This window comes from Actibacterium sp. D185-2 (assembly GCF_054954595.1).
The window spans coordinates 1-57,124 of record NZ_JBPWNX010000011.1; the positions used below are offsets into that span (position 1 = coordinate 1).

The 57,124-nt window shown below is 64.0% G+C and carries 50 protein-coding genes and 1 tRNA gene (1 of these 51 cut by a window edge); 18 read left to right on the forward strand and 33 right to left on the reverse strand.

Annotated features, from left to right (window positions below; all coding sequences use genetic code 11):
• Positions 1–372: 372 nt before the first annotated feature.
• The 4 genes from ACSR1C_RS15225 to ACSR1C_RS15240 are packed head-to-tail and all read right to left on the reverse strand — an operon-like array spanning position 373 to position 2,620.
• Positions 373–570, reverse strand: coding sequence for a hypothetical protein (locus ACSR1C_RS15225; protein WP_460260234.1), 198 nt, complete (start codon positions 568–570; stop codon positions 373–375).
• Positions 571–592: 22 nt separating this feature from the next.
• A complete protein-coding gene (locus tag ACSR1C_RS15230; RefSeq protein ID WP_460260235.1) occupies positions 593–1,948 on the reverse strand; it encodes a relaxase/mobilization nuclease domain-containing protein in 1,356 nt (451 codons plus the stop codon).
• A complete protein-coding gene (locus ACSR1C_RS15235; RefSeq protein ID WP_460260236.1) occupies positions 1,945–2,346 on the reverse strand; it encodes a hypothetical protein in 402 nt (133 codons plus the stop codon). The genes ACSR1C_RS15230 and ACSR1C_RS15235 overlap by 4 nt, the downstream gene beginning before the upstream one ends.
• Positions 2,327–2,620 carry a hypothetical protein gene (locus ACSR1C_RS15240; protein ID WP_460260237.1) on the reverse strand — a complete coding sequence of 98 codons (294 nt, stop codon included), beginning with the start codon at positions 2,618–2,620 and terminating at the stop codon, positions 2,327–2,329. The genes ACSR1C_RS15235 and ACSR1C_RS15240 overlap by 20 nt, the downstream gene beginning before the upstream one ends.
• 276 nt (positions 2,621–2,896) lie before the next feature.
• Between ACSR1C_RS15240 and ACSR1C_RS15245 the strand changes: the two genes are divergently transcribed.
• The 3 genes from ACSR1C_RS15245 (at position 2,897) to ACSR1C_RS15255 (ending at position 11,951) form a co-directional block, all read left to right on the forward strand.
• Positions 2,897–3,409, forward strand: a complete 513-nt coding sequence (locus ACSR1C_RS15245; protein ID WP_460260238.1) for a hypothetical protein — start codon at positions 2,897–2,899, stop codon at positions 3,407–3,409.
• Between the two features lie 223 nt (positions 3,410–3,632).
• A complete protein-coding gene (locus ACSR1C_RS15250) occupies positions 3,633–6,119 on the forward strand; it encodes an NEW3 domain-containing protein (protein ID WP_460260239.1) in 2,487 nt (828 codons plus the stop codon).
• A gap of 234 nt (positions 6,120–6,353) precedes the next feature.
• Positions 6,354–11,951, forward strand: coding sequence for a hypothetical protein (locus ACSR1C_RS15255; RefSeq protein ID WP_460260240.1), 5,598 nt, complete (start codon positions 6,354–6,356; stop codon positions 11,949–11,951).
• A gap of 294 nt (positions 11,952–12,245) precedes the next feature.
• Here the strand turns inward: ACSR1C_RS15255 and ACSR1C_RS15260 are convergent, their stop codons facing one another.
• From ACSR1C_RS15260 to ACSR1C_RS15275, 4 genes are all read right to left on the reverse strand, one after another.
• A complete protein-coding gene (locus tag ACSR1C_RS15260) occupies positions 12,246–12,857 on the reverse strand; it encodes a hypothetical protein (protein WP_460260241.1) in 612 nt (203 codons plus the stop codon).
• Between the two features lie 223 nt (positions 12,858–13,080).
• Positions 13,081–18,252, reverse strand: a complete 5,172-nt coding sequence (locus ACSR1C_RS15265; RefSeq protein WP_460260242.1) for a GEVED domain-containing protein — start codon at positions 18,250–18,252, stop codon at positions 13,081–13,083.
• 277 nt (positions 18,253–18,529) lie between these two features.
• The gene (locus ACSR1C_RS15270) at positions 18,530–19,240 is read right to left on the reverse strand and encodes a hypothetical protein (RefSeq protein ID WP_460260243.1); all 711 of its coding nucleotides are present in this window, start codon (positions 19,238–19,240) and stop codon (positions 18,530–18,532) included.
• Positions 19,241–19,500: 260 nt separating this feature from the next.
• Positions 19,501–20,109: a response regulator gene (locus ACSR1C_RS15275; RefSeq protein ID WP_460260244.1), complete on the reverse strand. Its 609-nt coding sequence runs from the start codon at positions 20,107–20,109 to the stop codon at positions 19,501–19,503.
• A gap of 350 nt (positions 20,110–20,459) precedes the next feature.
• On the opposite strand from ACSR1C_RS15275, the gene ACSR1C_RS15280 reads away from it, so the two are divergent.
• From ACSR1C_RS15280 to ACSR1C_RS15305, 6 genes are all read left to right on the forward strand, one after another.
• A complete protein-coding gene (locus tag ACSR1C_RS15280; protein ID WP_460260245.1) occupies positions 20,460–20,987 on the forward strand; it encodes a putative pterin-binding protein in 528 nt (175 codons plus the stop codon).
• A 103-nt stretch (positions 20,988–21,090) separates the two neighbouring features.
• A complete protein-coding gene (locus ACSR1C_RS15285) occupies positions 21,091–23,625 on the forward strand; it encodes a hybrid sensor histidine kinase/response regulator (protein ID WP_460260246.1) in 2,535 nt (844 codons plus the stop codon).
• 384 nt (positions 23,626–24,009) lie between these two features.
• On the forward strand, positions 24,010–24,207 hold the full coding sequence (locus ACSR1C_RS15290; protein ID WP_460260247.1) for a hypothetical protein: 198 nt from the start codon (positions 24,010–24,012) through the stop codon (positions 24,205–24,207).
• A gap of 213 nt (positions 24,208–24,420) precedes the next feature.
• A complete protein-coding gene (locus ACSR1C_RS15295; RefSeq protein WP_460260248.1) occupies positions 24,421–25,425 on the forward strand; it encodes a hypothetical protein in 1,005 nt (334 codons plus the stop codon).
• A gap of 120 nt (positions 25,426–25,545) precedes the next feature.
• Complete coding sequence (locus tag ACSR1C_RS15300; protein WP_460260249.1) at positions 25,546–25,848, forward strand: hypothetical protein; 303 nt, start codon at positions 25,546–25,548, stop codon at positions 25,846–25,848.
• An 88-nt stretch (positions 25,849–25,936) separates the two neighbouring features.
• Positions 25,937–27,229 carry an O-acetylhomoserine aminocarboxypropyltransferase/cysteine synthase family protein gene (locus tag ACSR1C_RS15305; RefSeq protein ID WP_460260250.1) on the forward strand — a complete coding sequence of 431 codons (1,293 nt, stop codon included), beginning with the start codon at positions 25,937–25,939 and terminating at the stop codon, positions 27,227–27,229.
• A 20-nt stretch (positions 27,230–27,249) separates the two neighbouring features.
• Here the strand turns inward: ACSR1C_RS15305 and ACSR1C_RS15310 are convergent, their stop codons facing one another.
• Positions 27,250–27,939, reverse strand: a complete 690-nt coding sequence (locus ACSR1C_RS15310) for an SIMPL domain-containing protein (protein WP_460260251.1) — start codon at positions 27,937–27,939, stop codon at positions 27,250–27,252.
• 157 nt (positions 27,940–28,096) lie between these two features.
• On the opposite strand from ACSR1C_RS15310, the gene ACSR1C_RS15315 reads away from it, so the two are divergent.
• Positions 28,097–30,373 (forward strand): hypothetical protein, encoded by a 2,277-nt coding sequence (locus ACSR1C_RS15315; protein ID WP_460260252.1) that lies wholly within the window; start codon positions 28,097–28,099, stop codon positions 30,371–30,373.
• A 197-nt stretch (positions 30,374–30,570) separates the two neighbouring features.
• Positions 30,571–32,469, forward strand: coding sequence for a monovalent cation:proton antiporter-2 (CPA2) family protein (locus tag ACSR1C_RS15320; RefSeq protein WP_460260253.1), 1,899 nt, complete (start codon positions 30,571–30,573; stop codon positions 32,467–32,469).
• 65 nt (positions 32,470–32,534) lie between these two features.
• On the opposite strand, the gene ACSR1C_RS15325 is transcribed toward ACSR1C_RS15320, so the two are convergent.
• From ACSR1C_RS15325 to ACSR1C_RS15345, 5 genes are all read right to left on the reverse strand, one after another.
• A complete protein-coding gene (locus tag ACSR1C_RS15325) occupies positions 32,535–33,047 on the reverse strand; it encodes a CarD family transcriptional regulator (RefSeq protein WP_460260254.1) in 513 nt (170 codons plus the stop codon).
• 293 nt (positions 33,048–33,340) lie between these two features.
• Positions 33,341–33,679: a ferredoxin FdxA gene (gene fdxA, locus ACSR1C_RS15330; protein ID WP_460260255.1), complete on the reverse strand. Its 339-nt coding sequence runs from the start codon at positions 33,677–33,679 to the stop codon at positions 33,341–33,343.
• 51 nt (positions 33,680–33,730) lie between these two features.
• Positions 33,731–34,108, reverse strand: a complete 378-nt coding sequence (locus tag ACSR1C_RS15335) for an RNA-binding S4 domain-containing protein (protein ID WP_460260256.1) — start codon at positions 34,106–34,108, stop codon at positions 33,731–33,733.
• Complete coding sequence (locus ACSR1C_RS15340) at positions 34,109–36,928, reverse strand: helicase-related protein (protein WP_460260257.1); 2,820 nt, start codon at positions 36,926–36,928, stop codon at positions 34,109–34,111.
• 13 nt (positions 36,929–36,941) lie between these two features.
• Entirely contained in the window at positions 36,942–37,469 is a 528-nt protein-coding gene (locus ACSR1C_RS15345; protein WP_460260258.1) for a tetratricopeptide repeat protein, read from the reverse strand.
• Between the two features lie 101 nt (positions 37,470–37,570).
• Here ACSR1C_RS15345 and ACSR1C_RS15350 point away from each other — a divergent pair, with 101 nt between their 5' ends.
• Both ACSR1C_RS15350 and ACSR1C_RS15355 read left to right on the forward strand, forming a co-directional pair.
• Entirely contained in the window at positions 37,571–37,858 is a 288-nt protein-coding gene (locus ACSR1C_RS15350) for an SCP2 sterol-binding domain-containing protein (RefSeq protein ID WP_460260259.1), read from the forward strand.
• Between the two features lie 3 nt (positions 37,859–37,861).
• A complete protein-coding gene (locus ACSR1C_RS15355; RefSeq protein ID WP_460260260.1) occupies positions 37,862–38,812 on the forward strand; it encodes an alpha/beta fold hydrolase in 951 nt (316 codons plus the stop codon).
• Between the two features lie 10 nt (positions 38,813–38,822).
• Here the strand turns inward: ACSR1C_RS15355 and ACSR1C_RS15360 are convergent, their stop codons facing one another.
• Both ACSR1C_RS15360 and ACSR1C_RS15365 read right to left on the reverse strand, forming a co-directional pair.
• Complete coding sequence (locus ACSR1C_RS15360) at positions 38,823–39,653, reverse strand: fumarylacetoacetate hydrolase family protein (RefSeq protein WP_460260261.1); 831 nt, start codon at positions 39,651–39,653, stop codon at positions 38,823–38,825.
• Positions 39,654–39,706: 53 nt separating this feature from the next.
• Positions 39,707–40,624, reverse strand: a complete 918-nt coding sequence (locus ACSR1C_RS15365) for an NAD(P)-dependent oxidoreductase (protein WP_460260262.1) — start codon at positions 40,622–40,624, stop codon at positions 39,707–39,709.
• Between the two features lie 141 nt (positions 40,625–40,765).
• Here ACSR1C_RS15365 and ACSR1C_RS15370 point away from each other — a divergent pair, with 141 nt between their 5' ends.
• Positions 40,766–42,583 (forward strand): M3 family oligoendopeptidase, encoded by a 1,818-nt coding sequence (locus ACSR1C_RS15370; protein WP_460260327.1) that lies wholly within the window; start codon positions 40,766–40,768, stop codon positions 42,581–42,583.
• On the opposite strand, the gene ACSR1C_RS15375 is transcribed toward ACSR1C_RS15370, so the two are convergent.
• The 6 genes from ACSR1C_RS15375 to ACSR1C_RS15400 all read right to left on the reverse strand — a co-directional run bounded on the left by ACSR1C_RS15375 (position 42,580) and on the right by ACSR1C_RS15400 (position 47,593).
• Positions 42,580–43,539 carry an endonuclease/exonuclease/phosphatase family protein gene (locus ACSR1C_RS15375; protein WP_460260263.1) on the reverse strand — a complete coding sequence of 320 codons (960 nt, stop codon included), beginning with the start codon at positions 43,537–43,539 and terminating at the stop codon, positions 42,580–42,582. The genes ACSR1C_RS15370 and ACSR1C_RS15375 overlap by 4 nt on opposite strands.
• 117 nt (positions 43,540–43,656) lie before the next feature.
• Positions 43,657–43,932: a DUF4389 domain-containing protein gene (locus tag ACSR1C_RS15380; protein WP_460260264.1), complete on the reverse strand. Its 276-nt coding sequence runs from the start codon at positions 43,930–43,932 to the stop codon at positions 43,657–43,659.
• A 10-nt stretch (positions 43,933–43,942) separates the two neighbouring features.
• The gene (locus ACSR1C_RS15385; protein WP_460260265.1) at positions 43,943–44,389 is read right to left on the reverse strand and encodes a host attachment protein; all 447 of its coding nucleotides are present in this window, start codon (positions 44,387–44,389) and stop codon (positions 43,943–43,945) included.
• 65 nt (positions 44,390–44,454) lie between these two features.
• A complete protein-coding gene (locus ACSR1C_RS15390; RefSeq protein WP_460260266.1) occupies positions 44,455–45,423 on the reverse strand; it encodes a Gfo/Idh/MocA family protein in 969 nt (322 codons plus the stop codon).
• Between the two features lie 92 nt (positions 45,424–45,515).
• Positions 45,516–46,412, reverse strand: coding sequence for an RNA polymerase sigma factor RpoH (rpoH, locus tag ACSR1C_RS15395; protein ID WP_460260267.1), 897 nt, complete (start codon positions 46,410–46,412; stop codon positions 45,516–45,518).
• 131 nt (positions 46,413–46,543) lie between these two features.
• Positions 46,544–47,593, reverse strand: a complete 1,050-nt coding sequence (locus ACSR1C_RS15400; RefSeq protein ID WP_460260268.1) for an RluA family pseudouridine synthase — start codon at positions 47,591–47,593, stop codon at positions 46,544–46,546.
• Between ACSR1C_RS15400 and ACSR1C_RS15405 the strand changes: the two genes are divergently transcribed.
• The gene (locus ACSR1C_RS15405) at positions 47,586–47,900 is read left to right on the forward strand and encodes a DUF6476 family protein (protein ID WP_460260269.1); all 315 of its coding nucleotides are present in this window, start codon (positions 47,586–47,588) and stop codon (positions 47,898–47,900) included. The two genes, ACSR1C_RS15400 and ACSR1C_RS15405, sit on opposite strands and share 8 nt — an antisense overlap.
• Positions 47,901–47,951: 51 nt before the next feature.
• Here the strand turns inward: ACSR1C_RS15405 and ACSR1C_RS15410 are convergent, their stop codons facing one another.
• The 3 genes from ACSR1C_RS15410 to ACSR1C_RS15420 form a co-directional block, all read right to left on the reverse strand.
• A complete protein-coding gene (locus ACSR1C_RS15410; protein ID WP_460260270.1) occupies positions 47,952–48,566 on the reverse strand; it encodes a CDP-alcohol phosphatidyltransferase family protein in 615 nt (204 codons plus the stop codon).
• 99 nt (positions 48,567–48,665) lie between these two features.
• Positions 48,666–48,742: transfer RNA gene (locus tag ACSR1C_RS15415), tRNA-His, on the reverse strand.
• 71 nt (positions 48,743–48,813) lie between these two features.
• Positions 48,814–49,305 carry a GNAT family N-acetyltransferase gene (locus ACSR1C_RS15420; RefSeq protein WP_460260271.1) on the reverse strand — a complete coding sequence of 164 codons (492 nt, stop codon included), beginning with the start codon at positions 49,303–49,305 and terminating at the stop codon, positions 48,814–48,816.
• A 98-nt stretch (positions 49,306–49,403) separates the two neighbouring features.
• Here ACSR1C_RS15420 and ACSR1C_RS15425 point away from each other — a divergent pair, with 98 nt between their 5' ends.
• On the forward strand, positions 49,404–49,610 hold the full coding sequence (locus ACSR1C_RS15425) for a DUF6324 family protein (protein ID WP_460260272.1): 207 nt from the start codon (positions 49,404–49,406) through the stop codon (positions 49,608–49,610).
• On the opposite strand, the gene ACSR1C_RS15430 is transcribed toward ACSR1C_RS15425, so the two are convergent.
• From ACSR1C_RS15430 to ACSR1C_RS15440, 3 genes are all read right to left on the reverse strand, one after another.
• Positions 49,588–50,037: an MmcB family DNA repair protein gene (locus ACSR1C_RS15430; protein WP_460260273.1), complete on the reverse strand. Its 450-nt coding sequence runs from the start codon at positions 50,035–50,037 to the stop codon at positions 49,588–49,590. The genes ACSR1C_RS15425 and ACSR1C_RS15430 overlap by 23 nt on opposite strands.
• Positions 50,038–50,329: 292 nt before the next feature.
• Positions 50,330–50,653, reverse strand: coding sequence for a hypothetical protein (locus tag ACSR1C_RS15435; protein WP_460260274.1), 324 nt, complete (start codon positions 50,651–50,653; stop codon positions 50,330–50,332).
• A 92-nt stretch (positions 50,654–50,745) separates the two neighbouring features.
• Positions 50,746–51,381 carry a hypothetical protein gene (locus tag ACSR1C_RS15440; protein ID WP_460260275.1) on the reverse strand — a complete coding sequence of 212 codons (636 nt, stop codon included), beginning with the start codon at positions 51,379–51,381 and terminating at the stop codon, positions 50,746–50,748.
• 51 nt (positions 51,382–51,432) lie between these two features.
• On the opposite strand from ACSR1C_RS15440, the gene ACSR1C_RS15445 reads away from it, so the two are divergent.
• Positions 51,433–52,284, forward strand: a complete 852-nt coding sequence (locus tag ACSR1C_RS15445) for an endonuclease/exonuclease/phosphatase family protein (protein ID WP_460260276.1) — start codon at positions 51,433–51,435, stop codon at positions 52,282–52,284.
• On the opposite strand, the gene nusB is transcribed toward ACSR1C_RS15445, so the two are convergent.
• The 5 genes from nusB to ACSR1C_RS15470 all read right to left on the reverse strand — a co-directional run bounded on the left by nusB (position 52,248) and on the right by ACSR1C_RS15470 (position 55,659).
• Entirely contained in the window at positions 52,248–52,715 is a 468-nt protein-coding gene (gene nusB, locus ACSR1C_RS15450; protein WP_460260277.1) for a transcription antitermination factor NusB, read from the reverse strand. The genes ACSR1C_RS15445 and nusB overlap by 37 nt on opposite strands.
• Positions 52,712–53,260 (reverse strand): 6,7-dimethyl-8-ribityllumazine synthase, encoded by a 549-nt coding sequence (locus tag ACSR1C_RS15455; RefSeq protein ID WP_460260278.1) that lies wholly within the window; start codon positions 53,258–53,260, stop codon positions 52,712–52,714. Before ACSR1C_RS15455 ends, nusB begins: the two co-directional genes overlap by 4 nt.
• A gap of 3 nt (positions 53,261–53,263) precedes the next feature.
• A complete protein-coding gene (ribB, locus tag ACSR1C_RS15460) occupies positions 53,264–54,370 on the reverse strand; it encodes a 3,4-dihydroxy-2-butanone-4-phosphate synthase (protein ID WP_460260279.1) in 1,107 nt (368 codons plus the stop codon).
• Between the two features lie 108 nt (positions 54,371–54,478).
• Positions 54,479–55,051, reverse strand: a complete 573-nt coding sequence (locus tag ACSR1C_RS15465) for a hypothetical protein (RefSeq protein ID WP_460260280.1) — start codon at positions 55,049–55,051, stop codon at positions 54,479–54,481.
• Entirely contained in the window at positions 55,048–55,659 is a 612-nt protein-coding gene (locus ACSR1C_RS15470) for a riboflavin synthase (RefSeq protein ID WP_460260281.1), read from the reverse strand. Before ACSR1C_RS15470 ends, ACSR1C_RS15465 begins: the two co-directional genes overlap by 4 nt.
• A 200-nt stretch (positions 55,660–55,859) precedes the next feature.
• Here ACSR1C_RS15470 and ACSR1C_RS15475 point away from each other — a divergent pair, with 200 nt between their 5' ends.
• Positions 55,860–57,124, forward strand: the 5' portion of a protein-coding gene (locus ACSR1C_RS15475) for a capsule biosynthesis protein (RefSeq protein ID WP_460260282.1). 28 nt of this gene lie beyond the right edge of the window; the window shows 1,265 of its 1,293 coding nt (coding positions 1–1,265); the start codon lies at positions 55,860–55,862; its stop codon lies beyond the right edge, outside the window.

The window sequence follows — 57,124 nt, forward strand, 5'->3', positions numbered from 1 at the left end:
GGACGCTTGAGCAATTTGAGGGCTCCGCGCCCGACGCGCTTGCCCAAACCGAAACCGAGGAATATGAAAACCAGACCCGCAGACTCTCGTTATGAATGAGGGACCATCGGGGGGCAGGTCACATGCAGCAACGGTAAAGGCTGTTCCTACCATCGCAACAGGCGATAGCGCGGCTGAACCGAAAATAATGGACAAACCGATTAAGGCACTGCTGCCTGAGATAACCGCTCCACCAACGGCTGAATCTCTCTTATCATTTTTACTCATTAAATTTCCATATCGTAAAAAATAACAATAATTACAAAATGTTAGCATGATTCCACTTACATAGCCTAGCTGATATTTGCAAACGGCAAACTGTCCTCCTGGCTACTAGAACGGTCCATCATTTCGTGACGGTCCGTGCGGCTTACATTCCGGCACCAGCACATCAGGCTTTTGCATCCGCGCATGAGTGAGCCGAATTGCCAGCCGTACGGTATCTTCCGCAGCCAGATGAAAGTGCTGCTTTAGATCATCCAGTTGACGGGCATGGGCCTCATCCAGATTGAACATCAATGTATATCGCATAGCGATCTCCTTTCTTTAGGGTTTACATTCCAGGGCCTCGATCACGGTCAGAACCGCGATCCTGGCGGCGCTGTTCTTCCCGGCTCGCGTCTTTGCGCTGCTGTTCGCGGCTCCCGGTTTGGTCTTGTTGCGCTTTCTGGTGAGCGCTCAGGCTTGGCACATCGCCGCGTTTCATGGCGACATAGGCCGCAATCTCGCTTCGGATTTGAGCAACCTCTTGGGCGCGCTCGTCCCGCATTTTGCGGATGGCTTTTTGCAGGCGCTGCCGTTCATCAAGTTGGCGCGAGACAAGACGGTCTTTTTCGGCGCGGTCGCGCTGCCAGGCGCGCAGCGCTTCCATTTCGTTCTCCGCTCTGAGCTTTGAGAACTTGCCTGTGACGCGGCTCCAGATGCCAGTGAATCCACTCGGCAAGCGGCTTGCGCGGATTTGCATCTCGCGCTCTTCGCGCTGCGCGATGCGCTGCGTCTCCGCTTTTCGTTCCTGCGCATGGCGCTCTTGCATTTGCTGGCGTTTGTATTCAGCAACCGGAGATAGGCGGCGATAGCCTGCATCCACATCCCGCAGATAGGTTTTGAGCTGATCTGTCATGCGAGAGGAAATGTTCGCCTTCGTCTCATCAACGGACGGCAAGGATTTTGTATCGGGCATGCGCTGGCGGACATCTTTAGCCTTCACGCCTGCCCAGCGGGACAGGGCATAGGTTTCACCGCGCACATCCACCGCAACAACGCCGCGACGATCACCCTTGGCTAGGAAGAAGCCTTTTTCTTCCAGTGAGTTCTTGAGGGCATCTATGTTATCCGAACCGCGCCAGCACTCCTGAAAAGCGGCCTTGATCAAACGCGGGTCTTGTTTGGCGCGCTGCGCCTGTTGCCACTCGGCGCGGGAATAGTTGAGTGGATTGCGCAAGGGCCGATCAATCATGCCTTTGGGCACGTCCCAGCCATGTTCCAGATACAGATCGCGCGAGACGTCCATCAGTTTTTGTTTGTAGAATGCCATGTTCTTGGCACGCATGGTTTCGCTATCAATTCGGGACCAGACGGCATGGGCATGACGGCGGCCCTCTTTTTCATGGAAAACAAGCGCGCGCGGATGATCGGCCAGATCAAGTTTGCGCTCAATCTGATCGATGGCTTGCTCGAAAGCCTCCCGATCCACGTTTTGCCCTTCGGGCGGGTTGAGGCTCATCGAAAATAGATGGTTTTTGCATTTGGTACCTTTTGAGATGGCTTCGGCTTCTTGAAAGGCCTCCAGCAGATCATCGCTTACAAACCCGCGCAGCTCATGCAGCTCGACATGCTCATTATCGCGCATGGACATCAGATACTTGGCAAGTTGGGGTGCATTGCCGCGCTCCTTAGCTTTCAGGATCATGGGCCACCGCCTTTCCCCAACGCGCGCATTAACTCTGAGCGCATCGCAGCAATATCGGCGCAGGCCTGCTTGAGATCAGCCTCTGTTTCTGGCGTGACAGGCAGCGCGCCTATATTCACGGCTTTGGCGAGTTGATTAACGTTGTTGGAAAGGCGAGATTTGCCAAGTGAGCCTAAAACACGGCCCAAAGCCTCATTATCCGTTGCCTCTGGCAGCGTTTTGCTCTGATGGATGGCATCCCTGAGAATTGCCCGAATATAGCCCCCAAGGGGCTTGTCTCCGGCCAGTTTCTTGAGTGCAGCCTTTTCTTCGAACGTTAAACGCAGCGAAAACGGCGCTTCCCGCTTCTTAGGCGTAGGCTTGGCTAACTCATTGAATCTATGGCGCGATATTGTCATTGTCGCACCTCAGATCGTTTAGATCAAAGCGCGATAGCTGACTTTCCCAATTCTGTAGAATCTCGAACAAGCGGTTCGATTCTTCTACAGTCAGGTCCACCATCTCCCCCCAGAAAAACCAACCTATACCGAAGATCGGCACATTGCCGGTTCTTCGTCGCGCAGATTGACCCCCTGCGCCGATGCCGCCCGTTCTGACAACCGCGCCGCATGTTTCGTTTTGCAGTTGCAAAGCGTACCCTGGCCTGTCGCCCTGCCCCCCGCCATCGAACATCCTAACCTCTGCCATACGCGCAGAGAGTGAGACAACTTGCGTTGCCGCCCGTGAAACCGGCAGCCGCACAGCCAATTCCGCCAGAGGCGTAGGTCGCCGGATATCCATAAGGATAGCCCCTGCGCGAAAGGTGGTCGTTCTATCCTTTTCCGCCCCCCGTCGCTCCCGCCAGTTCTGACATGAACATCCCTATGCCGGTCGTCTCCGAAAGTGCGGAGGCTGGCCCTCATTTTTGTCAGTGCGGTTTCAAAGAGTTGACCGCGAAAGGGAAAGCGAATGTCACGTTTTACACTCCAGAAGTTCTGCTCCTTCATGTCCGCGGCTTCGCTGGCGGTGATTGCCGCGCAGGCGCAGGCGCAGGAGCTTCAAAGCCAGGTGTCCTTCCAGATCGTGGAGATATCCGAGGACGGCACGGAACAGCTGATCGACCGGTCCACGGTGCGTCCGGGCGAAATCATCCAGTATGTCCTGACCCATTCCAATAACGCCGAGATCGATCTTGGCGGCATCGCCATTGCAGCCCCCATCCCCGAGGGGGTGACCATCGCGCTTGGCTCGCAGTCCAGCACGCATCCGGCGGTCTTTGAGGTCCAGGCGGAAATGGAGCCCGAGCTTCCGGGTCTGGAATGGTCCACCCTTCCCGCCTTTCGGACCGTTGTCGACGCAGATGGGACAACGCGCAAGGAACCCGTTCCCGCAGAAGCGATCGCAGCCGTGCGCTGGAACATGGAATCCGCTCTGCCGAGCGGTGAGACGGCCCTCAACACCTATCGGGTGGTCGTCAACTGAGCGGACGTAACCCGCTCGGTCCAGACGGGTTGGTCAATTTTCAATACAAAACAGAAGGTTCAATTCGGTGAAACATAACCATAATTTCCTGCTCTCCACCAGCGCGCTTGCGATCATGTCGTTGGCTGGCGCAGCAGCCCTTGCCGCGGCCCCCGAAGCGGGGTCCGTCATCGGCAACTAGGCGGTAGCGACCTATACCAATGCTGTCGGCGATACGATCACGGTGACCTCGAACAAGGTCGAAACCATCGTTCAGCAGGTCGCGGGGGTTACCCTGACCTCGAATAACAGCGAAGAAATCGCGCCAGGCGGAAAAGCGTTCCTGCCGCATATCATCACCAACGACGGCAACGGCCCTGATGCGTTTTCCCTGTCGGCGGCGGAAGGGACCGGTGATTTCGATTTCACCAGCGTCACCTTCTATCCCGACGCCGACATGGACGGCGTGGCGGATTCTGCAACCCCGATCACCGAAACGCCGACCCTGGCGGCTGGCGAGCGGTTTGGGGTTGTCATCGACGCCACCGCGCCCTCCACTGCGGCGGCCGGCGATGCCGAAACCCTGGCGATTGCCGCCATCAGCCTGCTTGACGGCGCCGTGACCTCGGCCAACACCGATACCCTGACCGTGTCGTCGGGCGCGATCATGGAACTGGTCAAGTCGATGGTCGTGGATAAAAGCGGCGGCAACCCTGCCATCGTCGACGCGGGCGATACGGTCGAGATCACGCTGACCTATTCGAACACCGGTCTTGCGGCATCCACCAACTATGCGGTCGAGGATGTGATCGACCTGCGCCTGCCTTACACGGTTGCGTCGGCCCAGTGGTCGGACCGCGCCGTGGCCGGTGGCCTGGATGAAACCAACGGCACCGGGATCGACGCCACCAACGGGTCGGGCGAAACCATCGTCTATCAGGTGAACGCGGCCTCCAACACCATCGACTTCACCGTCTCGAACGTCGATCCGGGCCGGACCGGCAAGGTGACCTTCGAGGTGACGATCGGCAGCCTGGCCGAGGCTGGCCTGATCGAGAATACCGCGACCCAGTCCGACAACACCGGCAACTACCCGCCATCGAACACGGCGTCGGTGACCGTCGACTCGCAGTATGCGCATGTGATCGACGACACCTTCACCCAGTCCGACACCACCGTTGTGCGGTCGCTGACCGATGACGGCGCGGCGGGCGACGACGTGGTGACCGAAACCAGCGATGCTTCGCAGGGCGGCACCATCGCGTTCGAATTCGTCGTCGGCAACGACTCCAACCAGACCGACAGCTACACGCTGGACGTTGTGAACGGCGACTTCCCGGACGGCACCACCTTCCGCTTCGTGGCCGAGGATGGGGCAACCCCGATCGTTGGCAGCGTTGGTCCGCTGGCAGCGGGCGACGCGACCAAGGTGACCCTGCTGGCGACCCTGCCCACCGATGCAGCCCCGGCTGCGGCGGGTACGACCAACTTCACCGCGACCGTTTCGGCCATCTCCGAGGGCGGCGGCGCGACCAACACCTCTGCCGCTGAATTTGCCGGTGCGGTTCTGGCCGCTGCGGTCGATCTGGAAAACCGGGTTGGCGGATCCGAAGGTGACGGTGCCGCACCGACCAACGGGGCCGATCCTTGGGTGACCACTGCAACCGATCCGGGCCAGGCCGTCAGCTTCCCGATGAAGATCGAGAACCTGGGCCCGACCGCCGACAGCTATAACCTGTCACTGGATCAGGCGCTGCCTGCGGGCTGGACCGTCGAGTTCCAGCTGGCCGATGGCACCGTGGTAACCAACACCGGCACCATCCCCAGCGGGTCCACGGCGGATATCACCGTTGTCGTGACCCCACCCGCGGATGCACTGCCGCTGACGCAAGCGGTTGATGTCAAGGTGACCTCGCCGGTTTCGGGTCAAAGCGACCGGATCGTGAACGCCGTGACCGTCAACGAGATCGTCGATGTGTCCATCGTTGCAAGCCAGACGGTTCAGGCTGCACCGGGCGGTGTTGTGGATATCCTCCATACCATCACCAACGACGGCAATATCGACATCACCGAAGGCGCGATCCTTGAAAGTGGTCTGTCCGATTTCAGCGGTGCCATCTACTGGGACCAGAATGGTGACGGCGTGCTGGATGCATCCGATCCGATTGTCGACAACTTCAACGACCTGACCAACAACATCGGCGGCACCACTGCCGGTCTGGCGGCGGGCGACACGATGACCCTGATCTACCGGGTTCAGGCGGGTTCCACCCCCGGTGTGTCGGAAGTCGGCACTCTGGAACTGGGCGACAGCCTGAACGGGGCGACCAAATCGGATGCCGACACCGCCAACAACGCGGTTTCCGACCGGATCGTCATTGTCTCGGGTGACGTGACGCTGGTGAAGACCCAGGCCATCGATCCGCTCTGCTCCGGTGCGACGGGAACTTTCAGCAAGGACCGTCAGGATGTCGAGCCCGGCCAGTGCATCCGCTACCGCGTGGTTGCCAGCAATACCGGAACCGCCCCTGTCGACGCTGTGGTGATCAAGGATGTCGTGCCGGCCTATACCGCGCTCGAAACCTGCGGCACCGCCTGCGATGCGACTGCGGAACCCGCCGGCACCAGCACGGTGACCACGGCCGCCGCACCCCGGATCGAAAGCACCCATGGTGTGCTGGACCCCGGTTCGACCGCGACGCTCGAGTTTACCGTGAAGGTCGACGAGTAAGCCCCCGCACCACCCCTTCCAAGCGAGAAGAAAGCCTGCTCCCCCCGAGAGATTGGGGGGAGCCACCAGAAAAGCTACGCCATTTGCTTCAAAAGGTCAGTACAAATGTTCACTTCTTTCAAAGCTTTAGCGGAAGCACTTGCACGGTTGGGTTCGATCGTCGGCGTTTTCGCCCTGTGCCTTGCCGCAGCCTCCTTTGCGGCGCCCGCACCCTCTGGAACGAAGATCGTGAACGTGGCGATCACGACCTTTTTCAACGAAGCGCTGGGTGTCACGGAAACGGTCTATTCCAATCAGGTCGAAGCCATTGTCGCCGCGGCCCCCGCGATTGAAGTAACCGGGTATTCCGATCTCAGACTGTCCCGCGGCGCGGTTGATCAGCATTATTTTGAAATCAGCAATACCGGAAACACCGACCTGAACACGCAGATCCGCGTGGACACGATGCAAGGGGCCGGTCTGATCGAAGGCACTGCCCCGATCTGGGATCAGAATGCGAATGGCCTTGCCGATGCCGGCGAACCCGAAATCCTGCCGGGCCAGTCCCAGGCGCTTGCCATCGGGCAGTCGATGCATCTGATCTACAGCTTCACGACCTCCCCCGCCGCGACGCCCGGCGATGTCGCGATCTCGGAACTGTCTCTTGTTCCGGTCAGCGTTGTGCCGGGCGCAGAAGTTGCCGGAAACACCACCGCACGCGGTCAGGTCATCATCGCCGAAGGTGGTTTCGAGATTCAGAAATCCGTCGCACGCCGCAGCACCGCCGAGGGCGAAGAGCTGACCTATACCCTGCGCCTGCGCAACAATTCCGAGGCCGCGATTGCCGGGTATGATGCGATCGACGGCAACACCATCCGCATCGACGGCACGCCCCGTACCGGCGTTCTGATCCATGACGCGGTGCCGCTGAACACCCGCTTCGTGTCTGCCGGATATGCCGGTGGCCTTGACGCACTGTTTCATCTGCGCGCCGACGCGCCGCAAAGCTTTGTCAGCACCCCGCCGGCCGATCCGGGCCAGGTGGATGCGGTGGCGTTCTTCTGGGAGGGTGATTATCCCGTGGGCAAGTCCACCGACATGCGCTTCACCGTGCTGTTGCCGGCAGCGCTTGGCGACGTCACGGTGCGCAATACCGCCGAAACATTTGTTGCCTCTGCCACGGGCACGCAAACGGTTACATCCAACGAGGTGGTTCTGCGCTATACGGCCGCCGTCGCCGCCACGCTTGCCTTCAACGGCGAAAGCGGCGCGCTTGGCAGCGACACCGTGCTGCGCCTGACGTCGGGGGCCTGCAACGTCAGCAGCCAGGCGGATGCCGTCGAAATCACCGTATCCAGCCGGTTGACCGGCGACGCAGAAACCGTGATCGCGCGTGAAACCGGGCCGAATACCGGCATTTTTGCCACCGGCCCGCTGCCGCTGTCCAGAATGGGTGCGCCTGTGGTCAATGACGGCGTGATGGCGTCGGACGACGGGGATGAACTGGATGCGGTTGCCCAATGCGGCGGTCTTACCGTCGCCGCAAGCTTGCCGGTCAACCCGGGCAACTTCGTCTTCAACAGCGTGACGAACGAGGCTGTCACCGACGCGGTCGTCAATCTGGTGAACAGCGCCGGCACGATTGTCGCCACCGCGACATCCGACCGCCGGGGCTATTTCTCGATCGGCGCGGTTCCGGCGGGGGAATACCGTTTTGAAGTGGAACCGCCGCGCGCGTTCAGCTTCGCCTCGATCCGGCTGAGCTTTCCCGGCTATGGCCGCAGGATCAACGATGAGGCCGCTTTCGGCCTGCCCTTTCAGCATGACGGCGGCGGTGTGTATCTGAGCGATATTCCGGTCGATCCCTATTACGGCGTGCCGCTTGCCCTGGAGAAAACCGCCGACAAAAGCACGGTTCGCACCGGCGAGGCGGTCGTTTACAGCCTTACCGCGCAGAACAACATGGATCAGGCATTGGTCGGCGCCGAAATCGTGGACCGCCCGCCTTTCGGCGCCGAACTGATCGCCGGATCGGTCCTGCTGGATGGCAAGCCCTGGCCGGATCCGGTCAAGGATGCGGGCGGCGATCATGTGTTTGCCCTTGGCAACATCAAGCCACTTGAAACCAGGACGCTGACCTATGTTCTGCGCTACACGCCGCTGGCGCGGGACGGGCGGAATTACAACTCCGCAGTCCTCAGCGGGCGTCAGGCCGGCACCGGAGAGGTCCGCGTGTCGGGCGTTTCCAGCGCATTCGTCAAGCTTGATAACAGCGGCGGGGTCTTTTCGCGCGAAGGTACGATCATCGGGTCGGTTTTCATGGATTGCAACGGCAACGGCCTGCGGGACGGTGTGCAGGAGCCGGGCGTTCCCGGTGTCAAGATCGTGACCCAGGAGGGGCTGTTTGTCGTCACCGACATTGACGGCAAATATTCCCTTTTCGGTCTGCGGCCGGTCTCTCATGTGCTCAGCCTGATGTCCAAGACCCTGCCCGAAGGGGCGTATCCGGTGGCCACCCGCACCAGCGACATGATGCGCGGCGGCACGCGACTGGTTGACCTGAAGCGCGGCGAATTGCGCGCCGAGCGGTTTGCGCTGACCGGCTGCACGCCCGCGGTGCTGGCCGCCGTGTCCGCCAGGGCCGACCGTTTTGCCGAACGCGGCACCGGCGGTGGCGATCTGCTGACCGATCTGCCCATCGACGGCAGCCGCGCCGAGACCCGCAGCGCCCGAAGCGAGGCCGGACTTGCCACCGCGACCCAGATCTACGGCGCGGAACAGGTGGCGGGCACTGCCCCCGCCACAGACCTGGCACAGAAGGTGCGCCAGACCGCCACCGAGGCACAAAGCCTTGAGGGCATCATAAAGACCCTGTCGCCGGATGCCGGGTTCATCGGGCTTGCGAATGGTGACAAGACAGCGCGCCGGTCGCTGACGGTTCAGGTAAAAGGACCCGCGGATTTGACACTTGCGCTGATGCTGAACGGCGAAGAGGTTCCCGCCACCCGTATCGGCGAGAAATCGACCTGGCCGGGCGGAAACGTGCAGGCCCTGACATTCGTGGCACTTCAGCTGCGCGCGGGCAAAAATACCCTGGCCCTGATCGGCAAGGACCCGTTCGGCAATGAACGGGCACGCCAGGAGATCACCCTTGTCGCCCCCGGCGATCCGGCGCGGATCGAGATCGTGGCGCCTGAAACCGCCCCCGCCTCGCCCGGAACGGTGGTGCCCGTGGTGGTGCGCATCCTTGATGCCGCAGGCACCCCTGTCGAGGCGTCGGCCACCGTGACCCTGCGGGCGCGCAATGCGACCTGGGATGTGACCGACATCCGCCCGGAACGGGCCGGGGTGCAGGCCTTCATCGACAATGGCGAAGCGACGTTCGGGCTGCTTGCCCCCCAGGTTTCCGGCACGGATCTGATCGAGGTCAGCAGCACCTTCGGCAAGGCCGAGGCCAGCATCATGTTCACCCCCGATCTGGAAGAGCGGATTCTGGTCGGCGTCATCGAAGGCGCGGTTGCCCTGAACGGCCGGGGCGACCTGATCGACAGCGACATGATCAGCCCGTTCGAGGATACCGCCTCGGGCCTGCGCGGCGAACTGTACCTCAAGGGCCGCATTCGCGGCGATGCGCTTCTGACCCTGCGCTACAGCTCGGACCGGGACACCGACGCGCAGCTGTTCCGCGATATCCGGGGCGATGAATACTATCCGGTTTACGGCGACAATTCGGAACGCGGGTTCGATGCGCAATCTTCAACCAAGCTGTTCATCAAGGTCGAAAAGGGTCAGTCCTATGTGCTCTATGGCGACATCGCGATCGAACCGGAAGCCGACGCTTTCCAGCTTGGTGGATACAACCGCCTGACGACCGGCGCAAAGGCCCATTGGCAGAATGACAAGGTCAGTGTCAGCGTCTTCGCGGCCCATACCGCCCAGCGCCAGCAGGTTGTCGAATTACCCGGCCGGGGCATCTCCGGCCCCTATGATGTGGATCTGTCGAACTATCGCGAAGGCAGCGACCGCGTCGATATCCTCGTGCGCGATCGTGATACGGGCGAGATCATCTCGGAACAGGCGCAGCGCCGGCTGACCGACTATGTGCTCGACTTCTTCCGCAACACGATCGTGTTCAACGCCCCGGTCGCCCAGGCCGATGCCGACGGCAACCCGGTCAGCATCCGTTTCACCTATGAGACGGAGGGCGACACCGGCGCGCGCCACTGGCTGTACGGTGGCGAGGTGAGCTATCAGGCGACCGAGCGCACCGCGATCGGGGTCAGGATTGTCCGGTCGGATGCGAACCGCATGACCGCCGAACGCGAACGCATTATCGCGGCCTATCTGCAAACCCGCATCGGCGAGAAGACCATGCTGGAAGCCGAGGCTGCACAGTCGGAGAATGGCTTTGGCGAAAAAGGGTCTGCCGCGCGCATCTCTCTGGTCCATGCCGGCGACACGGCGCGCCTGTCGATCGAGGCGGTTCATACCGGCAACGCGTTCAACCCTTCGGGGTCGTCCACAGCGCCCGGCACCGACCGCCTGTCGGTGGACTATGACATCGATCTTGGCGACGAAAGCGGACTGTCGGTCGAGGCGGATTATATCGCCGACCGGATTGCAGGGACGCAAACGGCAAAAGCCGAGATCGAATATGAACGCCGCCTGAACGATCAGGCCACGGGGCGGGTCGGTCTCCGGGTTGATCACGATTTCAAGGCCGATGGCGATGCCACCCGTGTCTTTGGCCTGCTGGGCGCAACCTGGACCCCCGAAACGGATCGGGCCCTTGTGTTCGATGCCGAGGTTGTTCAGCCCGTCTATGGCACCGGCGAAGGCCATTTGCGGTTCGGCATGGACTATGCATTCCGCCCCGGCTGGAACCTGCGCGCCGAAGCTGAATTCGCCATCGGGCGTGAGGAAGGCCGCGAAACCCCCACCCATCTTCTGCTGGCCATGGACTATCAGGTCACCGACTGGCTGACCGGCCGGTCCCAGTTTTCTGCGGAAGACGAAGGGTTGACCCGGTCCCGCTTCGTTCAGGGGTTCAAAGGCGACTGGACCATCACCGAGCAGCTTTCGCTCGGGGTCGGTGTTGAACATTCCGAGCCGGTATCGGGGGACGACGACTGGCTGACCAGCGTGAACCTCGGGGCGAAGTGGTCCTCGGATAAGGAAACCTGGGTTGCCGAGGCCGATTTCGACCAGACGTTCGAAGCCAACGGCAACACATCTTTCGCAAGCCTTGGCATTGCCGGGCAGGTATCGCCCGATCTGACGGTCATGCTGCGCAGCCGCCACGCGATTGACGGCCGCGGCGACGGCCCCGCCCAGATGCGCCATCGCACCCGCGCGGGCCTGGCCTATCGCCCTGCGGAAAATCCGCGCCTTGCCGTGCTGGCCTGGTATGAGCGCCGCATCGAAGAAAAGGCCCAAAAAACCGAAAGCCATGAATGGTCGCTGGCCGCAAGCTATGAAACCAGCCCGGATCTTGAGCTGAACGCCAAATATGCCGGTCAGTCCGAGCGCATCAGCCTTGGTAATTCCGGGACCGTCACCAGTCTGACCCAGCTGATACAGGCAGGTCTGGCCTATGATTTTGCCGATGACCGCTTTCGGATCGGCCTGAACGGAATGCGCCTTTGGGACAACAAGGGCCATGCCACCGGCGCCGTGGGGGTCGAACTGGGATATGTGGTGAACGAAGGGTCGATGCTGTCCATCGGTTTCAACAAATCCGCGGGCTGGCGGCCGCAAGGCCCATCGTTTTACCAGGAAGGGATCTATCTGCGCCTGCGCCTGCTGCTCGACGATTCACTCTGGGACAAGCTGCGGCTGTTCGGGGGGAACTGATCGGGCTGAGGGGCCCCGGTATCTGCGGGGTTTGATCGGCGTCCGTATTGAGCCCGCCTATGACTTTCGTTGTTTCCGCAGCATTGGACGGCGGTTCGGGGCGAAAGCGCTCATTCGCTGCGGATGTCCGCAGTCTTGCGCCAGACTTTCCATGCAGACCCTCCTAGATAAATGTTCGGTACCCAGCCCCGGCTGCAAAATGCCTTTCATCCGCTTGGGGGCCGTCTTTTCAGGTCTTGCGAAGGGGAAGCGCGCGCTTCTCGTGCATCAAGGCCGCTGCGCTGGCACGCAGGCTCATATCAAAGGATCATACGACCACTGCAAAAGGGCCTGACGTTGCCGGGGGCGGCAAAACACATCACCAGGATGGCAGTTTGCCCGGATTTGCCCGGCATGTCTTGCAAACCCTTTCCATCGCTTGATTTGAATGCGGTCAATTTCGGGAATGCGCCGGCCGAGATAGTATCGGCAATACCATTGAAACCATCCGCGCGGATCGGGTCCGTATATCCAGCCTTTCCGTTGCCACGCCTCAAGCGACTGACGGCTTTTTACGCCGAAATAGTTCAGGGATGGATCAGCCTCCTGGCTGGTTTTCGCATTTTGAAACCATTCTGCCGGAAATTCGCCGGTGCAATCGTTGAGATAGCGACCTTCGAATACACCCATTTCGAGCATCTCTTGAGGCGAATAATGGGGTTTGAAATCGACGTCAAACTGTTCGCCGGCACGCACCGACGGCGTGTATCGGTATCCGGTTTGCATCTTGTCATTTACGACAATTTCTCTTCGGTCATACATTTTTCGATTTGAGCCAAGTCCAGGGGCGTTTTCAAGCCCCGCCAAATCGGAAGCCGCCATCGATGTTAAAGCCATGTTGGCGAATGCCGGGCAGCAGCGGCTCATTGTATGGCCGCATCGAACCGCAAGCACCAAGTATCAAGCCGTACACCAAAGCCCGCTCCATCTGCCTCGCGGGTATCATCGCCTGCCGCTCCCCCCTGCGGCTGGCGATGATATTTACCGGCGTTCTCTCCTCCCGCGCGCCACGGGATGCCCTGCCGCTTGGCCGAACGGGCATCGGCCCGAACCACCACTGCAAGGATTCGGGGTCTGATCGGACCCTTTTCTACGGAGATATCCGAACCTGAAAGCTGACCGACCCGGTGTCGCCCGGCGCATAGCTGCCGGTGCAGTCCCAGCGCAACGCGCCCGCATAACCGGCCGCATTCGAAACCGGCTGTGCCACCGTGCAGGTCAAGTCCGAACCAAGCGCGACCGGGCTGGGTATCGCCGCGGCGAGTGCTGTATAGGCCGGTGTCTTGTCATAGATGATCACATTGCTGGCCGGGACGCTGCCGGGGTTCGTCAGGTAGATGCGGTATTGCAGCACATCCCCCACGGCCCCGGCATTCGACGCGCCTTCGGGCGTGTTCTGCGTCTGGTTGCGGACTGTCTTGGTCAATTCAAGGCGGCCATTGCCAGCCCCGCTGATCAGCCTGTCCGTATTGCTTGTCCGGGCGACGGCCGATGTGCCGCTGTAAGCGGTCGTCGCAACCAGCGCATAGGAAAAGCTGCTGCCAGAACCGATGCCGGAATTCGCGGTGACGCGGGAAATCAGGCAAAGCCGGGTGTCCGCGGCCACGGCGATCGGCGCGGTAATGGCGCTGTCGGGCGTGCCGTCGCAATCCCCGTCCAGATAGATCGTCGCGGCGAAGGCACCCGCCGGGGTCTGGACCTCGTCCTCGATGCCGAAGGTCACCGTGCCGGCGGAATGCGCTGTATAGTCATGCGCCAGCATTGCCACCTGGCCCGCCTCGATGCCCGATGTCTGATCCTGGGTCAGGGTGGCGGCGCGGATCAGGCCGAAATCAAGCCCGGCATACCCGGCCCCCGCCTCCGGGGTGAAGGTAAACGCGCCATCATGAGGATCGCTGTTGGATAGGCCGGGCAGGCCGGTATTCGCCTCTGAGATCGTCAGATGATCGCCGTCCGGCACCACCATCACGGTCAGCGGCCCACTATAGCCTGCGGCCAGCGCATACCGCCAGCTGCCATCGGCCAGGATCCGGGGGCTGGCCAGCACGCCGCCCGCGCCGTCAAGAAGGGTCAGGCTGGCATTCTGCGTGCCCCCCTCGCCGCCGTTCAGCGCAGCATCATGCGCGGTGCCGCCGCCGGTGCCGTTGTCGATGAAAACGCGGCCCTCCAACAGGCGCTGGCCGGTCTCCAGCGTGACCGTATAGCTTGCCTCGTCGTCATCGGCGGCTCCGTCGCCCAGATCGTCGGTGCGGGGTCCGACCCCCGGGTCGCTGTCCGTATCCTGAAGCGAGCTTGCGATGATCTCGGCCGTGTTGGTCCGGTCGCCCGCGCCCAGAACGCTGGTGCGGATGGTCAGAGTTTCGGACGCGCCCGACAGGATTTCGTCAACGACCCAAATGCCGGTATCGGGGTCATAGGTGTCGCCGGTGGCCGGGGCATCGTCGGAAATATACTGGAACCCGCTGGGGAGACGCTCCATCACCCGCACACCGGCGGGCGAGCCGGGGCCGGCATTGGTGACCGTGATCACCCAGTCGATCACGTCGCCCTCGGCCGCCGTGGTCACGGGCTGGCCGGTGGCGGCGCTAAGTGCGGTCTTGGTGATCGACAGGTCGCTTTGCTGCGGGTCGAAGCCGAAATCCTGATTGCCCGTATCCGCGCCATCGACAACCGCCACCCCAAGCAGCGGGTTGGAGGTGCCGATCGCGGATCCGGCGGGCAGGTCCGGGTCTGCGGTGTCGATCTGGATCCGGTAGGTCAGCGCGTCGGACAGATCGGTGAAGGCATAGGTACCGCCCGACGCGGTATCGGTGGTGGCAAGGAACGTGTCGTCGGTAAGATCGCCCGGCGTGCCCTTGTCGTCGTAAAGTGCGATCGCGATGCCCGCGCCCAGATTGGCCTCGCCCGCGTCGCGGCTGTCCGAAGCATTGGCATCGACATAGACGTTGCCCGAAAGGCTGCCGCCGGTGGGCAGGGCGGGCGCGAACGGACCGGGACCGCGGCAGGATGCGCCGTCATTGCCCTGATAGGTCAGGTTGGCCACAGTGCCGTTGATTTCGATGAAATCCCAGGTCGCCGGGCGGTTGCCGTCCACGCCGACCTCCAGCGCGAAGACCTGCCGCGACTGGTTGTCGAAGCCATAGATATAGCCCTGCTGGTCGAACCAGACAGAATCAATATCCATCGCGAAATACCCGGCGGGTAAGGGAACCTGCGCTTTGATCAGCGTGGCCGTTGTCGCCCCCGCCACGCCGTTATTGGGATCGAACGCATACAGATCGCGCGAAGAATCGAAGAAATAGATCAGCCCGTCACGTGAATTATAGGCCATGTCGCGCCCATAAGGTGCGCCGCCGCCCACATTCAGCACCCCGGCATTCACCGGGTTTGCCGGGTCGGAAAGATCGAGCAGCTGATAGACGCTGTTCGAGGTGCCGGATTTGTAGATCAGGATGCCGTTGGGCAGGATGTCGGTGGCGGTATCGGGCGCTTCCAGCCCCAGCGCCGACAGATCGGCGGCCTCAGTCACCGCGCCGGTGGCGTCGATCCGCCAAAGGGTCCGGGGCGACTGACCGACGCCATAGATATAGCCGTCCAGCTCATTGTAACCCCAGCCGGTCACCAGATAGTTGCCGGTATAGTCGGGCGGCAGCAGGGTCTGGCTGAGGTCATAGCCGGTGCCGTTGGCCGTCACTTCCAGGCGGGTGAGCGCGGGCAGGTTTTGCGCGGTCTCGTTCGCGATCATGTAAAAGCTGGAATCGCAGGTCAGCGGCGGGCTGTTGTTGACGATCGTCACCAGATAATCCTCGACCTCGCCGTCCAGGTTCAACCCGTCAAAGGCGTTGGGCGCAAGCCCGCTGGTGGTGGACCAGCGCAGCCGGGCGAAGGTGGTTTGCGAAGGCGCGTTGGACGGGACCGCGACATCGAAACTGATCGAATTGTTGAACGTGCCGTCGGTGTCGCCGGTACCGCCATCGCGATAGTCGGCGGCGACTTGCTCGGCCGGGCTGAACACGCCGTCGCCATCGAAATCGATCCACATCTGCAGATTGGTGATACCGACCAAGCCGATGGGGGGCAGCGGCAGTTCAAGCTGCAGGCTGAGGGTTTCGTGGGTCTGCACGGTCACGGATGTGGTGGTACCGGCCACGAATGTCGGAAGGATGGCGATACCATCCTCGTCATCGATCCCGGCAAGGTCGTCGCCATTGGCCGCCGCGTTGCCCTGGGGGGCAAGTTCGGTATCGGGCCGCCCAGCGCCCAGATAGATCAGCGGCACGACAATGTGCCGGGGAGCGCCATAGCTGGCGGGCGCATCGCCACGGTCGACCAGATCGGCGGCGGCGATGATCAGGGCGTAATCCTCGACCTCGCCGTCGGCTGCGAACAGTTGCGCGTCCAGCCCGGCGGTGCTGGAAAAGCGGAACCGGGCATAGGTGGTGGTGGTCACCGCGTCAGTCGGCACATCGACGACGAACTGAATCGCGCCATCGCCCGCCAAGGTGTCGGCGCCGGTGCCGTCATCGGCCAGATCGGTGGCGATGCGTTCGCCAAGGACATCCTCGAATACCCCGTCGCCGTTGAAGTCGATCCAGCCCTGAAGCAGGCCGGGGCCGGTCACGGCCGCCGTCATGGTGGTCAGGGTGCCCTGGGTCAGGACCGGGAAGGTCACGCCATCTTCGTCATCGACATCGGCCAGGTCGTCGCCGGTGGCGGCGGCGCCGGGCTGCTCGAACGGTTCGGTGTCGGGTGCGACGCTGCCCAGAAAGACCGTGGGCACGGTCGGCACGTTATGCGCGGGGGCCAGATAGCTGATCGGGGCATCGCCGTAATCCAGCCCCAGCCCGTTCAGAACCGTCACCGTTATCGTGGCGACGTCGCAATTGCCGGGATTGGCATCTTCGCACAGCTGATACTGAATCGTGTAAAGCCCCGCAGGGGTGGGGGCGGGAACGTTGACAAACCCCTCGTTGACACCCGAAAGGACAAGCTCGGGCACTGCGGCACCGCTGGTCGCCGGTGTGGCCGGGGACAGGACCGTGGCCGTCACTGCGCCCGCCTCTACCTGCCCCCCGTCCAGGGTGTCGCCATCGAACGCATCGCCCGCCGTCCCCCCCAGAAAACCGTTGATCGGCGTGGCGGAAAAGTCGTCGTCATCGGCGCTGATCACCGCTGCGGCGGGCGCGGTGACCACCACCGTGGCAAGCGCGGTGTCGGTATTGCTGGCGACCCCGCCGACGGGCCGGTCGGTGATCGCGTATTCGATGGTGTAGGTGCCCGCAGCGGTACCGGCGGTCACCTCGATCTCGCCGGTGTCGGTGTTCAGGGTGACCGCGCCGGTGGCGGGTGCGGCGCCGGTGACCACGGCAAGCGTGACATTGCCGGCCAATCCGGTCGCGACGCCTGCGCCGTTCAGCATATCGTTGCCCAGCACGCTGGCGGTGGTGCCGCCGGTATCGCCGGCCACAGGGGTGGCGCTCAGATCGTCGGTGGCGGCGGTGATGCACGACCGCATGCGTGCCTGAATGCCCAGCGCGCCAGTGGGCCCCACGCCGTCGCCGATCTGACGAAAGCTGAAGGCGTCGATCGTGGCCGAAGCGGGGGTGATCGCGACGGGCGCGTCATAGGCCAGATCAACCATGCCGTACGCCTGATCGGCGCCACCATTGCCGAAATCCAGCACCGCGTCATGGATCCAGGTGCGCCCGTCCAGGGGCAACCCGTCCGGTCCGGGGCCGCTGAGCGTGGTTAGCGCAAAGCCCTGCGTATCCGACACGAAGGTCTGGAAATACCCGGCATTGTCGAGCGGCGACAGCGTGACGCCGACATTGGCCAGCGATCCGCCATCGGATGTATCAATCCCGAAATCACCGACGATGCCTGATCCCAGCGCGTCCGCCGTGGTACGGCCGAGGTTGCCGAAAAAGACGTTGATGTCATGAACGACCGGCGCGTCGAACGCGACGCTGAAGGTTCCCCGGCCGCCGGGATCCTCGTTGAAGCGGATGATCGAGGTTTCGGTGCCGACCACGAATTGCGGACCACTGATCGTCACCGTGGCCGAGGCCGACCCCCATTGCAGCGTGCCGGTCTGATCCCCCGTGATCCCGAGGGTGCCGGGGGTCACCCAGTCGACGAAATCGGGCGAGACCGAGCAGGTCTGCGCCACGGCGGACGTGGCGGTCAGGGCAAGCAGGACCGCCGCCGCGCCGGTGCGGTTGCGCCCTGCGCGAAAGTGCTGCTGCTTGGGGAATATCGCCATGTTCTTTCGCTTTCTCAAAATCTTTACCTGACATGCCCCCGATGCCGCGCCATGCCGGACCCTTGGGCGGACCGGCGTGAAAGCAGGGGGTATCAGGGAAAACCTAGCGGCCCGGGCGGCCCGACAGGATGCAGCGGGGGGATAGCGGGCGGGCCATTGTTATGGGGTGCCTATGCTTTCGGATAGGCCGCGCCGCGACCTTAAACGCGCAACGACCGGGCGCCTTGGCACCCGGTCGTGACCCCTTGGGCTGGATTGCCCCCGGTTCGTTCGGGGGTTATCGGAAAATCGCCGCCATCTCGCGCGTATAGGCGGCCCAGCTGATCACGGCGCGGTTGCCGGCATAGCCGTGATAGGCCGACCGGCCCGAACTGGTCGGCAATCCCGCCCAGATACCCGCCAGATTGTTCATGAACCGGGTACGGCTGATCCGCCCGTCCCGGAACGCGTCGAACCCGGCGTCGCGAAGCAGAATATTTGCGAAATGTTCCTGCAGCTGTGGGCTGAAACGGACCGAATGATCCACCCCGCTGCGCTTGGCCAGATCGCGCAGTGTCGAGGGAATGAACTGATAGCGGCCGATGGCGTGGGGTTGTCCCGGTGTGGCCTTCACCCATTCCAGGATTTCGCGGATCGTCATCGAGGTCGGGTTTTGCGCAGGTCGCCGCGCGGCCCCCAGATGCACGGCGTCATATCCTTGGGCGCCCGCCTCGGCCTGGGCGATCAGGAATTTCAGCTGTGCGGCGTCCCCTTCGCCGGAAAAACGTGTCTGCGCGACGCGGATTTCGCGCATATCCGGCCCGGCCACGGGGTGAAACGCATATTTCCGGCCATCGTTGAACAGGCCGAACTCCGCGTTCAGTGCGGTGGGCAGATCACGGGCACTGTTTTCGTTCCATCGGGCGAAATCACTTGCCATGGCGACCGGCGCAGGAAGGCCGCTCAGTGCAAGAACAAGGGGAAACAGCTTCAGTGTGTGACGTACCATATCGTTACTCCATTACCAGATCGGACCGCAGCCGGGTCCGTGGCCCGCTGCCATGCCAGACCCTGCCCGACGGGCGCTTGCATGACAGTGGCGGAAAGGGAGATTGAGAGGCCTACTCTGAATAGCCCGCACTACTTTGGGGTAGGCGGGCCTATGCAACAGATCGGTTTATCGGGGAATCCGTTTCGGATGCGCGTGTGGCAGATCCTTCGGCGCGGTTCGCCCGGGTGTCCGCCTGATCAGGTCAGAAGGTTCAAACCTCAGATCATGTCGCGATCGCGCGCGATCATCGCGGCATGTGTGCGGTTCTTCGCGGCCAGCTTGCGGCAAAGGTTCTTCACATGCAGCTTCACGGTAACTTCCTGCAGGTCATAGTCGCGGGCGATCTCTTTGTTCGCCTTGCCCTCGGCGATGCCCTTCAGCACTTGCCTTTCACGCAGGGTAAGCTGGCTTGCCGCCTCGTTCTCTTCCTCTTCGGCCGTCATGAAATCGATCGGCGCATAGATTTCGCCCATGGACATGAACTTGACCGCATTGATCATCGTCTTGGCGGACATGGTCTTTGGCAGAAAACCCGCCGCCCCAAGCTTGAGGGCTTCATCCGCAATCGCCTTGTTCGCGGTGCCGGAAATCAACGCGACAGGGTTTCCGCCACTGGCGTCGATGGCCTTTTTAAGCCCTTCAAGGCCGTTCATTCCAGGCATCGTATAGTCAAGAAGCGCGATGTCGAAAGCATCCCCTTTCTTGATCTCGGCCAGCGCCTGGTTGAGGTCGGAGGCCTGGATAACGCTCACCCGCTCTTCTTTCGTCAAGAAGGCCGCGATGGTTTCCCGAACCAGATCATGGTCGTCCGCAACCAGAATTCTCATACTGTTAGCTCCCCGCTCTCGTACCGGCCGGTACTGTCGCCCCGATAGTCATGCCCCGGCTGCGTGCCACCGAACCCGTGTGGCAACGCCATCGCCGCCTAGCCTTGAACCCGTTTGTGACCGGAGTATGGTCACATGTCGGATAAATCCAGATCTCACGTCAGGCAGCCCCCCAGCACGCCCAACCTATACCTTGGTATAGGTATATACACCTATGCTTGTGTGTGTGGCGACGGAAAACCCGCTATGGCTATATTTCTGCGCGGGCATCCTGAAAATGGGCGCCGCGTCGCAGGCCGCCGATAAGCGCGCCATGGCGCAAATAGAACTATTTTAAGGATGTTTCATCGATGTTAGAGATCGTCAAGAAAGCTGCCGCCGTCGCAATTTTCACTCTCCCCCTGATGGCGTTGGCATCGGGTCAGGCGTTTGCCGAAACCCCGCCGGCCCCGACATCCGAGGTGGTCCTGACGATCAGCGGTGAAATCTCCGCCACCGATCCCCATGGCACGGCCATGTTCGATCTGGAGATGCTGCAACACCTGCCGACCACGGAATTCAGCACGGCCACGATCTGGACAGACGGCGTCCATCGGTTCACGGGTGTCTTGCTCACGGAACTTCTTGACACCGTTGGCGCCGATGGGCGCGTGCTCCGGGCGACGGCGATCAACGACTACGCGGTCGATATTCCTGTTTCAAGCCTTTCGGAACAGGGCCCTATCGTGGCCTATCGCCTGGATGGCGCCGAAATGTCGGTGCGCGACAAGGGGCCGCTTTGGATAATCTATCCCTATGATCTGTCGGAGGATTACCGCAGCGAAGTCGTTTATTCGCGCAGCATCTGGCAACTGGACCGGATCGTCGTGATCAAATAGGAATGGCTGACAACATAGTGGGAGCATTCCATCTGTGGTGGAAACAGACCGACCCCGATGGCGTATAGCCCGACGTTACAAGATTGCCCTGCTCACCTTTCTGATGATGATCGGGGTCGGGGTGCTTGCGGTCCAGATCGCGCAGGTTCGCAAGGAATTGCGCATCCTGCGCACGGCCTCTTCCGACAACATCCAATGGAACCTGTCGCAGCTTGAGGTCGATCTTCTGGTCTTCAGGATCGCGCTGGCCGAAACCCATCACGCCGACGATATCGGGCGCACACTGGAAAGCGTCCGCCGGCGGTTCGATGTGTTGTACAGTCGCCTGAATACACTTTCGAACGGCGCGATTTATCAGGAAATCCGGGCCGCCCCGAAGACCGCCACCTCCTTGCTGCAGGTCGAGCGGTTCATCAAGGAAACGGTTCCGCTGATCGATGGGCCGGACGACGCCCTGCTGGCCGCTGTGGCCCAGCTTGAACACGACGCCGCAGATCTGCGCGGCGCTGCCCGCGCCATTGCAATCGACGGGATCAACATCTTTGCGCATCGGTCGACCGAACAGCGCGTCTTTCTCTCCTCGCTTCTGTTCAGGACCAGCCTCTTGTCAGGGGCCATGATCATTGCGCTGGCCGGGGTCCTGATCATCCTGTTTCGCCAGTTCGGCGCCACCGAGCGTGAAAGCAAGCGCAGGCAGCAAAGCAATATACGCCTGAATTCCATGGTGGGGGCGTCGCTGGATGCGATTATCGTGGCCGACAGCACCGGCACGATCATCGACTTCAATAGCCCGGCGACAAGAATATTCGGCTATCCCAAGGAAGATGCGATTGGCCAGCGGCTGACCGAACTGATCGTACCTGAACGGTTCCGCGACGCACATTCCAAAGGGATGGAGCGGTTTCTGACCACGGGCAAGAAAAAGGTCGTTGACGCCGGTCTGATCGAACTGGTGGCGACAAGACGCGATGGCGCGGAAATTCCGGTAGAGGTTTCGATCGCCGCCTCGACCGGCCCGGAGGGAACGATTTTCGTGTCGTTTCTGCGCGACATTTCCGCCCGGCTGAAGGCAAATCAGGACCTGACAGAGGCCCGCGATCAGGCGCTGGCCGCCGACAAGGCCAAATCGAACTTTCTGGCGGTCATGAGCCATGAAATGCGCACACCCCTGAATGGCCTTATGGGCACGCTGGATCTGATCGCGACGACGCCGTTATCGCCGAAACAGGAACGCTATCTCGATATCGCGAACGCTGCGGGGCAGTTGCTGTTGCGCCATATCAACGACGTGCTTGATATCACGAAGATGGAAGCGGATGCGCTGGTTCTGGAGGATACGGTCTTCTCGCCGCGCGAGGTCGTCGAAAGGGTGGCGGAAATCAACCGCGTGCTGGCAAACGAACGCGGCAATACAATTACCCTGCGCAGCCATGTTTCGCCCGGCTTTCTCATGCATGGTGACAGGTTCAGGCTTGGCCAGACCCTGTTCAACCTGACCGGCAATGCCGTCAAGTTCACGGCCAACGGCAGCATCACGATCGTGCTGGAAGAGGTGTCGTCGGAGGATGGCGACAGGATGATGGAATTCCGGGTCAGTGACACCGGCATCGGCATCGCCCAGGAAAACCTGTCCCGTGTGTTCGATGATTTCGTAACGATCGACGTGTCCTACAGCCGCAGCACCGGCGGAACCGGGTTGGGGCTGGGCATATGCCGCCGGATGGTCGAGGCGATGGGCGGCGAGATTCATGTGCAAAGCGAACTGGGCAAGGGCAGCACCTTTTGGCTGCGCATACCGCTGCGCGAAGCTGCGGCAGGGGAAAGCGCCTCCGAGCCTCGGGGCGTGACCACCGCCGCAGAAAGAATGCCGTCCGGTCAGATACGCCCCCTGTCCGTGCTGGTCGTCGAGGACAATCAGGTCAATCGGTTCGTGGCCCGTGAAATCCTGGAAATCCTCGGGCACGAGGTGACCGAGGCACATGACGGTCTGGAAGGTGTGAAGCTGGCCGCCGCCTGCCATTTCGATGTCATCCTGATGGACATCAGCATGCCGGTGATGGATGGCGTGGAGGCGACGGAACGCATCCGCGCGGGCGGCGGAAAATCTGCGCAAGCCACGATCATCGGCCTGACGGCACATGCCCTGCCCGGCGAACGCGAGCGTTTCGAGAGGGCGGGCATGGAGTTGTGCCTGATCAAGCCGGTCAACCGCATCGTGCTGCATGACGCGCTGAAGCGTTTCGCCGCAGATGCGCCCGAAGACCATGACCCTTCCGAAAGGCCAGAGGCGGCCCAAAGCGGGACTGCCGTGCTGGAGACCGCGCAAATTCTGGAGCTTCGCGAGCTGTTGGGAGAGGAGAAATTCGCGGCTTCGCTGAACTCCTTTATGGCTGAGGTCGAGGCCGCCATGCCGGACATAGCGCGCCCCGCGGACGAAGCGTCCGCAGCCCGAATGGCGGCGCTGCTTCACAAGGTGGCGGGGGCTGCGGGTACGTTCGGCGCGGCCCGGTTGCGCAGCTGCCTGCACATGCTGGAAACGTGCTGCAAGACCGGCGATCTTGGTCCGTTCGAGGCCGGCGCGGACGATCTTCGCGCGGCCTGGAGCGAGACGCGGACGGCCTTGCGCGCCTTCAGCTGAGATGTAGAATTTCTTGCCGGATACGATCCGGGGCATTTCCCGGTTCATTCGGCCCGGCTGTGTGCCCCGCAATCCCCCGCCCCCAACCGTGCCGAAGCTATGCGATAGGATAGCAAAGCTATGCCTGGGCGCCCGAATACTGCCTTCTGCGCAAATGAAACAGGCGGGACAGCCGAGTATTCTGTTCGTGGTCAACACGATGAAAGGCGTTCGGCATGCCCGCAGAACACAGGATGCAAAACAGGCGCAACGCCCTGCCCCACCGCCGCCCGATCCAGAAGGCCTGCCCGCTTTCCGGTTCGCTGCATCCGTGCCGCTCAAACGACCTGCGGCAGCGCCCGTGATCGCACCGTCCATTTTCCCAAGCCCAAAAGGAATTCAGCAATGATCCTCCCCATTGTCGCCCTCGGGACGTTTTCGGGAACAGTTGCGGGCTCTGCCGCGTTGCTGGCCGATTCGTCACTTCTGTTCGCGCTGTGCGCCTATGCGCTGACTGGAAATCTGGTGAGTGTTCTGATTGCGCTTCGCTTCCCCGAAGCCAATCCCGAAACGTCCTTTGAGGGCGAAGACTGGCCAGGGTGATTGCCGTTTCCGGTGACCTTCGCCCGGGCGAACCGGTTCTTGAACCCTGTGGCCGAAGACGGGCATTTTACCCCCACCATCGGGACCAACGCATCGCCGCCGACCAGCCGGGCAATACGGCTGCCATCCGCTGACTCACATGCCGTGCAGCCAGGGCTTTCACCGGCCCGGCGCGCGGGTATACTGTGGCGAAAATCACGGGCAGGGTCGGGTATGGCGGCACAGGACACAGAACGCCGGGCGTTCAACATCATGATCGTCGGTCAGGCCGGACGGCTGCAATACGAGGCCGTGCTGTTCGCGGCCTCGTTGCGGCACTGCGATCCGGGCTTCACCGGCCGGCTGATCGTGGCCGAACCGCAGCCCGGCCCGCGCTGGAAGGGCAATCCGCGCATCGCCAACACCGAAGCCCGCGATCTGCTGACCGCGCTGGGGGCCGAGATCGTGCCCTTTGAAAGCCATGTGTTCGGCAGCGAATACCCCTATGGCAACAAGATCGAGGGGCTGGCGGCCCTGCCCGCGGGCGAGCCTTTCGTGTTTTTCGACACCGACACGCTGATCACCGGGCCGCTGTCGCAGGTAGCGTTCGATTTCGACCGGCCCGCGGCCTCGATGCGGCGCGAGGGCACCTGGCCGAAGATCGAACTGTACGGGCCGGGATATGCCGAGATCTGGCGCGCGCTTTATGACAGGTTCGGGCTGGATTACGAGGCGACGCTCGATCTGTCGCAGCCGGACGAATACTGGCAGCGCTACATGTATTTCAACGCGGGCTGGTTTTATCACCGCTGCCCGCGCGAATTCGGCGCGCGGTTTCTGGATTATGCCAAAACCATTCGCGACGACCCGCCTATGGCCGCCGCCTGTCAGGAATACGACCCCTGGCTGGATCAGGTGGCGCTGCCGCTGGTGATCCACGCGCTTGGCGGTGGCCGGCCGGGCCCGGAACTGGCCGGGCTGGACGGGGATATCACCTGCCACTGGCGGGTGCTGCCGCTGCTGTATGCGCGCGAAAGCGATGCCGTGGTCGATGTGCTGGAAACCATCACCGCCCCCAACAAGGTCAAGAAGGTCATCAAGCAGTACGAGCCGTTCAAGCGGGTGATCTATCAGGGCAAGGGCCACAAGGTCCGCGCCATGTTCGACCGGGCCGATCTGCCGCCGCGCGAACAGATGATCCGCAACCGGATCAAACACGCCAATCTGTGGCTGCGCTGAGGGCCGGCGCCTGTGCCAGTTTGCCCCACACGCCCCCTTGCGCAGTCTGCGCGTTCCTGCTTGCCTGATGTGACAGCCCCCGAATGCAGCGGGCATGCTGCACAACCGGGAGAAGACCCCATGAAATCCGTCTTGAAGATTCTGTCGCTTGTACTGCCCGCCGTGATGCTGGCCGGCTGCGAAGAGCAAAGCACCGTCCGGCCGGCGACGACCGTCGCCATGCCCTCGGTCACCCTGGCCTATGGCGGGGATGATTACGTCATCCGCCGGCACCTGATCACCTATGTGGACGGGCGCGAGGATCAAAGCTGGGCCATCCTCATCGGCGGGCAGTTCTATCCCTGCTCCTTCCCCTCACTCGATGGCTGCCGCGAAACGCTGCGCTGGCGCGAGCGTCACGGCAGGGGTCCCGGCCCGGGCTGATCGGACGCGCGCCGCCACCATCCGACCGATTGCCTGCCCCATTCTGATCGCCTAGGCTGCGCCGCGACATCAGATCAGGGAGGTTTTCATGTCCGACAACCCCAGCTACGGCTTTGACACGCTGCAGATTCACGCCGGCGCCGCGCCCGACCCGGCCACCGGCGCGCGGCAGACGCCGATTTACCAGACCACCGCCTATGCGTTCCGCGATGCCGATCACGCCGCGGCGCTGTTCAATCTGCAGGAGGTGGGCTTTATCTATTCGCGGCTGACCAACCCCACCGTTGCGGTGTTGCAGGACCGTATCGCCGCACTGGAAGGCGGCGCCGGCGCGGTCTGCTGCTCGTCCGGTCACGCGGCGCAGATCATGGCGCTGTTCCCGCTGATGGCACCGGGGCGCAACGTCGTCGCCTCGACCCGCCTTTATGGCGGCACGATCACCCAGTTCAGCCAGACCATCAAACGCTTCGGCTGGTCGGCCAAATTCGTGGATTTCGACGATCTGGACGCGGTGAAGGCGGCCATCGACGATGACACCCGCGCCGTATTCTGTGAATCCGTCGCCAACCCCGGCGGCTATGTCACCGATCTGGACGCGATCAGCGCGATTTCGGACGCGGCGGGCGTGCCGCTGATTGTCGACAACACCTCGGCCACGCCCTATCTGTGCCGCCCGTTCGAGCATGGCGCGACGCTGGTGGTGCATTCGACCACGAAATACCTGACCGGCAACGGCACGGTGACCGGCGGCGCGGTGGTCGATTCGGGGCGGTTCGACTGGTCCGCGTCGGACAAGTTCCCGTCGCTGTCGGCGCCCGAGCCCGCCTATCACGGCCTCAAGTTCCAAGAAACCTTCGGGCCACTTGCCTTCACCTTTCACGGCATTGCCATCGGGCTGCGCGATCTGGGCATGACGATGAACCCACAGGCCGCGCATTACACCCTGATGGGGATCGAAACGCTGAGCCTGCGGATGGAACGCCATGTGGCCAACGCGGTGAAAGTGGCCGGCTGGCTGGAGGCCGACCCGCGGGTCGCATATGTCACCTATGCCGGGCTGCCCTCCAGCCCCTATTACGCGCGCGGCCAGCGGCTGTGCCCCAAGGGCACCGGCGGGTTGTTCACCTTCGCGCTGAAGGCGGGCTATGAGGCCTGCGTGAAATTCGTGGATGCGGTCGCGCTGTTCAGCCATGTGGCCAATCTGGGCGACACCCGGTCACTGGTGATCCACTCGGCCTCGACCACGCACCGACAGTTGACGCCGGAACAGCAGGTCGCCGCAGGTGCCGCACCCAATGTGGTGCGTGTGTCGATCGGGATCGAGGACGCGGACGACCTGATCGCCGATCTGGATCAGGCGCTGGCCACGGCCACGGCCTGATCCAGGGGGGGGCGGCGCCCCTAGCCGCCGATCCCGAACACCATGGTGACCGAGGCGGAGAGGGAAACCTCCCCGCCTTCCACCGGCGCGGCGACGGAACTGCGGGCGGCCTCCATCATGAACGGTGCGGGCGCGGGCGCGCCGGCTTCGCTGATCGACAGGACCGGGCCAAGTTCCAGCCCTGCCGCCGCCGCGTAAAGCTGCGCCTTGCGCATCGCGTCGGCCACAGCGGCCTTGCGCGCCGCGTCCTGCTGCGGCGCGGGGTCCTGCAACCCGAAGCGCAGCCCGTTGAACGTGTTGGCCCCCAGTCCGACCGCCTGATCCAGTACCGTCCCCAACCCGTCCAGATCGCGCACCCGCACCATCACGGTGTTGGCGGCGACGAATCCGTCGATCTCGGGCGCCTCGCCCGAGGAATAGTTGCGGTTCTTCCACAGCGGCTGCAGGCTCAGATCCCGGGTCTGCAGATCGCGCGGCGCTATCCCCGCGGCCTTCAGCGCCGCCAGCATCTCGGCCGTGCGGGCCGAGGTTTCGGTCATCGCGGCGCCTGCGGTCTTGGCCTGGGATGTCACCCCCAGGGTGATCGTCGCCATATCGGGCGCGGTGGCAACCTCGCCCTCGCCGGTGACGGTCAGGGTGGGGACCGGGGTTTCGGCCAGGGTGGCGGTGGCCAAGCCAAGGCCAAGCATCAGAACAGTCAGAAATCGCATGGGGTTCTCCTCTTTCCAGTACAGGTTTCGGCGCTTTGACGCAGCCCGCAAGGTTTTCCTTTGCATCTTTGCTCTCACTCGGCAAAATCCCGCTATAGTCCACACGTCGCGGCGACTTGGTCTGCCGTTCATTATAGGCCTGTTGTAAACGGATACTATGAAACCGCGTTTCGCCCTAACCCTGTCACCCGACGGTATCGGCCTGTTGCACCGCACGAAAGGCGGATGGAACAGCGTGGGTAACGTGGCGCTGGACGATCCAGATTTCACCGACGCGCTGAAAATGCTGCGCAGCACCGCCACCGCGCTGGAAGGCGGCGGTATGCTGACCAAGCTGGTGCTGCCCGACAGCCAGATCCTGTACACATCCCTGCCGGTCCGCCCCGGCCCAAAAGCCGCGCAGAAAGCCGGGATTCGCGCCGGGCTGGACGGGTTGACCCCCTATGCGGTCGACGATCTGGTGTTCGACTGGCAGGTTTCGGGCGACACCGCGCAGGTGGCCGTGGTGGCCCGCGAAACCCTGGACGAAGCCGAGGCCTTCGCCAGTGAACACCGCTTCAACCCGGTCAGCTTCGTCGCGGCCCCCGAGGCCGGGCAATTCACCGGCGAACCCTGGTTCGGCCCGACCACCGCCGCCGCGCGGCTGCTGCCCGAGGGGGAGGCCGTATCGCCCGACCGCTGGCCGGTGAACGTCAGCGGTCCGGCCGAGGCGCCCGACCTCGTCAAAGCCGAAACACCACCGCCCGCCCCCGAAGCGGCACCCGCCGCCCCGCCGCCACCATCCATTGAGCGACCCGAACACCCCGCCCCGGTCGCACCGCTGCTGCCGCCCGATCCCAGGCCCAGCTTCGCCACCAGCCGCGATCGCTCGGCCCCGCCGATCGAGCCGCCGCCGGCCGCGCCGCAGGTGGCCGCACGGCTGACGCTGCTCGACACCGCCGCCGGGGATGCGCCGAAACTGGAAGGGGCCGCGCGTAATGCGGGCGTGACCGCCGCCGCCGCACCACTGCCCGACATGGCCGAGCCGTCCCGCGCCGCCGCCAAACCCAAACGCAAACCGCGCGCCAAAACCCCCGCAAAACCCGCCACCGTGCCGCCCCTTCCCCGGGTCGAGATTCCTGCCGCCACGACCACAGCCATCGCCCCGCCCCCCGGAAACGAGGCCGAGGCGCTGACCGTATTCGGGGCGCGCAAATCGCAGAACACGCCTGAAAAACCGCGCTCGTTGGGGCTGGGGGTGATCCTGACCGTGGTCTTGCTGCTGGCAATGGCCGCCGTGGCCCTGTGGTCGGTGGTCTTCATGACCGAGGATGTGGCCCTGCTGCCCGACGCGGCCATAAGCCCCGCCGTTCCGGTAATCGCACTGGCCCCCGAACCGGAACTTGAACCGGAACCGGAACCGGAGCCTGAGCCGGAACCGGCGACGCTGCCGGACACCGCCCCGCCGCCGGTCGAAAGCGCGGGCCCCGGCCCTGCCGGGCTGCGGGCACTGGTTCCCGACGCCCCCCCGGCCCCGGTGCAGGAAGATTTGGACGACCTCTATATCGCCTCGATCGACCCGGCGATCCGCAGCGAGGACGCGGTGGCCCTGCCCGCCGCCCCGACGGTGCAGACCGATATCCCGCTGCCCGCGCAGTCCCTGCCCCCCGCGCCCGGCCAGGTGTTCCGGCTGGATGCGCGCGGCCTGGTCACCCCCAGCCCCGAAGGCACGCTCAGCCCTCAGGGCAACCTGATCTATTCCGGCAAGCCCCCGGTGGTGCCGCCGCCGCGCCCCGAAACCGATGCCAGCCTCGTCCCGCTCGACCAGCAGCAGGCCAACACCGCCCGGACCACGCTGGCGGCCTTTCGCCCGCGCGACCGGCCCGACAATCTGGCCGACCGTCAGGAACGTGCCGAAATCGGCGGCGGGCTGAATCGGGCGGAGCTGGCCGCGCTGCACCCCCGCGCGCGCCCCGACCGGCCCGAACCTGAACCCGAAGCCGATGAAGCCGATGCCGAGCCGGAACCCGAAACCGCCGATGAGCCGGACACCGCCGCCGGGCCGCTGGTCGTCACCCGTTCATTGGTGCCCGCCGCGCGCCCGGCGAATTTCGCCGCCTCGGTCGAGCGCGCCCTGAAAGAGGCCAACACCGCCCCGGTGGCGGTGGCCGTGCCCGCCGCGGCCGCAATCACACCGAAGATCCCCACCACCGCTTCGGTCGCCAAACAGGCGACCTTCACCAACGCGATCAACCTGCGCGAGGTGAACCTGATCGGCGTCTACGGATCGGACGCGGACCGGCGCGCATTGGTGCGGTTGCCCTCGGGACGGTATGTCAAGGTGCAGGTGGGTGACCGGCTTGACGGCGGCAAGGTCGCCGCCATTGACGAAAGCGAATTGCGCTATGTGAAGAACGGCCGCAACCTGGTGCTGGAACTGCCCCAGGGCAGCTAGGCACAAACCGCCCGGCGCTTGGGCATCCCCGACAGATTCATCCCCCCATCCCATGGATTGCGCGCGCTTTGGCATTCGCTCTATTGAAGCACGACGACGCCACGTTACTCTGACAACAAAACAGGGGTCCCGTGTGACGCCCGATGTGATGAACCAGTTCAAGGCCCGCGCGCCTGTGCCGACGTAAGGACCGATTGATGGAAAGCTTCCTTGTACTTGCAACGATTTACCTGACCGCAGCGGTGATCGCGGTGCCGCTGGCCATACGGCTGGGGCTGGGATCGGTGCTGGGCTATCTTCTGGCCGGAATCGTGATCGGGCCGGTGCTGGGGCTGGTGGGGTCAGAGATGCAGGATTTACAGCACTTCGCCGAATTCGGCGTGGTGATGATGCTGTTCCTGATCGGGCTGGAACTGGACCCGCGCGCGCTGTGGGACATGCGCCACCGGCTGTTGGGGATGGGCGGGCTGCAGATCGTGCTGACCACGCTGGCGATGATGGCGGGCGCGCTCTATCTGGGGCTGGTCTGGCAGACCGCGCTGGCGGTGGGGTTGATCCTGGCGCTGTCCTCGACCGCGATCGTGATGCAGACCCTGACCGAAAAGAACCTGATCCGCACCGCCGGCGGGCGGGCCACGTTCGCGGTGCTGCTGACCCAGGATATCGCGGTGATCCCGATGCTGGCGCTGCTGCCGCTGCTGGCGGTGGCGCAGAAACCCTCGATCGCGCCGGACGGCTCGCTGTCGCGGTCCAGCACGCAACCTGCCGAGACCACGCATGACACCGCGCTGTCGCTGGTGGCCGAACTGCCCGGCTGGGGTGTCACGCTGGTAACCCTGGGCGCGGTGGCCGCGGTGATCCTGATGGGCCGCTACCTGTCGCCCCACATGTTCCGCATCATTCACGCCACCCGCCTGCGCGAGATGTTCACCGTCGTCGCCCTGTTGATCGTGGTCGGCATCGCCGCGCTGATGGGCATGGTGGGTCTGTCGCCCGCCCTTGGCACCTTTCTGGCCGGTGTGGTCCTGGCGAACTCGGAATTCCGGCACGAACTGGAAAGCAACATCGAACCCTTCAAGGGGCTGCTGCTGGGCCTGTTTTTCATGACCGTGGGGGCGGGCATCAATTTCCACCTGCTGTTTGCCAATCCGATCAAGTTCATCGGGCTGGCACTGGCGCTGATGATCGTCAAAGGGCTGATCCTGTATGGCGTCGCGACCCTGTTCCGGCTGAAGGCCGACAACAAGTGGCTGTTCACCCTGGCGCTGGCCCAGGCCGGTGAATTCGGCTTTGTGCTGATCAGCTTCGCGCTGCAAACCAATGTACTGACGCCGGGGCTGGGCCAGACCCTGCTGCTGATCATCGCCATGTCGATGCTGATGACGCCGCTGTTCTTCATCCTGCACGACATGCTGGCCCGCCGTCTGCGCGAAGCGCCGGGACCCGAGCACGAGGCCGACGAGATCGACGAGCAGAACACCGTCATCATCGCCGGGATCGGCCGCTTCGGGCAGGTGGTAAACCGGATGCTTCAGATGTCGGGTTTCAAGGCCACGGTGCTGGACCATGACCTGCCCACGATCCAACTGATGCGCAGGTTCGGGTTCAAAAGCTTCTTCGGCGATCCCACCCGGCCCGAACTGCTGCATGCGGCGGGGCTGAAAACCGCCAAGGTGCTGGTCGCCGCACTGGGCGACAAGGATGCCAACACCCGGCTGGTCGCCTATGCCCGGCGCGAACGGCCCGATCTGCATATCGTCGCCCGCGCCCGCGACAGGGTGCATGTGTATGAACTGTACGGCGCCGGCGCCGACCATATCGTGCGCGAGATGTTCGACAGCAGCCTGCGCGCCGCGCGCTACGTGCTGGAGGATCTGGGCCTGACCGATTTCGAGGCCAACGAACTGGAAACCGCCTATTACAAGCATGACCGCCAGACCCTGCGCGAACTGGCCGATCTGTGGAAACCCGGCGTGCCGCTGGATCAGAACGCCGATTACGTCGAGCGTGCCCGGCAGCTCAACAAGGAACTGGAAACCGCGCTTGTCACCCAGGACGAGGGCGGCCCGGCCACAAGCGGCGAGAGCGCCGGCTGAGCCGCGCGCAAGAAAAAAGCCGCGCCCCTGCGGGCACGGCTTTCCTTGATCCTATCGGTCTGATGTCAGGCGGCGACGCGGGAAATCAGAACCTCGTCGACCTGTTCCTGGGCCTTGCCTTCATCCATGCCGCTGACGGCCGCCACTTCGCGGGTCAGACGTTCCAGCGCGGCTTCGTAAAGCTGACGCTCGGAATAGCTTTGCTCGCGCTGATCGTCGGTGCGGTGCAGGTCGCGCACCACCTCGGCGATGGCGATCAGATCGCCGGAATTGATCTTTTGCTCGTATTCCTGGGCGCGGCGCGACCACATCGCCCGCTTGACCTTGGCCTTGCCCTTCAGGGTGGTCATCGCCCTCGACACAACGTCGGGAGACGAGAGCGAGCGCATACCCACCTCGGTCGCCTTGTTGGTCGGAACGCGAAGCGTCATCTTGTCCTTCTCGAAGGAGATGACGAAAAGTTCCAGCGCAATGCCCGCGATCTCCTGCTCTTCGATGGAGATGATCTGCCCCACGCCATGGGCCGGATAGACAACGTAATCGTCAGGGCTGAATTCAGATTTCTTGGTCTTGCTCATGCAATCGCTTCCTCGCAGGGACACCACAGTTCCGCGACAGAAACCCACCCGAAAATCTTCATTTCCAGGATCACGGGGCTATCAGCGCTAGAAAACCACACCGCAGGCGAGCAGCACTGCGAGTGGTTGATCAGGTTTACACGTCCAGTTGTTACATTAATGTAGCAAAAAAATTCGCCATTTCAAAGTGCCGTGGTGCGAAGACACCCTCACTTCCTTGAAAACATGGCAAAAATTGTAGCTAATTTCGCAGCCTGCCGCCCCGAAACCCTTTGAAAGCCTGCGAATCGGGCTCAGCCACCCTCGCCCGGGGCCTCGGAAAAGTACTTGGTAACCTTGTCGGTCTCGCCATCGCGCGACTCGGCCTCAGGCAGCGGGTTTTTCTTGGTGATGATGACCGGCCACATTTCCGAATACTTGCGGTTGAACTCGACCCATTTTTCCATGTCCGGCTCGGTGTCGGGCCGGATTGCGTCGGCGGGGCATTCTGGCTCGCACACACCGCAGTCGATACATTCATCCGGGTGGATGACCAGCATGTTCTCGCCCTCGTAGAAACAGTCCACCGGGCAAACTTCCACGCAATCGGTGTACTTGCAGGCGATGCAGTTATCGACAACGATATAGGTCATGCGTTTTGTCTCATCTCTCTCAACAGGGTCTAGCTAGACCAGCCCGCGATATCATTCAAGCGGCCCATGTCTGAAAAGATGATTCTGCCGCCTGTCTTTCCCCGTGGGCCGACCTTTGCCCTCATATCGCGGCGCGGGTGGAACGCTGTCCTCGGGCGGGGTCAGATCGTCATAAAGGGTTTGGGCCTCGGATGCGGGGCCGCGCCGGTCACCCGGCGCGACGATGCGGACCACGCGCACCTGGCGGCCCTGCGGGAATGTCAGCGTGTCGCCCGGTCCCACCTGCCGGGCCGGTTTCGCGCCTTTGGCGCCATTCACCCGCACATGCCCGCCCGACACGATCTTGGCGGCCAGGCTCCGGGTCTTGAAGAACCGGGCCTGCCACAGCCATTTGTCCAGCCGGATCAGCGGGCGGGGGTCGCCCTGCACTTATTTCTTGCCCTTGAATCCCATCAGCGCCGCGGCAAACGGGTTGTCGGGGTCGATGGGTTTTTCTTTCCTGGGCGGGCGCGCCTGATAGGTTTTGGTGTTGTCCTGCGGCGGGCGCTTGCCGCCGCCGGGCTTGCCCTTCGGCTTGCCACGCGGTTTGCCCTGCCCTTGCGGGCGGTCGCCCTGACGGTCTGCCTGACGCTCGCCACGCGGCTTGCCGCCACCCTGGCGCCGGGGCGCCCAGGTGAAGGTAAAGAAGACCTCCATATCGGCGGGGTCCGCGGGGGGCTCCGGCGCGCTTTCCGGCGCGGCGGCCACATCAGCCACCGGGGGTTCGGTCACGGGGTCGGGCGACGGCTCGACAGCCTCAGGTGCCGCAGGTTCGGCCGGCGCTGTATCGCTGGCGGCCTCGGCCACCGGCGTCTCGGCCACAGGGGCCGCTTTCACCTTCGCCCGCTCAGCCTTTTCGGCCTTGTAGCCCAGCCCCTGCATCAGATCGGCGAATTGCTCCAGCGTCATGCCGGTGATCGACAGCATGTCGGGGTTTGCCTCGAACCCGCCGCGGCTGTCCTGCGCGCGCAGCAGATCGGCCAGCCGTTCCAGCATGTCGATGCGGATCGCCCGCGCGCCCGCGCGGCGATAACCCGACAGGGTGTAATAGCCATCCGGCATGTCGGGCAGGTTCGGGATCGTCACCAGCCCCGGCGGCGGGCTTTCGGGGAATTCATCCAGATTGTTGGCCAGCGACCACAGCACCAGCCGCAGCCGGGTCGGCGCGGGTTTCAGCAGCAGGGGCAGGAAGATCGTGAACTGGCCGAACCGGATGCCATGCTTGCGCAGCGCGCTGCGGGCGTCCTGATCCAGCTCTTTCACCTCGCCGGCAACCTGATCGCGCGGGATGATGCCCAGCCCCTCGATCATGCGGAAGGCGAAGCCGCGGCTCAGCCCGGTCAGGGCCTCGTCACGGCTCATGGCCAGCAGCGGCTCGAACAGGGTGGCCACCTTGCGGTCGATGAAATGCTGCAACCGGCGCTGCACCTTTTCGGCGACATCCGTTCCGGCCTCTTCGTCCACGAACGCCACGACCTGGGGCTTCAGCGCCTCGGGCCCGGCCACCAACTTGCCCACCGCGTACTCGCCCCACATCAACCCGCCCTGCTCGGTAAAGTCGATCTCGGTATCGGGCGCGTTATAGAATCGGTCGGCGCGCAGATGGAATTCCGGCTTCAGCGCAGCAAGGCTGGCCTGGCGCAGGGTCTTTGCCTCGTCCGGGCCGTTGCTGCCATCCTGGCGGAACCGGAACCCGTCCAGACGGCCGACGAATTCGCCCTCGACCGTCACTTCACCCTTATCGTTCACCTCGGCCACAAGGCCCTCCTTCTGCTTCAACCGGCGGAGCAACACACTGGTCCGCCGATCAACAAATCGCTTCGTCAGCGCACCATGCAGCGCATCCGACAGGCGGTCTTCTACAGCGCGGGTCGTCCCGCGCCAATGAGATTCGTCACCGACCCAGCCCTTGCGCTGCGCGACATAGGTCCAGGTACGGATATAGGCCAGACGTTTCGACAAGGTGTCAATGTCGCCGTCGGTCCGGTCGATCCGCCGCACCTGCCGTGCCAGCCAGTCGTCGGGCACCACCCCGCCACCTTGCAGGAAACCATGGATTCGCTCCAGCATCCCGGTATGTTCCGCCGCCGAAATACCGCGGAAATCGGGAATCCGGCAGACATCCCACAACAGCCGCACATCGGGGGCCGCGCGAACCTGCCCGCGAATATCGGGGTTTTCGGCAAGACTGCGCAGGGCGTGCAGATCGTCGGCCTCGCGCGCGCGGCTCAGCCATTCGTCCTCGGTGCGCATCTCCAGCGAGGCAATCAGCCGGTCGATGCTGCCGAATTCCAGCGCCGCGTTGCGCCACTGCAACTTGCGGATCGGGGCGAAGCGGTGATTGGTGATCGCCTCGACCACACCGTCGTCCAGCGGCGGCGCCTCGCCGGTCACGCCGAAGCTGCCGTTGCGCATGTGGCGCCCGGCGCGGCCGGCGATCTGGGCCAGTTCGTTTGGCTGCAGATCACGCATCCGGCGACCGTCGAACTTGCGCAGACCGGAAAAGGCGACATGGTTGATGTCCAGGTTCAACCCCATGCCGATGGCATCGGTGGCGACCAGGTAATCCACCTCGCCATTCTGATACAGATCCACCTGGGCATTGCGGGTACGGGGCGACAGCGCGCCCATGACCACGGCGCAGCCGCCTTTTTGCCGGCGGATCAGTTCCGCGATCGCATAGACGTTATCAACCGAAAAGCCGACGATGGCGGCGCGCGGCGGCATCCGGCTTATCTTTTTCGAACCTGCATAGGTCAGTTCGGAAAACCGCTCGCGCCGCATGAACTGTGCCTTGGGCACCAGCGCGGCGATGGCGCTGCGCATCGTGTCGGCCCCCAGGAACAGGGTTTCATGCAGCCCCCGCGCGCACAGCAGCCGGTCGGTGAAGACATGGCCGCGCTCGGGATCGGCGCACAGCTGGATCTCGTCGATGGCCAGGAAATCGGCGCCGATTTCCAGCGGCATCGCCTCGACCGTGCAGACCCAGTATCGGGTGCGCTCGGGCACGATCCGTTCCTCGCCGGTAACCAGCGCCACGACGGACGGGCCGCGCAACGCCACGATCCGGTCATACACCTCGCGCGCAAGCAGGCGCAGCGGCAGGCCGATGACCCCCGTGCGATGCGCCAGCATCCGTTCAATCGCATAATGGGTTTTGCCGGTATTGGTCGGTCCCAGAACCGCCGTGATCTGGCCCTGCTGCCGCATGGTTCTGCCCTTGTCAGAGAGTGACGCCCGAGGCTTCCCGCTCCAGCCGCTCGATGGCATCTTTTAGGTCGGGTTCATGGGGATGTATAGCAAAGGCCGCGCGATAAGCGTCCAGCGCGCGGTCGGTATGGCCCAGTTCCTCCAGGATGCTGCCCAGCCCGATCATCGCGCCGAAATGCTGCGGGTTCAGGGTCAGCGCCACCCGGATATCCGCCAGTGCCGGACCAAACAGCCCCTCGCGCGAATAGGCCATGGCACGGGCGTTGAACCCTTCGGCAAAGCCCGGCGCGTGATCGGTCAGCGCGGTCAGATGTCCGATTGCAGTGACAAAATCGCCCTCTTCCATCGCGGTGCGGCCGCGCTGCAACAGCAGGTCCATGGCGGACGAGCCGGATTTGGACCACTCGGTCCAGATTTCATCCTCGACCATCTGCCAGTTGGGCAGATCGGGCTGCTGCAATTCCTGCAACAGACCGTCCAGGCGCGACGGATCGGCAAGGACCGGCCCGGTCAACAGGCCGATCGCCAGAATTGCCGTCACGAGAGGATTGAGAAAACGAACATGTGCGAGCATAACATGGACAAAGGTAACGTAACGGCGGGGAAAACCAAGACCCTGCCGCAGATATTCGGAGAACGATCATGAGCGATACGATTACGGCGGCGGTGGCCGCACTGAACGAAAGGCTGTCGGGCGGCATCGACGGCACCGTGAAATTCGTGATCACCGACGAGGGCGCAATCGTGGTCGACGATGCCGGCGCACGCGCCAGCGATGACGACGCCGATGTGACCCTGACCGCCGACCGCGACACGTTCGAGGCGATGCTGGCCGGCGAGCTGAACCCAACCGCCGCCTTCATGACCGGCAAGCTGTCGCTCGACGGCGACATGGCCATGGCGATGAAGCTGGCCTCGATGTTCGGGTGAACCATGAAGGCCGCGCCGTTTTTCGATGACGTGGCCGACGGGCCGGAGGGCGGGCGCGCCTTCTGGCTGACCGCCGAGGACGGGCTGGATCTGCGCATCGCGGTATGGGATGGCGGCACCAGGGGCACCGTGCTGCTGTTTCCCGGCCGCACCGAATATGTCGAAAAATACGGCCGCGCGGCGGCAGATCTGCTGCGCCGGGGCTATAGCACCATCGCGGTCGACTGGCGCGGTCAGGGGCTGGCGGCGCGGCTGCTGCCCGACGCGGTGATCGGTCACATCTCGCGCTTTGCCGATTATCAGCGCGACGTGGCCGCGGTGATGGCGGCGCTGCCCCGGCTGGGCCTGCCCGAACCGGCCTTTTTGCTGGCCCATTCCATGGGCGGCTGTATCGGCCTGCGCAGTGTGATCGAGGGGCTGCCGGTCAGCGCCGCGGTGTTCTGCGCGCCGATGTGGAACATCTCGTTTCCCGGCATGGCCCGCCCCATGGTCCGCGCCCTGGGCGCCGCCAGCCGGGTGCTGGGCCTGGGGCCGCGCTATGCGCCCGGCACCAGCGGGCCTGAACCCTATGTCGGGATGGCCCCGTTCGACGGCAACAACCTGACCACCGACACCACGATGTATGCCTATATGCAGGCGCAGGTCGCGGCCTATCCCGGCCTGCGCCTGGGCGGCCCCAGCCTGGCCTGGGTACACGAAGCCTTGCGCGAATCGGCCCGGCTGGCGCGGCTTCCGTCCCCGGACCTGCCGGCCCTGACCTTTCTGGGCAGCGCCGAAAGCATCGTCTGCGCCCGCGCCATCGCCCGGCGCATGGCGCGCTGGCCGCGCGGGCAACTGGAAACCGTCACCGGCGCGCGGCACGAGGTGATGATGGAAACCCCCGACACCCGCGCCGCGATGTTCGACAGAACCTGCGCGTTTTTCGACAGCCACCGCAGCACCGGCACCGCCTGAGCGGCGGCGGTCAGGCGTCGCGCTGTACCTCTTGCCGCTGGCGGCCCAGCCCGCCGACCGACAGCTCGACCACATCGCCCACTTGCAGGAACTGCGGCGGGGTCATCCCCATGCCGACGCCCGCGGGGGTGCCGGTGGCGATGATGTCGCCGGGATGCAGCGTCATCATCTGGCTGAGATAACTGATAATCCGCGCCACCGGAAAGATCATGTTCGCGGTGCTGCCGCTTTGCATCACCATGCCGTTGACCGACAGCGTCAGCGCCATCGCCTGCGGATTGCCGGCCTCATTGGGGGTGACCAGCCACGGGCCACAGGGGCCGAAGCTGTCACAGCTTTTGCCCTTGGTCCATTGCCCGCCGCGTTCCAGCTGAAACGCCCGTTCCGACACGTCGTTGACGACCATATAGCCCGCCACATGCTCCAGCGCCTCGGCCTCGTCCACATACCGGGCGGTCTTGCCGATCACCACGCCCAGTTCCACCTCCCAGTCGGTCTTTTGCGCGCCGCGCGGCAGGCGTATCGGATCATTGGGCCCCGACAGCGACGAGGTCGCCTTCAGAAACACGATCGGTTCGGCGGGCAGTTCCATTTCCGCCTCGGCGGCGTGATCGGAATAGTTCAGCCCGATGCCGATGAATTTGCCGACCCCGGCCACCGGCACGCCAAGCCGCGGCGCCCCCTCGACCAGCGGCATGCCTTCGGGGCCGAAATCATCCAGATGGGTCAGCACCGCGCCGGACAGATCGTCCATTTCCGCCGACAGATCGCGCAGCCGGCCCGCGTCGTCGATCAGCCCCGGCTTCTCGGCCCCGGCGGGCCCGTAACGGACGAATTTCATCGCAGCCTCCTGCATCCTGACTGCCCGCACTAAAGGCCCAGGCGGGGCGGGCGTCAAGCAGGGGTGACGCGGGCGGCGGGCGCCAGACAGCCCGCGAAATGATCCAGCACGTTCTGCGCGGCCTGCATCCCCATCGCCCGCATCGCGCCCGCGCTCATCCCCGCCGCATGCGGGCTGAACAGCGTATCGGGCAGGGTCAGAAGCGGGCTGTCCTTGGGTAAGGGTTCAGTCGCGAAAACATCAAGCCCGATCCCGCCCAGACGCGGTGCGGCCCGCATCAGCGCCGCTTCGTCCACCACGCCGCCGCGCCCGGTGTTGATCAGCAGCGCGCCCGGCGGCAGCAAGGCCAGCTCTGCCGCGCCGATCAACCCGCGCGTGCCCGCATTCAGTGGCAGATGCAGCGACAGGATGTCCGCCTGCGGCAGCGCCGCGCGCAGATCACGGGTGACGGGAAACCCCGCCCCGGCCGCATCCAATCGCCGGTGCCAGACCGTGACCTGCATCCCGAAGGCCGCGCAAAGCTGCGCCACCCGCTGCGCGATCGCGCCGTAGCCCGCCAGCAGCACCCGCTTGCCATCCAGATCCATTGGCGCGATCCGGTCGCGGCCCGCAAACCCGTCGCGCGCCGCGCGGTCCAGCGGCAGCGCCCGGCGGGCCAGCGCCAGGATCAGCATCAGCGTATGTTCGGCCACCGCCCCCGCATTGGCACCCGGCGTATTGGCGACCACGACCCCGCGCGCGGCGGCGGCCTCGACCGCGATATTGTCGACCCCGACCCCGTGTTTCGAAATGATCCGCAGCCCCGGCGCCGCGTTTATCGCCGCCCCGGTGATGCGCTGCGTGCGCACCAGCCACGCATCGGCCTGCGCCATATCGCCCTGCCCCAGCCAGCCGCGCTGAACGGTTGCCGCGCCGTCGAGCAGCGCCAGCGCGTCGGCGTGAATGGGTTCGGTGACATGGATGATGGGCATGGGGGGCTCCGCCGGAAAACCCGCGCATCCTGGGCCCGCACCGGGCGCGATGCAATCGGCAAACGCGGTTTGCCTTGAACCCGCCCCCCCTGCCCGCCTATGTCAGGGGCGAACAACCCGAAAGGTCCGATCACCATGCGCATGTGCCAGCCCAGCCCCCTTTTTGACGCCAACGCCAGCGCGGGGGGCAGTTTCGGCACCTTGCCGGAATGGGATCTGAGCGATCTGTACACCGGCGAAGACGCGCCCGAACTGGCCCGCGACATGGACTGGCTGGCGACGGCCTGCGCCGGATTCGCCGCCGATTACGAGGGTAAGCTGGCCGGGCTGGATGCGCAAGCGATGCTCGATTGTGTGCTGCGCTACGAACGCATCGACGTGGTGGGCGGGCGCATCATGTCCTTCGCGGGGCTGCGCTATTACCAGAACACCATGGATGCGGACCGTGCCAAGTTCTTTTCCGACTGCCAGGACCGGATCACCAGTTTCACCACGCCGCTGGTGTTCTTCACGCTGGAAATCAACCGCATCCCGGATGAAACCCTGGACGCGCTGTTTGCCGCCAATGCCGATCTGGCCCGGTTCAAGCCGATCTTTGAACGCCTGCGCGCGATGCGGCCCTATCAGCTGTCGGACGAGTTGGAAAAATTCCTGCACGACCAGTCGGTGGTGGGCGCGGCGGCCTGGAACAAGCTGTTCGATGAAACCATCGCAGGGCTGACCTTCCATGTCGACGGCGAAGAGCTGAACATCGAGGGCACGCTGAACCTGCTGACCGATCCCGACCGCGCCAAGCGCGAGGCAAGCGCGCATGAACTGGCCCGGGTTTTTGGCGACAACGTCAAGCTGTTCGCGCGGGTCCACAACACCCTGACCAAGGAAAAAGAGGTCGAGGACCGCTGGCGCAAGATGCCCACGCCGCAGACCGGCCGCCACCTGTCGAACCATGTGGAACCCGAGGTGGTCGAAGCGCTGCGCAATGCCGTGGTCGCCGCCTATCCGAAGCTGTCGCACCGCTATTACGCGCTGAAGGCCAAATGGCTGGGGCTGGACAGCATGGAGGTCTGGGACCGCAACGCGCCCCTGCCCACCGAAGACCCCAAGCTTGTGGACTGGGACACCGCCCGCAAGACCGTGATGGACGCCTATGCCGATTTCTCGCCCAAGATGGCCGAGATCGCCGCGCCGTTCTTCGACAAGGGCTGGATCGACGCGGGCGTGAAGCCCGGCAAGGCGCCCGGCGCCTTCGCCCACCCGACCGTGGTCGATGTGCACCCCTATGTGATGCTCAACTATCTGGGCAAACCGCGCGACGTGATGACCCTGGCGCATGAACTGGGCCACGGCGTGCATCAGGTGCTGGCCGCCGGACAAGGCGAGCTGCTGGCCTCGACCCCGCTGACCCTGGCCGAAACCGCGTCGGTGTTCGGCGAGATGCTGACCTTCCGCAAGTTGCTGGAGGGCGCCAGGACCAAGGCCGAGAAGAAGACCCTGCTGGCCGGCAAGGTCGAGGACATGATCAACACCGTGGTGCGCCAGATCGCGTTCTACGATTTCGAATGCAAACTGCACGAGGCGCGCCGCGCCGGCGAACTGACCCCCGACGACATCAACGCCCTGTGGATGTCGGTGCAGGCCGAAAGCCTTGGCCCGGTGTTCAACTTCATGGACGGGTACGAAACGTTCTGGGCCTATATCCCGCATTTCGTGCACTCGCCCTTCTACGTCTACGCCTATGCGTTCGGCGACGGGCTGGTGAACGCGCTATACGCGGTCTACGAAGAGGGCGGCGCCGATTTCCAGGACAAGTATTTCGACATGCTCACCGCTGGCGGGTCGAAACATCACAAGGAGCTGCTGGCCCCGTTCGGGCTCGACGCCACCGATCCGAAATTCTGGGACAAGGGGCTGAGCATGATCTCGGGCCTGATCGACGAGCTGGAAGCGATGGAGGATTAATCGGGCAGCGCGATCTCGGCCAGCAGCCCGCGATGGTTGGAGCCCAGATCGCCGCCGAACGGTTCCAGCCGGGTCAGGCGGGCCCCGCCCTTGACCAGCATCTGATCGATCGGCAGGCCGAACCGGCCCAGCCTGGCGGGCCAGCTGCCGACCGGCACACGCGGGGGCGCAAGCCCCCTTGACGACAGAACCTCGGTGACCGTGCGGCTCCAGGGGGTCGCGTTGAAATCGCCGGTCACAACAACCGGCCCCTCGATCCGCGCCAGCCGGCTGATCAGGATATTGCGCTCGTCCTCGGCAAAGCCGTCGAACCAAGGCTTGAGAAGATGCGCGGCAATCAGGGTCAGCGACTTGCCGCTTTCGCTGGTCACGGTCAGGCGCGCGAAACGCTGGCCAGGCAAACGGCTAAGCCCGGTCAGGCGGCTTTCCTTCAGCGGCAGTCGCGACAGGATCAACAGCTCGCACCCCTCACTGCACCCGATGGTAAAGGGAAACGCCGCTTTCAGCCGCTCCAGTTCCGTTGCGAGGGCTTCGGATTCGGCGATCACCGCGATATCCGGCCCGGCGGCAATCAGGGCATCGGCGATACGCGCCGCATTCTCGGAATTATCGCCCAGCACATTGAAAAAGATCACCCGCATATCGGATTTCGCATCATGATCGACCGCTTGCGCATATCCAAGATGACGAATAACCACCGGCGTGGTGGCCAGGACGACCATGGCCACCAATGCCAGCGCCGACCCGCGCGCGCCCAACAGCGCCAGCGCAAGGGCGGCGCACAGCCCGGCCGCCATGAAAACCGGCATCAGGCTGTCGTTGATCCGGGCAATCACGCCGAACGCGCTGCTGTCCCCGATCCAGGGCGCACTGCCCCCGATCCCCACGCAAGCCACCCCAAGGGCCAGCAGCGCACCAATCATGCGCTGCCCGAATACGTCTTGCGCAAATTCCACCCCGGTCCCTCGCTCTTGAGTCACTGCGCACACAGTGTGGATCGGGGCGGAAAAAATCAACGTTCTTTCTGCGGCGCAGAAACCATCCGCGCGCGCCGGCCGATCAGGGCCGCAACCCTAGCGCCATGCGGTCCAGGGGAACGGTTTTTCCTCGCTCGCGCCGGTTTGGAACCGGGCGGTAATGGCAAGCCAGTTGCCCAGCTTGCCGCCGAAGTCGGCGATGAAACCATTCTTTTTCTTGGCGAACAGCAGCCAGCCGAATTGCAGCACCGCGCAGACCAACAGCACGGTTTCGGCAACCGCGAACAGCACCGCCAAGATCACCATCCAAAGCCCCCGCAACCAGATGCCGTCGCGGGTGGCGAATTCCGGCGGGGTCGCGTCGTCGTTCATCACAGCCTCCTTACAGGGCAATCATGTCCTCGAAATGGGAGGGCAGATCGGGCAGCGCAAGGTTCAGCAGATCCTTGTCCATATCCCCCACCAGCGCCTTGCGCATCGGGTCGGGCAATGCATCGCGCAGCGCGCCCAGCATTTTCGGCGGTGCGGACATCACCATGCGATCATAGCCACCCGTAGCCCATATGGCATGGGCTTTCTCAATCACCTCGGCGGCAAAGGACTCCCGGTCATGCTCGCGCTCCGGGGTGGTCCGGTCAAAGCCATGGCGCGTCCCGCCCGGCGTTGCCTGCGACCGGCCCGGCAGATCGGAGAACTGGCTTTTCGCCCCCCCTCTCAAACTGCCGACCTCGGCCAGACCCCTGCCGATGCCGTCATTTTCCAAGAACAGCGCCTGCTGTTCATTGGCAATCAATACGAACGTGCGTTTCCGTTTCATCGCGTGCTCCAATACAATCATCCCAAATAGATAATGCCATGGTTACACGCCGGTCACATTGACCCATCGCAAACGGCTCAGGTCGCTGCGGCGAAAACCCGATCGATCATGTCCTGCGTGCCGCGGGCGTTTTCCAGACTCCAGGCAAAAGGCGCGCCGCCCTGTGCCGCCTGGCAGAACGCCTCGACCTGACGGACATACTGATTGACAGCAGGGAAGGTTTCGACAACGGTCGTGCCATCGGCGCGGCGATGCTCGATCCGCGCTTCGCCGTAAACCAGCGGGTTGAACGGCGCGGTCAGGCGGATCGCCCCCTCGGTGCCGTGAAACAGCATTTCCTGCCAGGGCTGCATCCGCATGCTCAGCACGCTGAAAAAGCTGAAGCCGTCGAACTGCGCGCCGACCTCGGCCTTCACATCGACGCCGTTTTCCCAGGTGATATGGGCGGACACATCCAGCGGTTCCTGCCCGGTGGCAAAGCGGGTGGCGCCGAAGGTATAGACCCCGATATCACGGATGCCACCGCCACCGCTGGCGGCCGCGTTGCGAATATTGCCCGGATCGCCGGAATTGTCATAACTGAAGATGCCGTTCACATGGCGCAGCGTGCCAATCGCGCCTTCGGCCAGCAGCGTCCTGACCCGCTGCCATTGCGGGTGATGCACGATCATGTAAGCCTCGGCCGCCAACAGCCCGGTGGCGTCGCGCAGCGCGATCAACTGGTCGATCTGCGGCGCGGCCAGGGCGATCGGCTTTTCGCACAGCACATGCTTGCCCGCCCGCAGCGCCTTTTGCGTCCATTCCACATGCAGGTGGTTGGGCAGCGGAATATAGACTGCGTCGATGCCCGGATCGGCCAGCAGCGTGTCATAGCTGTCATGCACCGCCAGATCGGGGCAGAACGCCTGGAACGGCGCGGCCTTTTCGGCGCTGCGCGTGGCCAGCGCGGCCAGCCGCGCCCCGCGCGCCATGTGGATGGCCGGCGCCATCTGCTCGCGCGCGAATTTGGCGGCGCCCAGAACGCCCCAGCGGATCGGATCGGTCATGGTTATCCTCCCTCGGCCTCGCGCGCACCGTAGCGCATGCGAAAGCCCGCCGGAAGGGCGGGCTTTCGATGTCGTTCGGATGGATTGTGGCTTTACGCCGCGGGCAGAAGCCCCTTCTGGCGGGCCAGTTCCTGCATCCGCTTTTGCAGTTTCTCGAACGCCCGCACCTCGATCTGGCGGATCCGTTCGCGGCTGACGCCGTACTGGCCGGACAGGTCCTCTAGCGTGACAACCTGATCCTGCAACCGGCGTTGCACCAGAATGTCCTTTTCGCGGTCGTTGAGCACATCCATCGCCTGGATCAACATCTCGCGCCGGTTTTCCAACTCGTCCTTTTCGGCATAGGCTTCGGCCTGATTGGCATCCTCGTCTTCCAGCCAGTCCTGCCACTGGGTCGTGGTGTCACCATCGGCGCCGACCGTGACGTTCAGCGATGCGTCCCCGCCCGACAGGCGCCGGTTCATCGCGATCACCTCGTCCTCGGACACGCTCAGATCGGTGGCGATCCGTTGTACATGCTCGGGATGCAGATCGCCCTCTTCCAACGCACCGATCCGGGCCTTCGCCTTGCGCAGGTTGAAGAACAGCTTTTTCTGCGCGCTGGTCGTGCCCAGCTTCACCAGCGACCACGAGCGCAGGATATATTCCTGGATCGAGGCGCGGATCCACCACATCGCATAGGTCGCCAGCCGGAACCCCTTTTCGGGGTCGAACCGCTTGACCGCCTGCATCAGGCCGACATTCGCCTCTGAAATCACCTCGGCCTGGGGCAGGCCGTAGCCGCGATAGCCCATGGCGATCTTGGCGGCGAGCCGCAGGTGCGACGTTACCATCCTGTGCGCGGCTTCGGTGTCCTGATGGTCCACCCAGCGCTTGGCCAGCATGTATTCCTCTTCAGGCTCCAACAGCGGAAATTTGCGGATTTCCTGCATATAGCGGTTCAGACCCTGTTCGGGACTGGGCGCCGGAAGGTTTTTATAAGTGTTCATGCGTTCCCTCTGCTCCCTCTTGGCCTATAGAATATATTAACTGAACCACATGGTTCAAGTTCCCGACCTCTTCCACCGTTAAACAGGTGATGTGCAGAATTCCGTCGAAAAATCGTAAATGAAGCAATTTTTCACGGTAAGTTCACCGCCTTTTCGCCGCGCAGCGCCGCGATCAGCCCGGCCATATCGGCCGGAATCGGCGCCTCGAAGGCCATTTCGGCGCCGGTTTCGGGGTGAACGAAGCCCAGCGTGGCCGCATGCAGCGCCTGACGCGGAAACGCGGCCGCCGCTGCGGCACCGGCCGCGCCCACGGATTTTTCCGCCAGCTTGCGCCGCCCGCCATAGGTCTGATCCCCGATCAGGCCAAATCCGGCATAGGCCATATGCACCCGAATCTGGTGGGTGCGGCCGGTTTCCAGCCAGCAATCCAGCAGCGCCGCCGCACCGGGGGTGCCAAACGCCTGTTCGACCCGTGCGCGCGTCACCGCGTGGCGGCCGCCGTTGAACAGCACCGCCTGACGCTGGCGATCGGTCTTGTGCCGGGCCAGTTGGGTAGTGATCTTCAGGATATTGCCAAGCTCGAAACTGACGCCGCGCACCCCGCGCAGACGCGGATCGCCCGCATCGGGCACGCCGTAGACCACCGCCTTGTAATGCCGATTCACGCTGTGGGCCTCGAACTGGGCGGCCAGACCCACATGCGCCTTGTCCGATTTCGCCGCGACGATCAGGCCCGATGTGTCCTTGTCGATCCGGTGCACGATGCCCGGTCGCTTTTCGCCACCGATCCCCGACAGGGTATCGCCGCAATGGGCCAGCAGCGCATTGACCAGCGTGCCGCCCGGCGTGCCCGGCGCGGGATGCACCACCATGCCCACGGGCTTGTTGACCACGATCAGCGACGCGTCTTCATAGATCACGTCCAGCGCGATCGCCTCGGGGCGGGTATCGACCTCTTCGGCCTCGGCAAAGGTAATGTCCAGCACATCGCCCTCGGCCACCTTGGCGCGGGCATCGGTCAGCACCTCGCCGCCGCGCGACACGCTGCCATCGGCGATCAGCTTGGCCAGACGCGAACGCGACAACCCCTCGGCCTCTGGCACGTCACGCGAAAGCGCCTTATCAAGGCGAGGGGGCGGGGTCGACCCGATAACCACCGAAAGGCGGCGCGAGATGGACATGGATGATGCTCCGATACGGGGGGAAGAGCCCCCCAACCTGCGGTTCCTGCGCATCCTCGTCACGGTACTGACGGGGACGATGATTGCGGGCCTTTTAGTGATTATCGCGCTGCTTGTCATCCGCTTCTCGGGCGAGGGGCGCGTGGCCCTGCCCGATACCATCGCCCTGCCCGACGGCACCCGCGCCACCGCCTTTACCCAAGGCGTAGGCTGGTACGCGGTTGTGACCGGCGATCAGCACATCCTGATCTTCGACGCAGCCAGCGGTGCGCTGCGACAGGACATCGCGATCACGGCGGACGAGTAGGAAAAGTTTTCCCGAAAACTTTTCGGCCCGAAAATTCTTCGGGAAGAATTTTCAGTCCTCGGGCGGGAACACCCGACGCGCCAGCATCACCCGTGCCCCGGCAGTGACAAAGCACAGCGTGCCGAACGCCCAAGCCAGCGGCGCGAACCACCCTGGCCACAGGCACAGCGCCACGAAGAAGGCGATCGTTTCGGTGCCCTCCAGCAGCCCGCCGGTGAAATACAGCGATTTCACCCCGCGCGCCGATGTCTGCATCCGCCGCTTTTCCGCCAGAATGGCAAAGCCCAGAAACGACGCGCCATTGGCATAGAAACTGGCCAGCAGAAACGCCCCCGCCGCGCCGTTGCCGCCCGGATCGGCCCAGACAAAGCCCATCGGCACCGCGCCGTAGAAAACGAAATCGCTGAAGATATCCAGATAGCCGCCAAAATCGGTCTTTTGCGTGGCCCGCGCGATGGCCCCGTCCAGCCCGTCGGCCAGCCGGCTGCCCGCAATCGCCAGCAGCGCCCAGCCCGGCGCACCCAGCGCGATCAGCCCGGCCGCCATCAGCCCAAGCGCCAGCCCCGTCAGCGTGACCGCATCCGCGCCGATCCCGGCCCGCGCCAGCGCCGCCCCCATCCGATTCAGCCCCGGATCGATCGCCCGGCGCAGTGCTGCATCCAGCATGTCAGCCTCCCGCTGTTCGGGGCGATTTCGGCGCAAACCACCCGTCGACACAAGGGCGCCGCGCGCAATCCGGACCGCAATGTGAGAAAACGTGAAGGATGGTACCACCTCCCCGGCTCGAACGGGGGACCTCTTGATCCACAATCAAGCGCTCTAACCAACTGAGCTAAGGCGGCACTGGCGGTGGATTTAGCGCCACGCACTTGTAAATGCAAGGGGGGGATGGCTGCGAAAACGCTCAAAGCCGCTAAAGATCGATCTCCCAGCTTTGCTCGACCAGATCCTGGCCGAAGGATCGCACCGGCACGGATTTCACCCGCCGGAACCCATGTGCCGCATAAAGCGCGCAGGCCGCCTTGTGGCTTTCATGGGTCCACAGCGTCAACCGGCGATAGCCCGTCGCCCGCGCATATTCCATGCACAGACCCAACAGCGTGTGGCCCAGCCCGTGGCCGCGCGCCGCCGGTTCGATCAAGAACAGCCGCAGCTTGGCCACGCCCGGTGTCCCCTCGCGCACACAAAAGATCGAACCCAGCCGCTGGTCGCCGCAGTGGGCGATCCAGGCCCGTTCGCAATCGGGGTCGCGGTTGCGCATGTAATCGACCAGAATCTCGGCCACCAGCGGCTCGAACGTGGCGTCAAAGCCGTCATGCGCGGCGTAAAGTTCGGCGTGACGCTGAATCAGCCAGCCGGCATCGCCGATCGCCAGATCGCGGAATGTGATCGCATCGCTGTCCATGGCCCCATGAACATCCGCCCTGCGCGGCCGGTCAAGCCGCATCTTGCCTAAACCGCCGCGACACGATACCCCGCCCGCAACCAATCAGGAGACCGGATATGGGCATCGACAAGGAAAGCGATATCGCCGCCAATCTGCAAATCGGCCCGACAACGCTGGGCATGGTACGGATCTATATCGAAGGCGCCGGTGTCGATCTGCCGCTGGATTTCGAACCCGACGAGGCCGAAGAAATCGCCGAGGAAATCCGCGCCGCCGCGGCACATGCCCGGGCGATGGCGGCTAAGGGATCCCGGAAAGGCTGACGCGCGGGTCGCGCAACGCCTGAAGCCGCAGCGCCGCGTGGCGGGCGAATTTCTGTACCATCGCCTTGCGCCGCGCGGGCGCCAGTTTTGCCGCGTCGGGCATTCGCAGAATCTCGGCGTCGAACGCATCCGCCACGATCAGCCCGGTCTCGTCCGGCAGCAACTCGGCCGGAAAGGCCGCATCCACCGCCCAGAAAAACCGGTCACACCACGGCAGATAGCCTTGCCATTTGCTGTCGGCCTGAAAATCGGCACGGCTGGATTTGCACTCGACCACCCAAATCTCGCCCTTGGGGCCCAGCGCCATCACGTCGACGCGCAGGCCGGGCGCGGGCACCAGTTCTTCTACGCAGACGAAATCATAGCCGCGCAGATGGCGGCACACGCCGCGCGCCAGACGCTGGCCGGGTTGCAGGTCGTTTTGCATGGGCACATTATGAACAATACATGAACATCGCGCAACCCTTGCAGCCCCCCCTCGCGCGCTCTACATAGTGCTGTGGCGGGTTCTGCCCTTCTCGTAACGAGGTCAAATTCCGGTGGCCTTAAGCAAATCCGAGGGAGCTGGCTCTGTTTGGATCCTGGTCCACTTACCCGGCGCCCACCTGTATATACAGGTCCTCGGGAATTAGCTGCCTCAACGGCTGTTTGGTGGTCCCGCCACACTCCCAAACAAAAAGCGCCCCCTTGGGGGCGCCTGTTCGATCCGGTCGGCAAACTTAGCCGCGCGCCGGGCGGTCGTCGCGCACCGGCACCGCGATCAGGGCGGGGTTCAGCACCGGCTCGCGCTGGCGCTTGCCACCGGTGGTGTCGTCATTCGCGCGATCGGCCATCCGCATCACCGCAATGCCGAACTGCACCCCGGAAAACACGATGCCGTTGAACATGAACAGCATGAACCCGGCCAGCCAGCCCGCCGAAGACCCGGACACCAGATGCCACAGGTTGGCCACGTCGGCCCACAGCAGCATCGCCACGAAGACGCCCGACAGAAGAAAACCGATGATAGTCTGCTTGATATAAAGGCGGACGAGTTCTGGCATGAAAGCCCCCATGGGGTTGGCGCTGCGACTGAGGGAAATATAAGCCGTGGCCGGGAATATCCAATCGGCTAACTCGTCGCAGGGCGGGCCGTTCAGCGGAACTTGCGAAACAGGCGGCGGTTGAGCCGCACGAACTCGCCGATCAGGTGGGTCATGCCGCCCCACTCGCGCCCCTTGAGATACAGAAACCCCGCCGCCGCCCCCGCCGAGGCACCGATCGCATTCACGATCAGATCCCACATCGTGTCGATCAGGCCGGATTTCTGCATGTTCAGGCCAAAGAGCTGATCCATGGCGAATTCGAAAATCTCCCACACCGCGCCGATCGTCATCGCCACCGAAAACGCGATCAGTGCCAGGGCGATCGGCGGGGCGGCGTAGCGGTCCCCCTCGAACAGCAGCAGCACGAAGATCACCCCGACCAGCCCGAAGCCCATCGCCGCCCCGCCATGCAGCAAGATATCCCACCACCAGTAGCGCTCATAAAAATCGAACACCTCGCCCAGAAACAGGGTGCCGAACAGAAACAGGGTGGTCATGGCGTAAAAGCCGACCGGCAGCCGAACCTGGAACCGGCGCACCACCAGTTCGGGCAGCAGCGACAAACCCACCGTCGCGACCGAGACGAAGGCCACCGACCAGCGCGCCGTCACCAGCGCGCCGGCGAAGGTGACTAGAAGGATCAGCCAGATCGCATAGATCACGATGGTTTGACGGCGCAACTTCATGCGCGGCAGCTTAGGGTGCCCGCCCCTGCGCGGCAATGGGAAGGGCTTTCAATGCGCACCGCGCGCCCCCATATGGGGATCATGTCAGACATAACCGCATCCTTGCGGCCGCTGCGGGTGGCCAGCTATAATATCCGCAAATGCGTGGGCCTTGACTGGCGCCGCACCCCCGAGCGCACGCTGGACGTGATCGCCGGGGTCGAGGCCGATATCGTCGCCTTGCAGGAGGTCGACAAGCGTCTGGGACCGCGCCCCGCAGCCCTGCCCGTGCACCACATCCACGCGCGCACCGACCTGGTGCCGGTCGCGGTGGCCGCCAACGATGTCAGTCTGGGCTGGCACGGCAATGCGCTGCTGGTGCGGCCCGGCATCACGGTGGACGCCGTCGCCCAGTTGGACCTGCCCGCGCTGGAACCGCGCGGCGCGGTGATCGCCGATCTGACCCGGGGCGGACAGCCGATCCGCGTCGTGGCCACCCATCTGGGCCTGTTGCGCCGCCACCGCCTGCACCAGCTGACCGCAATCCGCGCGGCGCTGGCGGCGCTGGAACCGCGCCCGACCGTGATTCTGGGCGATTTCAACGAATGGTCGGCCAGCGCCGGCATGACCCCGCTGGAAAGCGGTTTTGCCGTGCATTCGCCGGGGCGCAGCTTTCACGCCTCGCGCCCGGTGGCCGGGCTGGACCGGATCGCGATTTGCGCGGGCCTTGCGCTGAAAGACGCGGGCGTGACCGAAACCGCGCTGTCGGCGCGGGCGTCGGACCACCTGCCGATCTGGGCCGATCTGGACCTGACCGGGCGCTCTTCAAGCCCTGCGCAGGCGTTCATGGCCAAAAGCGTCCGGCAGGACGCGATGCGCGCCGCCGCTCAGAACGCTTCCGGCTTGGCCTCGTGCGCCATGTGATCAAGCACGGCGTTGACGAATTTCGGCTCGCGCCCTTCGGGGAAAAACGCCTTGGCCACATCCACATATTCGGTGATCACCACCTTGGGCGGCGCGGCACCCTCGACCAGTTCGGCGCCCGCGGCGCGAAACAACGCGCGCAACGTCGGGTCGATCCGCGCGATCGGCCATTTCGCCACCAGCGCGCGGTCGGTCATCTGGTCGATCCGCGCCTGATGGTTCACCGCCGTTTCCAGCGTGTCGCGGAACAGAACGATATTGGCCTCGGCCATCTCGTCGCCCTCATAGGTGGCGCCGATCCGGTGGGTTTCGAATTCGTCGCGCACGCTATCGACGGACTGGCCGGACTGCTCCATCTGAAACAGCGCCTGCACCGCATAAAGCCGGGCGGCGGATTTCATCTGGCGTTTGTTGGGGGCGGTGGCGGTCATGCGCTTGCCGGTCCTTCGCTGTCACCTGCGATCTGGAATGTGCCCATGGGACGGAACCCAACGCCCTTGGGCTCGGCCCCCCATTTGCGCGACAGCGCGATCAGGTGCAACGCCGCCGCAGCCGCGCCGCCGCCCTTGTTCTGCGCCGCCGGATCGGCGCGCACCACGGCCTGATCGCGGTTTTCCACGGTCAGGATGCCGTTGCCGATACAAGCGCCCTGCAACCCCAACAGCGTCAGCCCGCGCGAGCTGTCGTTGCAGACGGTTTCATAATGCGTCGTCTCGCCCCGGATCACGCAGCCCAACGCCACGAAGCCGTCGAAATTGGACAGCCGATGCGCCAGGGCGATAGCGCCGGGCACTTCCAGCGCGCCGGGCACCTCGATCGTTTCATGGACCGCGCCGGCCTGATCCAGCGCCGCGCGGGCCCCGGCGATCAGGTTGTCGGCGATGTCCTTGTAATAGGGCGCCACCACGATCAGCACCTTGGCGGGTTTGTCGAATGCCGGCAGCGGCAGGGTATAGTGGGTTTCGGTTCCGGCCATGTGTCAGCCCTCCTGGGGAATCTTGCGAATGCCTGCGATGGACAGGCCGTAACCTTCCAGCCCGACCACTTTCAGCGCCGGGGCATTCGTCAGCAATATAAGGTCGTGCAGCCCCAGCGCCGCCAGGATCTGCGCGCCAAGCCCGTATTGGCGCAAGGTCTGGGGCGAGGCCGCCCCGTCCGTCACCAACTTCATCGTGGTGTCGCGCAGCAGAACGATCACCCCGCGCCCTTCCTCGGCGATGATCCGCATCGCGCGGCCCAACTCGCCCGTGGCTCCACCGATGCCCAGCACGTCCTGCAACGGATCCAGCGCATGCATCCGCACCAGAACCGGCTCGGGCGTGGTGATCTCGCCCCGGGTCAACACGATATGCTCGGCGCCCTGGGTTTCGTCGGTGAAGATGCGCATCATCCAGTCGCCTCCGAATTCCGAGGTGACGGAACGCACCGCGCTTTCGTTGACCAGATTGTCATAGCGCCGGCGATAGGCGATCAGGTCGGAAATCGTGCCGATCTTCAGGTTGTGCCGCTGGGCGAAGGCCACCAGATCGGGCAGCCGCGCCATGGTGCCGTCCTCGTTCATGATCTCGCAGATCACGCCCGAAGGGTTCAGCCCGGCCAGACGGGACACATCGACCGCGGCCTCGGTATGACCGGCGCGCACCAGCACGCCGCCATCGCGGGCGCGCAGCGGAAAGACATGGCCCGGTGTGGCGATGTCGGCCCCCGTCTTGGCACTGTCGATCGCCACCGCGACGGTGCGGGCGCGGTCATGGGCGGAAATGCCGGTGGATACGCCTTCGCGCGCCTCGATCGAGACGGTGAAGGCGGTCTCGTGCCGCGATGAATTCTGCGATGCCATCAGCGGCAGGCCCAGCTTGTCGATCCGCTCGCCCGGCAGCGACAGGCAGATCAGCCCGCGCCCATGCGTCGCCATGAAGTTGATCACCTCTGGCGTGGCCATCTGGGCGGGGATCACCAGATCGCCCTCGTTCTCGCGATCCTCGTGATCGACGAGGATGAACATGCGCCCGTTGCGCGCATCTTCGATGATCTCCTCGATCGAGGAGATCGCGTCGCTGTACCCGTTGTCGTTCTTATCAGTCATGGCAGATTCCCGTTTCCGCGCCGGGATAATGCAACTGGGCCGCCTTGGCCAGTGCGCGCGCGCCGACAGATCTTGTGCGCGAATGCGAAATAGCCCCCGCCGCGCGCGTTAGCCGAAATAGTGCCCCGCCGGCAGATAGCCCGCCATGCGGCCCGCGACCGACCATTCGCGCTCGGCCCCGGTTTCGCCGATCACCAGAACCGTGGACGGGCGCAGCTTGCGCGCCCCCAGTGCGGCCACCATCCGGTCGCGCATTGCCGACCAGCTGTCGGTGAACAGCGGCGCGGGGATCGCATCCAGAAAGGCCAGCCCGTGCGCCGCCTCGATGTTACGGATCGTCTGCGCCGGGTCCAGCGGCCGGTGCGCGGCCAGCAACCGTCCGCAATCGCACTGCGCCTTCAGCTTGTCGGCATGGCCCTGCGGCAGCGCGTCGGCCGGACGGTGCAGCCGCAGCGCGTTCGACGAAAACAGGAACGCCACGATATCGTGCCCGGTGGTGGCGCGCACGGTGGCATAGGTGCGGTACGCCAACCCCAGTTCCTGTGCCCGTTTCACACGAATGCGCACCACCTCAAGCGGCAGCTTGGGCAGCAGTTCGGCCCGGGCCTTGCCCCAGCAATGCTTGCGCCAGGCGGTGCCGCCCTCCATCGTCGGGCCCTGATTGTGGCCCATCCCGGTCATGCGCCGCCCCATTCGGTCAGCCGCGCCACATAGCGCGCCAGGGTGTCGATCTCCAGGTTGATCTGATCGCCCACCGCCACATCGCCCCAGGTCGTCGCCGTCTTGGTATGCGGAATGAAATTGACGCCGAATTCGGCCCCCGCCACCTCGTTCACCGTCAGCGAGGTGCCGTTCAGCGCGACCGAGCCCTTGGGGGCGATGAACTTGGCCAGCGCCTCGGGCGCGCGGAAGGTCACGCGGGTGCTGTCGCCCTCGTCGGTCATGGCCACCACCTCGGCCACACCGTCGACATGGCCCGACACGATATGGCCGCCCAACTCGTCGCCCAGCTTCAGCGCCCGTTCCAGGTTCAGCCGCCGCCCGACATTCCAGCCGTTATGACCGATATTGGTTTTCGAAACCGTTTCGGCCGAAATATCCACATCGAACCAGGCGCCCCGGTCGTCGGTACCGCGCTCGGTCACGGTCAGGCATACGCCATCGCAGGCGATCGAGGCGCCGATGGCGATGCCGTCGGGGGCGTAATGGGTGCCGATCCGCGCGGTCAGGTCGCCCTTTTGCGTCAGGGCGCGAATGGTGCCGATATCGGTGATGATGCCAGTAAACATGCGGTACCTTTCCTGTCTGATCTTTCAGTTAGCCGTTGCCACCGCCAAGGGCAAGACAAGCCGGTGCCGCGCCACAGCCCTAAAACGGCCCCTTTTAGAGGGATAATTAACGAAAATGGATGACAGATAGGGCGATTGCAGGCACATCCCACGGTGCATCGGTCGCATTTGGGTAACGAGCAGGGCACGCGTAGAACCGCATGGGCAATTCACTGGGACAGGACCGGCGCTTTTTGTTCCTTCAGGGGCCACACGGGCCGTTCTTTCACCGCCTGGCCAAAATGCTGCGCGCGGCCGGGGCCGAGGTCCGGCGCGTCGGCTTCAACCGGGGCGATCAGGCGTTCTGGCGGCATCGTGACAGCTATATCCCCTATACCGGCACGGTCGAAGACTGGCCCGACGCCTGTGCCGCCCTGCTGCGCGAACACCGCATCACCGATATCGTACTCTATGGCGACACCCGCCCGATCCACGCCCAGGCGGTCAGGGTCGCGCAACAGGCCGGGCTGTGCGTGCATGTGTTCGAAGAGGGATACCTGCGCCCCTACTGGATCACCTATGAACGCGGCGGGGCCAACGGCCATTCCCGGCTGATGGACCTGACCGTGGACGAAATGCGCACCGCCCTTGACGCCGCCGATCCCGAACAGCACGACGCACCCGCGCATTGGGGCGACATGCGCCAGCACATCTTTTACGGCGCGCTTTACCATTACTTCGTAATGGTCCGGAACCGGACCTATCGCAATTTTCGCCCGCATCGCACGCTGACCGTGCAAAAGGAATTCGAACTTTACCTGCGGCGTCTGCTGCTGATGCCGTTTCAGGCCGCCGACCGGTTCATAGCCACCCAGCGCATCAAGCATGGCGGTTTTCCCTATCACCTTGCACTTCTACAATTGGAACATGACGCCAGCTTTCAGGCGCATAGCCCGTTCTCGACCATGGCCGAGTTTCTGGCCCTGTGCATCGATGGTTTTGCCAGGGGCGCGCCGGGCCATCACCACCTGGTGTTCAAGGCGCATCCGCTGGAAGACGGGCGGGCGCCGCTGCGCCGCGAAATCCGGCGGCTGGCGCGTGAACACGGGGTGGAAAAGCGCATCCATTACGTACGCGGCGGCAAGCTGGCCGGGCTGCTGGATCATGCCCGCACCGCGGTGACGGTGAATTCCACCGCCGCGCAGCAGGTGCTGTGGCGGGGCATTCCGCTGAAGGTGTTCGGGAATGCGGTCTATGCCAAGCCAGAATTCGTGTCTGATCTGCCCCTGACCGAGTTTTTCGCCCAGCCCAACCGCCCCGACCGGCGCGCCTATCGCGATTACCGGCGCTATCTGCTGGAAACCTCGCAGATTCCGGGCGGTTTCTATTCCGCGCGCGGGCGGCGTCAGCTGCTGCGCCAGGTGGTCGATCTGATGCTGGCGCCCGAAGACCCCTATGACGCCCTGCGTCTGGGCAGCGCGGCGCC

Bases quoted from the DNA above. Each gene is read 5' to 3' on its own strand.
- ACSR1C_RS15360 (WP_460260261.1), bottom strand. From the start codon at position 39,653: ATGAAATTCGTCCGTTACGGGCCCGCCGGGGCCGAGAAGCCGGGGCTG.
- ACSR1C_RS15295 (WP_460260248.1), top strand. From the start codon at position 24,421: ATGGCGGCACAGGACACAGAACGCCGGGCGTTCAACATCATGATCGTC.
- ACSR1C_RS15230 (WP_460260235.1), bottom strand. From the start codon at position 1,948: ATGATCCTGAAAGCTAAGGAGCGCGGCAATGCACCCCAACTTGCCAAG.
- ACSR1C_RS15260 (WP_460260241.1), bottom strand. From the start codon at position 12,857: ATGAGCCGCTGCTGCCCGGCATTCGCCAACATGGCTTTAACATCGATG.
- ACSR1C_RS15245 (WP_460260238.1), top strand. From the start codon at position 2,897: ATGTCACGTTTTACACTCCAGAAGTTCTGCTCCTTCATGTCCGCGGCT.
- ACSR1C_RS15380 (WP_460260264.1), bottom strand. From the start codon at position 43,932: ATGAACGACGACGCGACCCCGCCGGAATTCGCCACCCGCGACGGCATC.
- ACSR1C_RS15285 (WP_460260246.1), top strand. From the start codon at position 21,091: ATGATGATCGGGGTCGGGGTGCTTGCGGTCCAGATCGCGCAGGTTCGC.
- ACSR1C_RS15420 (WP_460260271.1), bottom strand. From the start codon at position 49,305: ATGGACAGCGATGCGATCACATTCCGCGATCTGGCGATCGGCGATGCC.
- ACSR1C_RS15410 (WP_460260270.1), bottom strand. From the start codon at position 48,566: ATGCTGGATGCAGCACTGCGCCGGGCGATCGATCCGGGGCTGAATCGG.
- ACSR1C_RS15240 (WP_460260237.1), bottom strand. From the start codon at position 2,620: ATGTTCGATGGCGGGGGGCAGGGCGACAGGCCAGGGTACGCTTTGCAA.
- ACSR1C_RS15445 (WP_460260276.1), top strand. From the start codon at position 51,433: ATGCGCACCGCGCGCCCCCATATGGGGATCATGTCAGACATAACCGCA.
- nusB (WP_460260277.1), bottom strand. From the start codon at position 52,715: ATGACCGCCACCGCCCCCAACAAACGCCAGATGAAATCCGCCGCCCGG.
- ACSR1C_RS15405 (WP_460260269.1), top strand. From the start codon at position 47,586: ATGGACATGGATGATGCTCCGATACGGGGGGAAGAGCCCCCCAACCTG.
- ACSR1C_RS15275 (WP_460260244.1), bottom strand. From the start codon at position 20,109: ATGAGAATTCTGGTTGCGGACGACCATGATCTGGTTCGGGAAACCATC.
- ACSR1C_RS15350 (WP_460260259.1), top strand. From the start codon at position 37,571: ATGAGCGATACGATTACGGCGGCGGTGGCCGCACTGAACGAAAGGCTG.
- ACSR1C_RS15235 (WP_460260236.1), bottom strand. From the start codon at position 2,346: ATGACAATATCGCGCCATAGATTCAATGAGTTAGCCAAGCCTACGCCT.
- ribB (WP_460260279.1), bottom strand. From the start codon at position 54,370: ATGACTGATAAGAACGACAACGGGTACAGCGACGCGATCTCCTCGATC.
- rpoH (WP_460260267.1), bottom strand. From the start codon at position 46,412: ATGAACACTTATAAAAACCTTCCGGCGCCCAGTCCCGAACAGGGTCTG.
- ACSR1C_RS15305 (WP_460260250.1), top strand. From the start codon at position 25,937: ATGTCCGACAACCCCAGCTACGGCTTTGACACGCTGCAGATTCACGCC.
- ACSR1C_RS15370 (WP_460260327.1), top strand. From the start codon at position 40,766: ATGTGCCAGCCCAGCCCCCTTTTTGACGCCAACGCCAGCGCGGGGGGC.
- ACSR1C_RS15470 (WP_460260281.1), bottom strand. From the start codon at position 55,659: ATGTTTACTGGCATCATCACCGATATCGGCACCATTCGCGCCCTGACG.
- ACSR1C_RS15290 (WP_460260247.1), top strand. From the start codon at position 24,010: ATGATCCTCCCCATTGTCGCCCTCGGGACGTTTTCGGGAACAGTTGCG.
- ACSR1C_RS15465 (WP_460260280.1), bottom strand. From the start codon at position 55,051: ATGACCGGGATGGGCCACAATCAGGGCCCGACGATGGAGGGCGGCACC.
- ACSR1C_RS15225 (WP_460260234.1), bottom strand. From the start codon at position 570: ATGCGATATACATTGATGTTCAATCTGGATGAGGCCCATGCCCGTCAA.
- ACSR1C_RS15325 (WP_460260254.1), bottom strand. From the start codon at position 33,047: ATGAGCAAGACCAAGAAATCTGAATTCAGCCCTGACGATTACGTTGTC.
- ACSR1C_RS15435 (WP_460260274.1), bottom strand. From the start codon at position 50,653: ATGCCAGAACTCGTCCGCCTTTATATCAAGCAGACTATCATCGGTTTT.
- ACSR1C_RS15430 (WP_460260273.1), bottom strand. From the start codon at position 50,037: ATGCAAAACGACCTGCAACCCGGCCAGCGTCTGGCGCGCGGCGTGTGC.
- ACSR1C_RS15440 (WP_460260275.1), bottom strand. From the start codon at position 51,381: ATGAAGTTGCGCCGTCAAACCATCGTGATCTATGCGATCTGGCTGATC.
- ACSR1C_RS15270 (WP_460260243.1), bottom strand. From the start codon at position 19,240: ATGGTACGTCACACACTGAAGCTGTTTCCCCTTGTTCTTGCACTGAGC.
- ACSR1C_RS15390 (WP_460260266.1), bottom strand. From the start codon at position 45,423: ATGACCGATCCGATCCGCTGGGGCGTTCTGGGCGCCGCCAAATTCGCG.
- ACSR1C_RS15355 (WP_460260260.1), top strand. From the start codon at position 37,862: ATGAAGGCCGCGCCGTTTTTCGATGACGTGGCCGACGGGCCGGAGGGC.
- ACSR1C_RS15455 (WP_460260278.1), bottom strand. From the start codon at position 53,260: ATGGCCGGAACCGAAACCCACTATACCCTGCCGCTGCCGGCATTCGAC.
- ACSR1C_RS15280 (WP_460260245.1), top strand. From the start codon at position 20,460: ATGTTAGAGATCGTCAAGAAAGCTGCCGCCGTCGCAATTTTCACTCTC.
- ACSR1C_RS15300 (WP_460260249.1), top strand. From the start codon at position 25,546: ATGAAATCCGTCTTGAAGATTCTGTCGCTTGTACTGCCCGCCGTGATG.
- ACSR1C_RS15310 (WP_460260251.1), bottom strand. From the start codon at position 27,939: ATGCGATTTCTGACTGTTCTGATGCTTGGCCTTGGCTTGGCCACCGCC.
- ACSR1C_RS15265 (WP_460260242.1), bottom strand. From the start codon at position 18,252: ATGGCGATATTCCCCAAGCAGCAGCACTTTCGCGCAGGGCGCAACCGC.
- ACSR1C_RS15425 (WP_460260272.1), top strand. From the start codon at position 49,404: ATGGGCATCGACAAGGAAAGCGATATCGCCGCCAATCTGCAAATCGGC.
- ACSR1C_RS15340 (WP_460260257.1), bottom strand. From the start codon at position 36,928: ATGCGGCAGCAGGGCCAGATCACGGCGGTTCTGGGACCGACCAATACC.
- ACSR1C_RS15365 (WP_460260262.1), bottom strand. From the start codon at position 40,624: ATGCCCATCATCCATGTCACCGAACCCATTCACGCCGACGCGCTGGCG.
- ACSR1C_RS15320 (WP_460260253.1), top strand. From the start codon at position 30,571: ATGGAAAGCTTCCTTGTACTTGCAACGATTTACCTGACCGCAGCGGTG.
- ACSR1C_RS15400 (WP_460260268.1), bottom strand. From the start codon at position 47,593: ATGTCCATCTCGCGCCGCCTTTCGGTGGTTATCGGGTCGACCCCGCCC.
- ACSR1C_RS15315 (WP_460260252.1), top strand. From the start codon at position 28,097: ATGAAACCGCGTTTCGCCCTAACCCTGTCACCCGACGGTATCGGCCTG.
- fdxA (WP_460260255.1), bottom strand. From the start codon at position 33,679: ATGACCTATATCGTTGTCGATAACTGCATCGCCTGCAAGTACACCGAT.